The sequence below is a fragment of the Nocardia shimofusensis NBRC 100134 genome, assembly GCF_001613125.1.
In the GTDB taxonomy this organism is placed as follows: domain Bacteria; phylum Actinomycetota; class Actinomycetes; order Mycobacteriales; family Mycobacteriaceae; genus Nocardia; species Nocardia shimofusensis.
Map to the genome: position 1 here is coordinate 1 of NZ_BDBT01000013.1, position 57,052 is coordinate 57,052.

General features: G+C 68.9%; 53 protein-coding genes, 2 tRNA genes and 2 pseudogenes (1 of these 57 cut by a window edge). 17 read left to right on the top strand and 40 right to left on the bottom strand.

Going from position 1 to position 57,052, the window contains the following annotated elements; genetic code table 11:
* Positions 1 to 186 precede the first annotated feature (186 nt).
* The 23 genes from murA to argS form a co-directional block, all read right to left on the bottom strand.
* Complete coding sequence (gene murA, locus NS3_RS15990) at positions 187 to 1,500, bottom strand: UDP-N-acetylglucosamine 1-carboxyvinyltransferase (protein ID WP_067860405.1); 1,314 nt, start codon at positions 1,498 to 1,500, stop codon at positions 187 to 189.
* A gap of 51 nt (positions 1,501 to 1,551) precedes the next feature.
* Positions 1,552 to 2,151 carry a cob(I)yrinic acid a,c-diamide adenosyltransferase gene (locus tag NS3_RS15995; protein WP_067860407.1) on the bottom strand — a complete coding sequence of 200 codons (600 nt, stop codon included), beginning with the start codon at positions 2,149 to 2,151 and terminating at the stop codon, positions 1,552 to 1,554.
* A gap of 22 nt (positions 2,152 to 2,173) precedes the next feature.
* Positions 2,174 to 2,596, bottom strand: coding sequence for a DUF2550 domain-containing protein (locus tag NS3_RS16000; protein ID WP_067860409.1), 423 nt, complete (start codon positions 2,594 to 2,596; stop codon positions 2,174 to 2,176).
* Between the two features lie 200 nt (positions 2,597 to 2,796).
* Positions 2,797 to 3,189, bottom strand: coding sequence for a F0F1 ATP synthase subunit epsilon (locus NS3_RS16005; protein ID WP_174550479.1), 393 nt, complete (start codon positions 3,187 to 3,189; stop codon positions 2,797 to 2,799).
* A gap of 6 nt (positions 3,190 to 3,195) precedes the next feature.
* Complete coding sequence (atpD, locus tag NS3_RS16010) at positions 3,196 to 4,644, bottom strand: F0F1 ATP synthase subunit beta (RefSeq protein WP_067860413.1); 1,449 nt, start codon at positions 4,642 to 4,644, stop codon at positions 3,196 to 3,198.
* Between the two features lie 78 nt (positions 4,645 to 4,722).
* Positions 4,723 to 5,694: a F0F1 ATP synthase subunit gamma gene (locus NS3_RS16015; RefSeq protein ID WP_067860415.1), complete on the bottom strand. Its 972-nt coding sequence runs from the start codon at positions 5,692 to 5,694 to the stop codon at positions 4,723 to 4,725.
* Positions 5,695 to 5,763: 69 nt separating this feature from the next.
* The gene (gene atpA, locus NS3_RS16020; protein WP_067860417.1) at positions 5,764 to 7,401 is read right to left on the bottom strand and encodes a F0F1 ATP synthase subunit alpha; all 1,638 of its coding nucleotides are present in this window, start codon (positions 7,399 to 7,401) and stop codon (positions 5,764 to 5,766) included.
* Between the two features lie 104 nt (positions 7,402 to 7,505).
* Positions 7,506 to 8,315, bottom strand: a complete 810-nt coding sequence (locus tag NS3_RS16025) for a F0F1 ATP synthase subunit delta (protein ID WP_067860419.1) — start codon at positions 8,313 to 8,315, stop codon at positions 7,506 to 7,508.
* A gap of 19 nt (positions 8,316 to 8,334) precedes the next feature.
* Positions 8,335 to 8,892, bottom strand: a complete 558-nt coding sequence (locus NS3_RS16030) for a F0F1 ATP synthase subunit B (RefSeq protein WP_067860421.1) — start codon at positions 8,890 to 8,892, stop codon at positions 8,335 to 8,337.
* A 5-nt stretch (positions 8,893 to 8,897) separates the two neighbouring features.
* Positions 8,898 to 9,143 (bottom strand): ATP synthase F0 subunit C, encoded by a 246-nt coding sequence (locus tag NS3_RS16035; protein WP_067860423.1) that lies wholly within the window; start codon positions 9,141 to 9,143, stop codon positions 8,898 to 8,900.
* Positions 9,144 to 9,222: 79 nt separating this feature from the next.
* Complete coding sequence (gene atpB / locus NS3_RS16040; RefSeq protein WP_507762083.1) at positions 9,223 to 10,002, bottom strand: F0F1 ATP synthase subunit A; 780 nt, start codon at positions 10,000 to 10,002, stop codon at positions 9,223 to 9,225.
* Positions 10,003 to 10,318: 316 nt separating this feature from the next.
* Positions 10,319 to 10,777: a Cg1360 family ATP-synthase-associated protein gene (locus NS3_RS16045; RefSeq protein WP_067860427.1), complete on the bottom strand. Its 459-nt coding sequence runs from the start codon at positions 10,775 to 10,777 to the stop codon at positions 10,319 to 10,321.
* A gap of 70 nt (positions 10,778 to 10,847) precedes the next feature.
* Positions 10,848 to 12,014 (bottom strand): MraY family glycosyltransferase, encoded by a 1,167-nt coding sequence (locus NS3_RS16050; RefSeq protein WP_373865317.1) that lies wholly within the window; start codon positions 12,012 to 12,014, stop codon positions 10,848 to 10,850.
* Positions 12,015 to 12,051: 37 nt separating this feature from the next.
* Positions 12,052 to 12,717 carry an L-threonylcarbamoyladenylate synthase gene (locus NS3_RS16055; RefSeq protein ID WP_067860431.1) on the bottom strand — a complete coding sequence of 222 codons (666 nt, stop codon included), beginning with the start codon at positions 12,715 to 12,717 and terminating at the stop codon, positions 12,052 to 12,054.
* A 95-nt stretch (positions 12,718 to 12,812) separates the two neighbouring features.
* Positions 12,813 to 13,703, bottom strand: a complete 891-nt coding sequence (gene prmC, locus NS3_RS16060) for a peptide chain release factor N(5)-glutamine methyltransferase (RefSeq protein WP_067860433.1) — start codon at positions 13,701 to 13,703, stop codon at positions 12,813 to 12,815.
* A 55-nt stretch (positions 13,704 to 13,758) separates the two neighbouring features.
* A complete protein-coding gene (gene prfA / locus NS3_RS16065) occupies positions 13,759 to 14,829 on the bottom strand; it encodes a peptide chain release factor 1 (protein ID WP_067860435.1) in 1,071 nt (356 codons plus the stop codon).
* Between the two features lie 108 nt (positions 14,830 to 14,937).
* The gene (rpmE, locus tag NS3_RS16070) at positions 14,938 to 15,171 is read right to left on the bottom strand and encodes a 50S ribosomal protein L31 (protein ID WP_067860646.1); all 234 of its coding nucleotides are present in this window, start codon (positions 15,169 to 15,171) and stop codon (positions 14,938 to 14,940) included.
* A 248-nt stretch (positions 15,172 to 15,419) separates the two neighbouring features.
* Entirely contained in the window at positions 15,420 to 17,549 is a 2,130-nt protein-coding gene (gene rho, locus NS3_RS16075) for a transcription termination factor Rho (protein ID WP_067860437.1), read from the bottom strand.
* Between the two features lie 308 nt (positions 17,550 to 17,857).
* A complete protein-coding gene (gene thrB / locus NS3_RS16080) occupies positions 17,858 to 18,805 on the bottom strand; it encodes a homoserine kinase (protein ID WP_067860439.1) in 948 nt (315 codons plus the stop codon).
* 25 nt (positions 18,806 to 18,830) lie between these two features.
* Positions 18,831 to 19,925 carry a threonine synthase gene (gene thrC, locus NS3_RS16085; RefSeq protein ID WP_067860441.1) on the bottom strand — a complete coding sequence of 365 codons (1,095 nt, stop codon included), beginning with the start codon at positions 19,923 to 19,925 and terminating at the stop codon, positions 18,831 to 18,833.
* The gene (locus tag NS3_RS16090; RefSeq protein WP_067860443.1) at positions 19,922 to 21,277 is read right to left on the bottom strand and encodes a homoserine dehydrogenase; all 1,356 of its coding nucleotides are present in this window, start codon (positions 21,275 to 21,277) and stop codon (positions 19,922 to 19,924) included. Before NS3_RS16090 ends, thrC begins: the two co-directional genes overlap by 4 nt.
* Positions 21,277 to 22,728: a diaminopimelate decarboxylase gene (gene lysA, locus NS3_RS16095; protein WP_067860445.1), complete on the bottom strand. Its 1,452-nt coding sequence runs from the start codon at positions 22,726 to 22,728 to the stop codon at positions 21,277 to 21,279. Before lysA ends, NS3_RS16090 begins: the two co-directional genes overlap by 1 nt.
* Positions 22,728 to 24,386, bottom strand: coding sequence for an arginine--tRNA ligase (argS, locus tag NS3_RS16100; protein WP_067860447.1), 1,659 nt, complete (start codon positions 24,384 to 24,386; stop codon positions 22,728 to 22,730). The genes lysA and argS overlap by 1 nt, the downstream gene beginning before the upstream one ends.
* A gap of 106 nt (positions 24,387 to 24,492) precedes the next feature.
* On the opposite strand from argS, the gene NS3_RS16105 reads away from it, so the two are divergent.
* From NS3_RS16105 to NS3_RS16115, 3 genes are all read left to right on the top strand, one after another.
* Entirely contained in the window at positions 24,493 to 25,386 is an 894-nt protein-coding gene (locus NS3_RS16105; RefSeq protein ID WP_067860449.1) for a thioredoxin-like domain-containing protein, read from the top strand.
* 14 nt (positions 25,387 to 25,400) lie between these two features.
* On the top strand, positions 25,401 to 26,162 hold the full coding sequence (locus NS3_RS16110; RefSeq protein ID WP_067860647.1) for a DUF305 domain-containing protein: 762 nt from the start codon (positions 25,401 to 25,403) through the stop codon (positions 26,160 to 26,162).
* A 115-nt stretch (positions 26,163 to 26,277) separates the two neighbouring features.
* A tRNA-Arg gene (locus tag NS3_RS16115) sits at positions 26,278 to 26,350 on the top strand.
* Between the two features lie 134 nt (positions 26,351 to 26,484).
* On the opposite strand, the gene NS3_RS16120 is transcribed toward NS3_RS16115, so the two are convergent.
* A tRNA-Cys gene (locus NS3_RS16120) sits at positions 26,485 to 26,556 on the bottom strand.
* Positions 26,557 to 26,706: 150 nt separating this feature from the next.
* Between NS3_RS16120 and NS3_RS16125 the strand changes: the two genes are divergently transcribed.
* The 3 genes from NS3_RS16125 (at position 26,707) to NS3_RS16135 (ending at position 29,354) form a co-directional block, all read left to right on the top strand.
* Positions 26,707 to 27,267, top strand: coding sequence for a MarR family winged helix-turn-helix transcriptional regulator (locus tag NS3_RS16125; RefSeq protein ID WP_067860649.1), 561 nt, complete (start codon positions 26,707 to 26,709; stop codon positions 27,265 to 27,267).
* Positions 27,268 to 27,336: 69 nt separating this feature from the next.
* A complete protein-coding gene (locus NS3_RS16130) occupies positions 27,337 to 28,422 on the top strand; it encodes an Hsp70 family protein (RefSeq protein ID WP_067860451.1) in 1,086 nt (361 codons plus the stop codon).
* A 68-nt stretch (positions 28,423 to 28,490) separates the two neighbouring features.
* Positions 28,491 to 29,354 carry a DUF6159 family protein gene (locus tag NS3_RS16135; RefSeq protein WP_157101374.1) on the top strand — a complete coding sequence of 288 codons (864 nt, stop codon included), beginning with the start codon at positions 28,491 to 28,493 and terminating at the stop codon, positions 29,352 to 29,354.
* Between the two features lie 146 nt (positions 29,355 to 29,500).
* Here NS3_RS16135 and NS3_RS16140 read toward each other — a convergent pair whose 3' ends face one another.
* From NS3_RS16140 to NS3_RS16160, 5 genes are read right to left on the bottom strand one after another with little or no spacing between them, the layout of a single operon-like run.
* Positions 29,501 to 30,295, bottom strand: a complete 795-nt coding sequence (locus NS3_RS16140) for an enoyl-CoA hydratase (RefSeq protein ID WP_067860455.1) — start codon at positions 30,293 to 30,295, stop codon at positions 29,501 to 29,503.
* Positions 30,292 to 31,191, bottom strand: coding sequence for a 3-hydroxyisobutyrate dehydrogenase (gene mmsB / locus NS3_RS16145; protein ID WP_084495609.1), 900 nt, complete (start codon positions 31,189 to 31,191; stop codon positions 30,292 to 30,294). Before mmsB ends, NS3_RS16140 begins: the two co-directional genes overlap by 4 nt.
* On the bottom strand, positions 31,188 to 32,258 hold the full coding sequence (locus NS3_RS16150) for an enoyl-CoA hydratase/isomerase family protein (protein ID WP_067860457.1): 1,071 nt from the start codon (positions 32,256 to 32,258) through the stop codon (positions 31,188 to 31,190). The genes mmsB and NS3_RS16150 overlap by 4 nt, the downstream gene beginning before the upstream one ends.
* Positions 32,255 to 33,394, bottom strand: coding sequence for an acyl-CoA dehydrogenase family protein (locus NS3_RS16155; RefSeq protein WP_067860459.1), 1,140 nt, complete (start codon positions 33,392 to 33,394; stop codon positions 32,255 to 32,257). Before NS3_RS16155 ends, NS3_RS16150 begins: the two co-directional genes overlap by 4 nt.
* Before the next feature lie 8 nt (positions 33,395 to 33,402).
* Entirely contained in the window at positions 33,403 to 34,902 is a 1,500-nt protein-coding gene (locus tag NS3_RS16160) for a CoA-acylating methylmalonate-semialdehyde dehydrogenase (protein ID WP_067860461.1), read from the bottom strand.
* Between the two features lie 228 nt (positions 34,903 to 35,130).
* On the opposite strand from NS3_RS16160, the gene icmF reads away from it, so the two are divergent.
* The 5 genes and pseudogenes from icmF to NS3_RS30670 all read left to right on the top strand — a co-directional run.
* Positions 35,131 to 38,346 carry a fused isobutyryl-CoA mutase/GTPase IcmF gene (gene icmF, locus NS3_RS16165; protein ID WP_067860463.1) on the top strand — a complete coding sequence of 1,072 codons (3,216 nt, stop codon included), beginning with the start codon at positions 35,131 to 35,133 and terminating at the stop codon, positions 38,344 to 38,346.
* 60 nt (positions 38,347 to 38,406) lie between these two features.
* A complete protein-coding gene (locus NS3_RS16170; RefSeq protein WP_067860464.1) occupies positions 38,407 to 39,486 on the top strand; it encodes an amidohydrolase family protein in 1,080 nt (359 codons plus the stop codon).
* 68 nt (positions 39,487 to 39,554) lie between these two features.
* Positions 39,555 to 39,758, top strand: a pseudogene (locus tag NS3_RS16175) (NAD(P)-binding protein); the annotation flags it as partial.
* A gap of 143 nt (positions 39,759 to 39,901) precedes the next feature.
* Positions 39,902 to 41,071, top strand: coding sequence for an RNA-guided endonuclease InsQ/TnpB family protein (locus tag NS3_RS16180; protein ID WP_067860467.1), 1,170 nt, complete (start codon positions 39,902 to 39,904; stop codon positions 41,069 to 41,071).
* Between the two features lie 74 nt (positions 41,072 to 41,145).
* Positions 41,146 to 41,265 (top strand): annotated as a pseudogene (locus NS3_RS30670) (hypothetical protein); the annotation flags it as partial.
* Here NS3_RS30670 and NS3_RS16185 read toward each other — a convergent pair.
* The 3 genes from NS3_RS16185 to NS3_RS16195 all read right to left on the bottom strand — a co-directional run bounded on the left by NS3_RS16185 (position 41,262) and on the right by NS3_RS16195 (position 46,176).
* Positions 41,262 to 42,071 (bottom strand): helical backbone metal receptor, encoded by an 810-nt coding sequence (locus NS3_RS16185; protein ID WP_067860468.1) that lies wholly within the window; start codon positions 42,069 to 42,071, stop codon positions 41,262 to 41,264. The pseudogene NS3_RS30670 and the gene NS3_RS16185 overlap by 4 nt on opposite strands.
* A gap of 411 nt (positions 42,072 to 42,482) precedes the next feature.
* Complete coding sequence (locus NS3_RS16190; protein ID WP_067860470.1) at positions 42,483 to 43,223, bottom strand: SWIM zinc finger family protein; 741 nt, start codon at positions 43,221 to 43,223, stop codon at positions 42,483 to 42,485.
* 91 nt (positions 43,224 to 43,314) lie between these two features.
* Complete coding sequence (locus NS3_RS16195) at positions 43,315 to 46,176, bottom strand: DEAD/DEAH box helicase (RefSeq protein WP_067860472.1); 2,862 nt, start codon at positions 46,174 to 46,176, stop codon at positions 43,315 to 43,317.
* 52 nt (positions 46,177 to 46,228) lie between these two features.
* Between NS3_RS16195 and NS3_RS16200 the strand changes: the two genes are divergently transcribed.
* Positions 46,229 to 47,164 (top strand): LLM class F420-dependent oxidoreductase, encoded by a 936-nt coding sequence (locus NS3_RS16200; RefSeq protein ID WP_067860652.1) that lies wholly within the window; start codon positions 46,229 to 46,231, stop codon positions 47,162 to 47,164.
* 73 nt (positions 47,165 to 47,237) lie between these two features.
* On the opposite strand, the gene NS3_RS29145 is transcribed toward NS3_RS16200, so the two are convergent.
* The 3 genes from NS3_RS29145 to NS3_RS16205 all read right to left on the bottom strand — a co-directional run bounded on the left by NS3_RS29145 (position 47,238) and on the right by NS3_RS16205 (position 47,994).
* Positions 47,238 to 47,378, bottom strand: coding sequence for a hypothetical protein (locus NS3_RS29145; protein WP_157101375.1), 141 nt, complete (start codon positions 47,376 to 47,378; stop codon positions 47,238 to 47,240).
* Between the two features lie 158 nt (positions 47,379 to 47,536).
* On the bottom strand, positions 47,537 to 47,671 hold the full coding sequence (locus NS3_RS30365; protein WP_281205744.1) for a hypothetical protein: 135 nt from the start codon (positions 47,669 to 47,671) through the stop codon (positions 47,537 to 47,539).
* Positions 47,668 to 47,994: a hypothetical protein gene (locus NS3_RS16205; RefSeq protein WP_067860474.1), complete on the bottom strand. Its 327-nt coding sequence runs from the start codon at positions 47,992 to 47,994 to the stop codon at positions 47,668 to 47,670. Before NS3_RS16205 ends, NS3_RS30365 begins: the two co-directional genes overlap by 4 nt.
* A gap of 177 nt (positions 47,995 to 48,171) precedes the next feature.
* Between NS3_RS16205 and NS3_RS16210 the strand changes: the two genes are divergently transcribed.
* Both NS3_RS16210 and NS3_RS16215 read left to right on the top strand, forming a co-directional pair.
* Complete coding sequence (locus tag NS3_RS16210; RefSeq protein WP_245649646.1) at positions 48,172 to 49,323, top strand: helix-turn-helix domain-containing protein; 1,152 nt, start codon at positions 48,172 to 48,174, stop codon at positions 49,321 to 49,323.
* A gap of 266 nt (positions 49,324 to 49,589) precedes the next feature.
* Positions 49,590 to 50,243 (top strand): HNH endonuclease family protein, encoded by a 654-nt coding sequence (locus tag NS3_RS16215; protein WP_067860654.1) that lies wholly within the window; start codon positions 49,590 to 49,592, stop codon positions 50,241 to 50,243.
* 28 nt (positions 50,244 to 50,271) lie between these two features.
* Here NS3_RS16215 and NS3_RS16220 read toward each other — a convergent pair whose 3' ends face one another.
* From NS3_RS16220 to pdhA, 4 genes are all read right to left on the bottom strand, one after another.
* A complete protein-coding gene (locus tag NS3_RS16220) occupies positions 50,272 to 51,093 on the bottom strand; it encodes a sulfurtransferase (RefSeq protein ID WP_067860656.1) in 822 nt (273 codons plus the stop codon).
* A gap of 93 nt (positions 51,094 to 51,186) precedes the next feature.
* Positions 51,187 to 52,614 carry a dihydrolipoamide acetyltransferase family protein gene (locus NS3_RS16225; protein ID WP_067860478.1) on the bottom strand — a complete coding sequence of 476 codons (1,428 nt, stop codon included), beginning with the start codon at positions 52,612 to 52,614 and terminating at the stop codon, positions 51,187 to 51,189.
* Between the two features lie 57 nt (positions 52,615 to 52,671).
* Positions 52,672 to 53,649, bottom strand: coding sequence for an alpha-ketoacid dehydrogenase subunit beta (locus NS3_RS16230; RefSeq protein WP_067860480.1), 978 nt, complete (start codon positions 53,647 to 53,649; stop codon positions 52,672 to 52,674).
* Complete coding sequence (gene pdhA, locus NS3_RS16235; RefSeq protein WP_067860482.1) at positions 53,646 to 54,746, bottom strand: pyruvate dehydrogenase (acetyl-transferring) E1 component subunit alpha; 1,101 nt, start codon at positions 54,744 to 54,746, stop codon at positions 53,646 to 53,648. The genes NS3_RS16230 and pdhA overlap by 4 nt, the downstream gene beginning before the upstream one ends.
* A 155-nt stretch (positions 54,747 to 54,901) precedes the next feature.
* On the opposite strand from pdhA, the gene NS3_RS16240 reads away from it, so the two are divergent.
* Positions 54,902 to 55,396, top strand: coding sequence for an Lrp/AsnC family transcriptional regulator (locus tag NS3_RS16240; RefSeq protein ID WP_067860484.1), 495 nt, complete (start codon positions 54,902 to 54,904; stop codon positions 55,394 to 55,396).
* 24 nt (positions 55,397 to 55,420) lie between these two features.
* Complete coding sequence (locus tag NS3_RS16245; RefSeq protein ID WP_067860486.1) at positions 55,421 to 56,281, top strand: SDR family oxidoreductase; 861 nt, start codon at positions 55,421 to 55,423, stop codon at positions 56,279 to 56,281.
* Here the strand turns inward: NS3_RS16245 and NS3_RS16250 are convergent.
* Complete coding sequence (locus NS3_RS16250; RefSeq protein WP_084495632.1) at positions 56,271 to 56,663, bottom strand: acyl-CoA thioesterase; 393 nt, start codon at positions 56,661 to 56,663, stop codon at positions 56,271 to 56,273. The genes NS3_RS16245 and NS3_RS16250 overlap by 11 nt on opposite strands.
* Before the next feature lie 98 nt (positions 56,664 to 56,761).
* Here NS3_RS16250 and NS3_RS16255 point away from each other — a divergent pair, with 98 nt between their 5' ends.
* Positions 56,762 to 57,052, top strand: partial view of an MFS transporter gene (locus NS3_RS16255; protein WP_067860490.1) — the start only. Its footprint extends 1,140 nt past the window's final position; only the first 291 of its 1,431 coding nucleotides appear in the window; it begins with the start codon at positions 56,762 to 56,764; the stop codon falls past the right edge of the window.

The following is a 57,052-nucleotide window of genomic DNA, read 5'->3' on the forward strand; positions in this document are numbered from 1 at the left end:
ACTTTCGCCCCGAACCAAATCGGGGGCCTGATCGAGCCAGTGTGATTGCCAGGCGCTCCTCGTCCTACCTCGTTTCCCAGGCCCCGCCGAGCCTTTCGGCTCTGCGTCTCGGCTCCGGGTCGGTGTCCGTGTCGCTCTGACGTTTAATAAGTTACGTGGCGCAGATGATCATGTCAAATCGCCTGGTCAGAGGGCATTTTCGCCGACACGTTCGCGATCTGTCCGTGCTACGCCGACCCGTTCGACTCCGCCGCCGAGCGCCTGCAGCTGTTCGACGAAGTTCGGGTAGCCGCGATCGATGTGGAAGACGTCGTGCACTTCGGTGACGCCATCGGCCACCAGGCCGGCCAGGACCAGGCCCGCACCCGCACGGATGTCGGAGGACCAGACCGGGGCACTCGACAGCCGTGGGATTCCGCGCACCACGGCGTGGTGACCGTCGGTACGGGCGTCGGCGCCCAGCCGGATCATCTCTTCGACGAACCGGAACCGGGCCTCGAAGATGTTCTCGGTGATCATCGACGTGCCGTCGGCGATCGCCGCGAGACCGATCGCCATCGGCTGCAGATCGGTCGGGAAGCCGGGGAACGGCAGCGTCGAGAAATTCACCGCACGCGGCCGCTCGGGCTGGATGACGCGGAAACCGTCCACTTCGAACGAGATTCGCGCGCCCGCCGAGCGCAGCTTGTCCAGCACCAGCGCCAGATGCTTGGGGTTGACGCCGGTGACACGCACGTCCCCCTGGGTCATGGCGGCCGCGATCCCCCAGGTGGCGGCGACGATCCGGTCGCCGATCACCCGGTGTTCGGTGGGATGCAACTGCTCGACGCCTTGGATGGTGAGCACCGAGGTGCCGGCGCCGCTGATCCGCGCGCCCATCTGCACGAGCATGTTGCACAGGTCGACGATGTCGGGTTCGCGGGCGGCATTGTCGATGACTGTCTCGCCCTCGGCGAGCACAGCTGCCATCAGGATGTTCTCGGTAGCGCCCACCGAGGGAAAGTCCAGCCGAATGCGCGCGCCACGGAGTTCCTCGGCGCGGGCGACCACACAGCCGTGTTCGATCTCGCTGGTCGCGCCCAACAGGCGCAGGCCGGCCTGGTGCATGTCCAGCGGACGCGAGCCGATGGCGTCCCCGCCCGGCAGCGCGACGACCGCCCGCTTGCACCTGGCCATCAGCGGACCGAGCACACACACCGAGGCGCGGAACTGGGTGACTGCCGGGAAGTCCGCGTGGTACTTCGGCTCGGACGGCGTGGTGATGGCCACCACCGAACGGTCCCCCGGCGCGGCGTCGGAGATCACGACATCGCAGCCGAGGCCACGTAGGACCTCGGCCATCAGGGGGACATCGAGGATGTCCGGGCAGTTCGTGATCGTCGTCGTGCCTTCGGCCAGCAACGCGGCAGCCATCAGCTTGAGGACGCTGTTCTTCGCGCCGCCCACCGCGACTTCGCCGACCAGGCGACTGCCGCCGGTGACCAGAAACCGTTCACTCACACCGCGTAGCTTATCCACCACAGGGCGATGCCATCCGCGTGTAGGGCATCCTCATTCGGCCGACTCGCCGCCGCCCGGCTGCCAGAGGATGTCACCGGCCGGGTTGGTGTAGCGGCTCAGGATGAACAGCAGATCCGACAGCCGGTTCAGGTATCTGGCAGGCAGGACACTGGTGTCGTCGGGATGCGCGGCCACCGCCGCCCATGCCGAGCGCTCGGCGCGACGTGCCACGGTGCGCGCGGTGTGCAGCAGCGCGGCCAGCGGGGTGCCGCCGGGCAGGATGAACGAATTCAACGGCGCGAGTTCGGCATTGAACTCGTCGCACCACTGCTCCAGCCGGTCGATGTAGTCCTGGCGGATACGCAGCGGGGGGTACTTCGGCTCCTCGACCACCGGGGTGGACAGGTCCGCGCCCGCGTCGAACAGGTCGTTCTGGACGCGGCGCAGCACCTTGGTCAGATGTTCGCCGGGCTCGCCGAGTCCGGCGGGATCACCGAGTGCGATGGCGACGCCGATCGCGGCGTTGGTCTCGTCGCAGTCGGCGTAGGCGACAAGACGCGGATCGGTCTTGGACACTCGCGAGAAATCGCTGAGTCCGGTGGTGCCGTCGTCGCCGGTTCGGGTGTAGATCCTCGTCAGGTGCACGCTCACGAGGACCAGCGTAGAGCCGGTGTCACATACCGCGCATACGCCTGGCGCGATCCGAGGGCCGCGACTCCACCCAGGACAGGAAAGCCGCCCGAGCGCCCCGATCGAGGGCGAGCTCGTAGCGGCCGTGGGCATCGGAGACCTCGGTGACGAGGATTTCCTCACTCATGATGTCGAATTCGTCGCCGACCGGACCGCGCCGATCGCCGATCTCGATGCCGCGGCGGTGGATCACCGAATCGGGACCGAGCTTGAGACTGGTGAGTTTGAAGAAGACGAGGCGATCCTCGTCGTAGCGGATCAGGCCGTGCCGCCAGCCCTGGCCGCCGTTGGCGGGCAGCACCCGCAGGAGAGCCGAGGTGCCGCCGCGGCGGAGCATGCTCAGCCGGTAGACCGATATCGACGCTACCGCGACCAGCAACAACACCAGAATGATCAAGACAACCATCCCGGTGTGCAATGCGGTCCGTCCTTTCGTTCACCCGCACCGCTGGAAGAACGGTGCCGGATACCCAGCGATGGGGACATTCAAACACGAGTCTACAAAGGACCGGCAGCCGGTCGGCCTGTCACCTTCGGGTGAAACGACTGTCGGCGGCGAGGCAATGCCTCGCCGCCGACAGTACGGGTTTACGAACCGGGATGCGATCAGGCGTTCGCGACCTGCTCGACCGCGCGGACCCGGCCCTGCGCCGCGCGCAGTTCCTCCTCGCTCGCGGAGTCGTCCGCGAGCACCTTGCGAGCCTCGTCGACATCGACCTCACCCGCGAAGTCCGCGGACTCGGCCAGGATGCGCACCGTGCCGGCGGTCACGGAGAAGAAACCACCGTGCACGGCGGCCACGATCCGCTCACCATCGACCGGGACGATGTTCACGATCCCGCCCTCGACCAGCTGGCCGAGCAGGGGCTCGTGGCCCGGCATGATGCCGATCTGGCCCTCGGTGGTCTTGGCGCTGACGAAGGTGGCCCGGCCGGACCAGAGCCGCCGCTCGACAGCGACGAGATCAACAGACATGTCTTTCGCAGACTCAGCCGCCATCGGTTACTACTTTCCGGCGATCTTCTGCGCGGCCTTCTCGACATCGTCGAGACCACCGCAGGAGTTGAACGCCTGCTCCGGGAAGTGGTCGAACTCGCCCTTGCAGACCCGGTCGAAGTCGTCGATGGTCTGCTCCAGCGGAACGACCGAGCCGGGCTGACCGGTGAACTTCTCGGCCACGATGAAGTTCTGGCCGAGGAACTTCTCCAGACGACGGGCGCGGCCGACGAGGACCTTGTCCTCCTCGGAGAGCTCGTCCATACCGAGGATCGCGATGATGTCCTGCAGTTCCTTGTACTTCTGCAGGATCCGCTTGACCTCGTTGGCCACCGCGAAGTGCCGGTCGCCGACGATCGAGGCCTCGAGGATACGAGAGGTCGAGGTCAGCGGGTCGACGGCGGGGTAGATGCCCTTCTGCGAGATCGGGCGGGAGAGCTCGGTCGTCGCGTCCAGGTGGGCGAAGGTCGTCGCGGGCGCCGGGTCGGTGTAGTCGTCGGCGGGCACGTAGATGGCCTGCAGCGAGGTGATGGACCGACCACGGGTCGAGGTGATGCGCTCCTGCAGCTCACCCATCTCGTCGGCCAGCGTGGGCTGGTAACCGACGGCGGAGGGCATACGGCCGAGCAGGGTCGACACCTCGGAACCGGCCTGGGTGAACCGGAAGATGTTGTCGATGAACAGCAGCACGTCCTGGTGCTGCACGTCGCGGAAGTACTCCGCCATCGTCAGCGCCGACAGCGCGACCCGCATACGGGTGCCCGGCGGCTCGTCCATCTGACCGAAGACGAGGGCGGTGTCCTGGAGGACGCCCATCTCTTCCATCTCCAGGTGCAGGTCGGTGCCCTCACGGGTGCGCTCACCGACGCCGGCGAACACCGACGTGCCGGAGAACTCACGCGCGATACGGGTGATCATCTCCTGGATCAGAACGGTCTTGCCGACACCGGCGCCACCGAACAGACCGATCTTGCCGCCCTTCACGTACGGGGTCAGCAGGTCGATGACCTTGATGCCGGTCTCGAGCAGCTCGGTCTTGCCCTCGAGCTGGTCGAAGCTCGGCGGCTTGCGGTGGATGCCCCACTGCTCGCCGTCGCGGCCCAGGCCGGGGGTGTCCAGGCAGTCGCCGAGGGCGTTGAAGACGTGGCCCTTGACGACGTCGCCGACGGGCACCGAGATCGGCTTGCCGGTGTCGGTGACGGTCGCGCCGCGGACCAGGCCGTCGGTCGGCTGCATGGAGATGGTGCGGACGATGTTGTCGCCGAGGTGCTGAGCGACCTCGAGGGTCAGCGTCTTGGCCACCGAGGTCAGGGTGATCTCGGCGTGCAGAGCGTTGAACAGCTCGGGGATGGAGCCGCGCGGGAACTCGACGTCCACGACGGGGCCGATGACGCGGACGACGCGACCTGCGGCGGCGCCGGTCCGGCTCGTGTTGTCCTGTGTGACAGCTGCGGTCATTGGTGTTGGTTCTCTCCGTGTCTGGTTGCGGCCTGGGCGGGCCGGTGGTTACGGCCCCTCGCTCAGGCCGCGGCGCTTCTAGTCGCGGTCCGAGCTCGACGCCAGCGCGTTCACGCCGCCGACGATTTCGCTGATTTCCTGCGTGATCTGGGCCTGACGTACCGAGTTGGCCTCGCGCTGCAGGACGCTGGCGAGTTCGTTGGCGTTGTCGGTGGCCGCCTTCATTGCGGTGCGCCGAGCCGCGGACTCGGATGCCGCTGCCTCGAGCAACGACGCGTAGATACGCGTGTTGATGTACTTGGGCAGCAGGGCCGCCAGCAGCACATCGGCGTCGGGCTCGAATTCGTACTGCGCCTGAACCTCGGCGGTCGGGGAGTCGGAGAACGAGTCCGCGCCCATATCGAAGTTCTCGTCGACGAAGCTCACCTGGATCGGCGCCAGGCGGCGCACCTCCGGGGTCTGGGTGAGCATCGAGACGAACCGCGTGTAGACGATGTGCAGCTCGTCGACACCGGCGATGTCGCCGGTACCGTGCGGGTGCGGCACCTCGCCGTCGGAGCCGGCCATGAACGCTTCGACCAGGTGGTTGCAGGCGGCCGAAGCATCGGTGTACTTCGGCTGCTGCGAGAACCCGATCCACGACGACACGAGCGGCCGACTGCGGAAGGTGTAGTAGGTCAGACCCTTGGCGCCCATGACATAGAGCACCGGCTCCTTGCCCTCGCCGCGCAGGGTGGTCATCAGCTCTTCGGCGCGCTTGAGCACGTTCGAGTTGTAACCACCGCACATGCCGCTGTCGCTGGTGATCACCAGCACGGCCGCCCGGCGCGGGTTCGCGCGCTCGGTCAGCAGCGGATGCGACAGGTTCTTCGACGCGCTCGCGAGCTCGCCGAGCACCTTGGTGATCTCCTCCGCGTATGGCTTCGCGGCGGCGACTCTGGCCTGCGCCTTGGAGATTCGCGAGGTCGCGATCAGCTCTTGGGCCTTGGTGATCTTCTTGATCGAATTCACACCACGAATGCGGGAGCGCAATTCACGCAAGCTAGCCACGGTTCGCCCTCCCTTCGTTCGCCCTGGTCGGCTCGAGGCCGACAATCGGATAGCGCATCACTCGACCGGTTACTTCTCGACGCGCTTGCGGGTGACCGACAGCGACTCGACCTCTTCGTGGCCGAGCTCGCCCGCGGCGGGCTCGTTCACGACACGGCTGCCGTCGGAGGCCAGGAAGCCCTGCTTGAACTTGTCGGTGGCCGCCTTGATCGCGTCGCCGTTCTCGGCGTCGAGCACCTTGCCGCCGGCGATCGAGGCGAACGCGTCGGCAGCGGTGCGGTGCAGGTCCTCGATCAGCTCGGCGTTGAAGCGGCGGATGTCGGCGACCGGCACGGAGTCGTAGTAGCCGGCGTCGACCAGGAAGATCGAGACGATCTGGTCTTCCACCGCGACCGGGGAGTACTGATCCTGCTTGAGCAGTTCCACCCAGCGCGCGCCGCGCTCGAGCTGCGCCAGCGACGCGGCATCGAGGTCGGAGGCGAAGGCGGAGAACGCCTCCAGCTCGCGGTACTGCGCCATCTCCAGACGCAGCGAACCGGCGACCTTCTTCATGCCCTTGGTCTGGGCGGCGCCACCGACGCGGGAAACCGAGGTACCGACGTTGATCGCCGGGCGGACACCCTTGTTGAACAGGTCGGACTCGAGGAAGACCTGGCCGTCGGTGATGGAGATGACGTTGGTCGGGATGAACGCCGAGACGTCGTTGGCCTTGGTTTCGATGATCGGCAGACCGGTCATCGAGCCGCCGCCCATCGCGTCGGAGAGCTTGGCGCAACGCTCGAGCAGACGCGAGTGCAGGTAGAAGACGTCACCCGGGTACGCCTCGCGGCCCGGCGGACGGCGCAGCAGCAGCGAGATGGCGCGGTAGGCCTCGGCCTGCTTGGTCAGGTCGTCGAACACGATCAGGACGTGCTTGCCCTGGTACATCCAGTGCTGGCCGATGGCCGAACCGGTGTAGGGGGCCAGCCACTTGAAGCCGGCGGAATCCGACGCGGGGGCCGCGACGATGGTGGTGTACTCCATCGCGCCGTGCTCTTCCAGCGCGGCCTTGACGCCCGCGATGGTGGAACCCTTCTGGCCGATGGCGACGTAGATGCAGCGCATCTGCTTGGTGGGGTCGCCGGACTCCCAGTTGGCCTTCTGGTTCAGGATCGCGTCGATGCAGACCGCGGTCTTGCCGGTCTTGCGGTCACCGATGACCAGCTGACGCTGGCCACGACCGATGGCGGTCAGCGCGTCGATGGCGGTGATGCCGGTGGCCATCGGCTCCTCGACCGGCTGGCGCTCCAGCACGGTCGCGGCCTGCAGCTCGAGCACGCGGCGCTCTTCGGCTTCGATCTCGCCGAGGCCGTCGATGGGCTGGCCGAGCGGGTTCACCACGCGACCGAGGAACTTGTCGCCGACCGGGACCGAGAGCACGTCGCCGGTGCGGCGCACCTGCTGGCCCTCTTCGATCTTGGCGTACTCACCGAGGATGACCGCACCGATCTCGCGGTCCTCGAGGTTGAGCGCCACGCCGAGCACGCCGCCGGGGAACTCGAGCAGCTCGTTGGCCATCGCCGAGGGCAGGCCGCTGACGTGCGCGATGCCGTCACTGGTGTCGGTGACGAGACCCACTTCTTCGATGGAGGTCTCGGGGGTGTAGCTCTGGGTGTAGCTCTCGATCGCGCTACGGATCTCGTCGGAGGAGATCGTCAGCTCCGCCATGTTCTGTCCTGCTCTCGCTGTAAGGGTCTCGAATGTCGGTGTGGTGGCCGGCCGCCAAGCCGGTTCCCGGCCCCGGCCGCTAGGCCAGTTCCCGGCCCCGGCCGCTAGGCCAGTTCCCGGCGCAGCCGCTCCAGTCGGCCGACGGCACTGCCGTCGATCACGTCGTCGCCGATCCGGACGACCAGCCCGCTGAGCAGGCTCGTGTCGACCTGCACGTGCACCGTGACGGGCTTGCCGTAGATGCGCTGCAGGGAGGCGGACAACCGCTCCCGCTGCTGCGGCGTCAGGGCGATCGCGGCACGTGCGTACGCGACGATCTGTTCACGACGCGACGCGGCCAAGTCGGACAGCTCGTCGAAGGCGGTGCCGATGGCGGTGCCTTCCCGAGTGACCACCTGTTCGGCCAGGGAGACGGTGACCGGCTCGGCCTTACCCGTCAGCAGGCGGGTCAGCAGTTCACGCTTGGCCGCGACGGGCTTCGCGCGATCGGAGAGCGCCTGCTCGAGGTCGGGGTTGTCGGCGATGATCCGGCCCAGCCGGAACAGCTCGTCCTCGACCGCGTCCAGCCTGCCCGCGTTGGCGGCCGACTCGAGCAGCGCTTCCTGCCCGAGCAGAACCAGCGTGTCGACCAGGTCGGAGGTGCGCGACCAGTTCTGCGCCACGGCAGTGGTCAGCACCGCCAAGGTGGCGACGCTGACCTTGCCGCCGAAGACCCGCTCGCTCAGTTCGGCGCGTGCGGAACCAGGCACCGACACGTCCGCGAGCGCAACACGCAGCGAACGCTGGTCGTCCAGCACGGCCACGGCGGCGAACAGTTCCGAACCCGTCGTGGCGGCAACACTGTCGCTTCCGGTCAGAGCGGCCCGAAGCGCTTCCCTGGACCGGGAGCTTGCCTCGCGGCTCGCTGCGTACATGCTTCTCACTTTCGCGTCGTTACCTTCCGACCCCGATGCCGGCATCGGAAGAATCGAGCTCGCTCAGGAAGCGCTCGATCGATGCGGCCTGCTTGGCCTCGTCCGAAACCGACTGACCGATGATCTTCTCGGCAAGGTCGACGGCCGTGCGGCCGACTTCGGAACGCAGCTCGGTGAGGATCTGCTGGCGCTGGGCTTCCAGCTGCGAGTGGCCCGCGGCCACGATGCGGTCGCTTTCGGCCTGGGCCTCGGTGCGCATCTGCGCGAGGATCTGCTGGCCCTGCGTACGCGCTTCCTCACGGATGCGCGCAGCCTCCAGCCTGGCGTCGGCCAGCTGCTGCTGGTACTGCTGCAGCGTCTGCTGGGCCTCGACCTGTGCGGCCTCGGCCTTGGCGATACCGCCCTCGATCTTCTCGGTGCGCTCGGCCAGAACCTTGTTCAGGCTCGGGATCACGAACTTGTAGAAGACCGCGGCGATGATCGCGACGCAGACGATCGACCAGACGATGTCGTACGTTGCGGGGAGGAGAGGATTCACATCCTCACCCTCCGCTGCCAGTACTGCGTACTCGTACATCGGAATCAGAAGATGAAGCCGGCGACGAGGCCGATCAGGGCGAGCGCCTCGGTGAACGCGATGCCGAGGAACATGTTGGTGCGGACGGTGCCCATCATCTCGGGCTGGCGGGTCATACCTTCGATCGCCTTACCGACAACGATGCCGACACCGATGCCCGGGCCGATGGCGGCCAGGCCGTAACCGACGGCTCCGAGGCCCTTCAGCGTCGACTCGTTGGCAGCTTCCTGGGCCAGGTACGAGAGGCTCATGAGTCTTCTTTCCCTTTCTTTTGCTCACCCGCCGGGCGGCGAGGTGTAGCAGGTCTGACGTTGTTGTTGTGCGGTCGGGTCAGTGGGAGTCGGCGTGCTCGGCGAGACCGATGTAGACAGCGGTCAGCAGGGCGAACACGTAGGCCTGCAGGAACACGACCAGCAGCTCGAACAGGGTGAACCCGAGACCCGCGATCAGCGAGAACGGGGAGAACACCTTCATCCAGGCGGTGGCGTCGAACAGGAAGTACCAGGTGGCGCTGAAGAACAGCACCAGCATGATGTGGCCGGCCAGCATGTTCGCCATGAGACGGACGGTCAGCGTGAACGGGCGCAGGATGAACGTCGAGACGAACTCGATCGGGATCAGCAGCACGTGCAGCGCGGGCGGCACGTTGGGCACGACGATGCTGGAACGCATGTAGGTGAAGAAGCCGTACTTCTTGATGCCCACGTAGTTGAACGCGATGTAGGCGATCGCGGCCAGCACGAGCGGCATGCCGATCCGGGCGTTCGAGGAGATGTTCAAGAACGGGATCACGCCGGAGATGTTCAGAAAGAGGACCGTGAAGAAGATCGTCGCGATCAGCGGGAAGAACTTGCGGCCGGTTTCCTTGCCCAGCACCTCTTCGGCGATCTGCTCCTTGACGAAGACCAGGCCGATTTCGGCGACATTCTGCAGGCCGCGTGGAATGATCTTCGGACTCCGGAACGCCAAGAACATGACGGCCACCAGAACAGCCGTCATCAGCAGGCGGACCAGCATCAAACGATCGAGTTCGAACGGCGTTCCCTCGAACAGCACAGCTGGAGGGAAGAAGTCGGTTAGCGACGGCGCGTGGAACTCACCCGCCGCCAAAGTGGTGACGCTCAGCGTTCTCTCCCGTGTTCGGGCCGCGAGGTGGGTTTCATTCCCGCGGTTCGATCGGACATTGACGATCAATTTGGTCGACTGAGGTCGGCTCGAAGTTCGTCAGCAGCTGGGCGGCAAATCCGCTTAGGCGTCTGTACGTGTGTCGGCGACATCGTCGACATGCAGAACCACACCCTCGTCAGGCGCGGTACGGCAGTAAGCATAGCGGCACCACAGGCGGTCCAGGAGACTACCCCTCGCTTGGTTGCTTGCTTACCAACACTTTACCAAGGGGTCTACGACACTGTGTAGGGGGGTGAAGTCACTGCGGGGTGCCGGAGGCATCGCCGTCACCCGCGGGGGTGGTCACGTACGGGACCTTCTGGCGCACAACGCCGACGGTCTCGGCGCCGAGCACGATCACCAGCGCGCCGATGACGGTCAGGAACAGCACCACGCGGTCGTAGAAGTCGAAGCGGGTCAGGACCGCCACCGCGATCAGCACCAGCAGCACCTTGCCGACCCAGCTGACCAGCATGACCAGGCCGGCGGTGCTCGGCGGCAGCTGCGCGCCGAACAGCACGACCGCCGCCGTGGTCAGGATGAACACCCCGCCGATGGCCGACCCGAGCAGCGCGCCCCACAACCCGGGCAGCCCGGCCGCGGCGGTCCCGATGGCCGCGGCGAGGACCACCAGCGCCGCCAGACCGATCAGGCCGTAGCGCAGCGCGGCCTTCAGCGGGGCGTCGGGACCGGGCACGGGGGTAGGCGTGAAACTCACGTGACCGACTGTACCCAGTCCCCGGGAGCGCCCGCCGAGCCGCCGTGGTCTTTACCCGGCGCGGGTGCCGCTACCCGGGCGGCGGTGTGTGTCGGGACTCGTCCCGGCTCCGCAAACCAGGTATCGCGGTCACCACGAGCGCGAACACCAGTCCGCCCGCCATCAGCAACACGACCACCCTGCGATCCATCAGCGACGTGCCGACCGCACCGAATGCGAGCACACCGACCCACAAGTAGATGAGCAGCACCACCCGGCGATGGGAATGGCCGATCTGCAACAACCGGTGGTGCAGGTGCATTTTGTCCGGGGTCGAGAAACTCACGCCCGCGCGCACCCGGCGCAGAATCGCCAGCAGCAGATCCAGCACCGGAATGAACATCACCGCGCCGACCAGCAGTACCGGTGAGAGCAGGCCGACGATGTCGCGCGGGCCGTAACCCTGCAGCGGAATTCGCCCGGACGCGCCGGTGGAGATCGCCGCCAGCATCAGGCCGATGAGCATCGAACCGGAATCGCCCATGAATATCCGGGCGGGCTGGAAATTGTGCGGCAGGAATCCCAGGCACGCGCCCGCCAGCGCGGCGGCCAGCAGCGCGGGTGGATAGGTGTCGACCGAGCCGCCCTGTTCGTAGAGCAGGCCCACCGAGAACACGAAAACCGCGCTCGCCGCGATCAATCCCAGACCGCCCGCCAGCCCGTCGAGACCGTCGACGAAATTCATCGCGTTGATCAGGGTCACCGTGATGGCGACGGTGACCAGGCCGCCTTGCAGCGCGTCGAGCACCACGGTCGAGTCGTCGAAGGGGTTGTAGATGACGAACCAGCTCAGCCCCATCATGGCCATCACGCCCGCGGCGGTGACCTGACCGGCGAACTTGGTGAGCGCGTCCAGACCCCAGCGGTCGTCGATGATGCCGACCACCACGATCAGCGTGGCCGCGACCAGTACCGCCGGGATGTCCGGGGCGTAGTCGAAACCTCGTCGCAGCGCGGGCAATTGGTGGGCGAACAAGACGGCGGCGACGACGCCGGTGTACATGCCGACACCGCCCATGCGCGGGATCGGCTCCAGATGCACGTCGCGAGCGCGCGGGACCGCGATGGCGCCGAAGCCGATCGCCAGCACCCGCACGCCACCGGTGGCCAGGAAGGTCACGGTCGCGGAGACGAGCAGGACCAGGACGAGCTCGCGGAGTGGGACCACAGAGCCGGCGCCGGAGAACGCCAGGATCACGCCGGACACCGTCCGATCACGGGTGTGCTCACACGCCTCACCGGGCCGCGGGGGTGATCAGTTCGTCCGGCGACATTCCGAGCACTTCGGCGATCTCGGTGACCGCCACCGCGCCCTCGCGCAGCACTCTGGGCTGATCGGCGGTCAGGTCCACGATGGTCGACGCCACCGCGTGCGCGGCCGGTCCGCCGTCGAGGTAGACCGACACCAGGCTGCCGAGCTGTTCACGCGCTTCGGCCACGGTCGTGGCGGGCGGCTGACCGGAGACATTGGCGCTGGAGACCGCGAGCGGGCCGACCTCGCGCAGCAGATCCAGCGCGACGGGGTGCAACGGCATCCGCAGCATCACCGTGCCGCGCGTGTCACCGAGGTCCCAGGCCAGCGAAGGTGCCTGCTGCACAACGAGACTCAGCCCACCGGGCCAGAACGCCCGGATCAGCTCCCTGGCCTGCGGGCGCACCGAGAACACCAGCCCGTCGATCGTGTTCCACGACCCGACCAGCACCGGGACCGGCATGTCGCGACCGCGCCGCTTGGCGGCCAGCAGTTCGGCGACGGCGGTCGAATCGAAGGCGTCTGCCGCCAGCCCGTACAGGGTGTCGGTGGGCATCACCACGAGTCGCCCGGACTTCAGGGCGCTGGTGGCCGCGGTCAGTCCGGCAGCGCGCGAGTCGGAATCCGCGCAGTCGTAGACGGTACTCACGCCCCCATCCTGTCACGCGGCGCGGTGAAGACCCGTATCAGGCCGCCACGGTCACCAACGCGGTGTGCCGTCATGGCGGGGACACCGGCCCGGGGTCAGGCCGGGTCACCCGGCGTCGTCCTGCGCGCCACGACGAAACGCGGCCGGCCCGCGAGGTCGGGGTGCTCGACGACCTCGGTGAACGCACGGCTGTCGCTCAGCAGAGCGGCCAGGGCCGAGCCGTTGGTGTCGTCGTGCTCGATGCCGGTGGCGCCGCCCGGGCGCAGCAGGCGCGTCACGGTCGGCAGCATCGCGCGGACCACGTCGAGACCGTCCGGGCCGCCGAACAGCGCGCGATGCGGGTCGTGATCGGCGACCTCGGGCTCGAGTTCGGCGCCGTCGGGGATGTAGGGCGGATTCGCGAGCACCAGGTCGACGCGGCCGTTCAGCTCGGTGAGCAGGTCGGGGTCGGTGACGTCGTCGGCGTGCAGGACGATCGGGGTGTCGCCGTCGGCGATCCGGGCGTCGGCGTTGCGCCGAGCCCAGATCAGGGCGTCGGGATCGATCTCGACGGCGTGCACCCGGGCGTCCGGCCTGGCGTGCGCGACGGCCAGGGCGAGCGCGCCCGAACCGGTGCACAGGTCGACCACGATCGGCTGATGATCGTGCGGCAGCGATTCCAGGTGCGCCAGTGCCCACGCGAACAGCAGCTCGGTCTCCGGGCGCGGCACGAACACCCCCGGCCCGACCGCGAGTTCGATCTCCCCCATCGCCGCGACGCCGGTCAGATACTGCAACGGCTCGCGGCGCACCCGGCGGTCGACGAGTTCCTGGTAGCGCTCGAGCACGCTCGCCTCGACCATCGGCACCAACGCCAGGCGCGGACGCTCGACGCCCAGCAGGTGGGCGGCCAGCAGTTCGGCGTCCGCGCGGGGGCTGGCCACCCCCGCCGAGCGCAGTTTCTCCGACGCGGATTCGATGACCGGGCGCAACGCTGTTCTGCTCACGCTCCCACTGTGCCCGAAGTCGGGCACAGTGAGGCGCGGGACGCCGGAATCGAGGTCACTCGGCGGCCATGCGTGCCTCGCGGTCGGCCTTGCCGAGCGCGTCGAGCAGGGCGTCGAGGTCGCCGTCGAGGACCGCGTCGAGGTTGTGCGACTTGTAGCCGATGCGGTGATCGGTGATCCGGTTCTCCGGGAAGTTGTAGGTGCGGATGCGCTCGGAGCGATCCACGGTGCGCACCTGCACGGCGCGCCCGGCCGCGGCCTCCTGCTCGGCCTGCTCCTCGGCCAGCGCCTGCAACCGCGCCGCGAGCACCTGCATGGCGCGGGCCTTGTTCTGCAGCTGCGAACGCTCGTTCTGGCAGGTCACCACGATGCCGGTGGGCAGGTGGGTGATGCGCACCGCCGAGTCGGTGGTGTTGACGCCCTGGCCGCCCTTGCCGGAGGACCGGTAGACATCGATGCGCAGCTCCGTGTCGTCGATCTGCACCTCGGCCACCTCGTCGGGCTCGGGGTAGATGAGCACGCCCGCGGCCGAGGTGTGGATGCGGCCCTGCGACTCGGTGACCGGCACGCGCTGCACCCGGTGCACGCCGCCCTCGAACTTGAATCGCGACCACACGCCGTCGCGCGCGGCGTCGCGGCTCTTGATCGACAGCGTCGCTTCCTTGTATCCACCCAGGTCGGAAACCGTGGCGTCGAGCACCTCCACCCGCCAGCCGCGCTGCTCGGCATAGCGGATGTACATCCGGGCCAGATCGGCGGCGAACAGCGCGGATTCCTCGCCGCCTTCGCCGGACTTCACCTCGAGCACCACGTCGTCGCCGTCGTGCGGGTCGCGCGGAGCCAGCAGATCGGCCAGCGCCTGCTCGAATTCCTCGACCTGGCGTTCCAGCTCGGGAACCTCGGCGGCGAAGGAGGCATCGTCGGCGGCGAGCTCCCTGGCCGCGCTCAGATCGTCCTTGGCGGACTCGAGCTTGCGGTAGGTGGCCATGACCGGGGCGAGTTCGGCGAATCGCTTGCCGACCCGGCGGGCGGCCGACGGGTCGTTGTGCAGCGCCGGATCGGCCAGCTGGGTCTCCAGTCCCGCGTGCTCGGCCAGGATGTCGTCGATCGCGGACGGCTGCGTCATGCTGCTTCCTCTTCCTCGGATTCGGGCCCTGCGGACAGCGACCCTGATGGGGTGGGGAAAACACCGACGCCCGGGCCTGCGATGCAGGACCGGGCGTCGGCGAGGAAGCTACTTGGCGTCGTCGGCCTTCTTGCCCGCGCGCTTGCCGTAGCGGGCCTCGAAGCGGGCCACGCGACCGCCGGTGTCCAGGATCTTCTGCTTGCCGGTGTAGAACGGATGGCACTGCGAGCAGACCTCGACGGTGATCTGTCCGGACTGCTTGGTGCTGCGAGTCTGGAAGGTGTTGCCACAACCGCAGACGACATTGGTGTCGACGTAGGTCGGGTGAATTCCGGCCTTCATGGGTGTCCTCTCGATATTGGCCGCCGGGTCGCCCACGATCATGGTGACGATCGGGACGTGAACCGGGACCGACTAGGCGGGATGTCCGCGGAACGCGGCGGACGCACGGCGGTCCAGTATGCCAGAACCGTCGTCACCCTCCCAAAACACCCCTGGCGTGCGCTTTGTTCCCCACCTCCGGGCAGAACCCGACGAGGACCCCGCGTGTGTGCGGGGCCCTCGTCGGGTGTGTCACCGATCGGCTCGGACTACTCGTCCAGCGCGCCCGGCGCGGTCTTGCTGACCTGCATCAGGAACTCGAGGTTGTTCTTCGACTTCTTGAGGCGGTCGATCAGCAGGTCGATCGCCTGGTGCGAGTCCAGGCCGGAGAGCACACGGCGCAGCTTGTGCAGCACCGCGGCCTCGTCGGGGCTCAGCAGCAGCTCGTCCTTGCGGGTACCGGACGGGTTGACGTCCACCGCGGGGAACACGCGCCGCTCGGCGATCTTGCGGTCCAGCTTGAGCTCGGCGTTGCCGGTGCCCTTGAACTCCTCGAAGATCACCGTGTCACCGGTCGAACCGGTCTCCACCATCGCGGTGGCGATGATCGTCAGCGAGCCGCCGTTCTCGATATTGCGCGCCGCGCCGAGGAACCGCTTGGGCGGGTACAGCGCGGTCGAGTCGACACCACCGGAGAGGATGCGGCCGGAAGCGGGCGAGGAGTTGTTGTACGCCCGGCCCAATCGAGTGATCGAGTCGAGCAGCACCACCACGTCTTTGCCCATTTCGACCAAGCGCTTGGCCCGCTCGATGGCCAGCTCGGCGACCGAGGTGTGATCGCTCGGCGGACGGTCGAAGGTGGAGGCGATGACCTCACCCTTCACCGAACGCTGCATATCGGTGACCTCTTCGGGACGTTCGTCGACCAGCACCACCATCAGGTAGCACTCGGGGTTGTTGGTCGCGATCGCGTTGGCGATGTCCTGCATGATCGTGGTCTTGCCGGCCTTCGGCGGGGACACGATCAGCGCACGCTGGCCCTTGCCGATCGGCATGATCAGGTCGATCACGCGTGTGGTCAGCTTGTTGGGCTGAGTTTCCAGCCGCAGCCGCTGATTCGGGTACAGCGGGGTCAGCTTGCTGAACTCCGGTCGGCGCTTGGCCGCCTCGACGTCGCCGCCGTTGACGGTGTCCAGCCGCACCAGCGGATCGAACTTCTGACGCTGGCTGCCCTGCTCGCCGTCGCGCGGGGCGCGCACCGCGCCGGTGATCGCGTCACCGCGGCGCAGACCGTTCTTGCGGACCAGGTTCATCGACACGTAGACGTCGTTGGGCCCGGCCAGGTACCCCGAGGTGCGCACGAAGGCGTAGTTGTCCAGCACGTCGAGGATGCCCGCGACCGGCTGCAGCACGTCGTCCTCGCGGATCTCGAGCTCACGGCTCTCACCGCCGCCACCTTCGCGTTCACGCCCGCGGCGACGCTCACGGAACCGGCGTCCTCGCCGTCCACGACCGCTTTCGTCGTCGTCTCCGCCACGCGCGTCGTTGCGACCGCCGCCCTGCTGACCGCGATCACCCTGGTTGCGATCACCCTGCTGGCCACGGTCGCCTTGCTGACCACGATCACCCTGGTTGCGATCACCCTGCTGGCCGCGATCACCTTGCTGACCGCGCTCACCCTGCTGGTTGCGATCGCCCTGCCCCTGGTTGCGCTCGCGCCTGCGGTCGCCGGAGTCCCCGTCGGACTTCGACTCCTGCGCTTCGGCATTGTCCCCGCTGGAGCGGCCCTGTTCACGACCACGCCGCTGACGGCCACGACCACGCTGCCCCGGCTCGCGACCGGAGTCCTCGCCACCCTCGGAGAGGGTCTGGGCTTCTCCCGCGGCAGAGTCGGGCTGCGCGGCGGGCGCCTGCGTCGAGGCGGCGGCCTGCGCGCTCGGCGCGGCGTCCTCGGCCTCGGCGGCGGCCTTCACCTCGGCGCCCTTGCCCTCGGCAGCCTTCGCGGCGCCCTTGTCCTGGGCCCCCTTGTGCTGGGCGCCTCTGTCCTCGACGTCCTTCGGCTCGGTCGGCTTGCCCTTGGCCGGAGCCGGCACCTCGAGAGCGGTCTGCTCGGCCTTCGCGTCGGAGCGAGCCGGCTTGTCGGACTTGGCGGCCTTGCCTGCCTGATTTTCTTTGATGGCGGCGATCAGATCGCCCTTGCGCATCCCGGAGGTGCCTCGGATTCCGAGCTCTCCGGCGAGGGCGCGCAACTGCGGCAACAACATCCCAGTCAGCCCCGATCGTGCGACGTCGGTATGTTCGCTCATCTTCGAAATCTGTCCGGATTCACTTTCGCGGCCGCCCGAGGAACTTGGGTTGGAATCCACCCCGGGTGTCGCGAGCAGGTCCGTATCTGTCACGGAAATCCTTTCCTTCCCTCGAATGCCGTGTGCTGAGTCGAGGGGTTCGTCCGCAGTCCGGGCACTGTGCCGGACTCGGTGTTGCCGTATCGCCTGCTCCGCCGGACCGGAGGCTTCGCCACCGGTGGTGAAAGGTGGGAGAGATCATTCCAGTTGCACAGCTACGCAGTACCCCCATGGCCTGGAGGCTCGAGCCTGGAGCCTGCTGGAGCGATTGCCCTGATGAAGCACCGGCGTCTGATGCGCACGATGTACGGACTTGCCCAGGATAGCTGGAGTCGGTGAAACTCGGCAAGACGGACTCGCCGTCAGCTCACCCGGACGCCCTCGGCCAGTCCCGGCTCGATCACCCGCAGCCCCTCGGCCGCCGCGAGTTCCCTGAGCTCGACCGGAAAGTCGCTGGTGGCGAGGGCCAAGACGGTGGGTCCCGCGCCCGAGACGGTGGCCGGGATACCCGCCGCGCGCAGTCGTTCGATCCACCGGGTCGTCACCGGCAGCGCGGGGGCACGCTGGGCCTGGTGCAACCGGTCGACGGTCGCGGGCATCAACAGTTCCGGGCGGGTGGTGAGCGCCACCACGGCCAGCGCGGCCCTGCTGACATTGAACGCGGCGTCGCCGTGCGGCACCGTGTCCGGCAGCAGGCCGCGGGTGTGCGCGGTGGAGGAGCGCACCTCGGGGATGAGCACCACCGGACGCAGCGCCGGATGCGGGTCCAGTCGCACGGCCCGGTACACCCGGCCGTGGTCGGGCACCTCGACCCCGACCTCGGCCGAGGTCTCGGTCCAGGAAACGACGATGCCGCCGAGGACGCTGGCCGCCGCGTTGTCCGGGTGTCCCTCGAATTCCGAGGCCAGCTGCACCAATTGATCGGCGCCCGCGGCCAGATCCGGATCGAGGCGGGCGGCGAGCCCGGAGCCGGCAGCCAAACCGCCGACCACCGCCGAAGCCGACGAACCCAGACCGCGCGAATGTGGAATCACGTTGCGGCACACCACGTCGAGGCCGTCGGCCCAGACGCCCGCGTGCTCGAGTCCGCGCTCGATCGCCCGCACCACCAGATGCGTCGGGCCCCACGGCACGTCGTCGGCGCCCTCGCCCTCGACCCGGATGTTCAGCCCGGAATCGGTGGTGCGGACCTCGATTTCGTCGTAGATGCCCAAAGCCATTCCGAGCGAATCGAATCCGGGCCCGAGGTTGGCACTCGAGGCGGGCACCCGCGCGGTCACGGTGAGACCGGCGGGCAGCGTCCGTGTCATCGTCTGGGGTACGCGCGATTTCAACTCAGGCCAGCTCGAGACGGGCGGCCACGGCCACCGGATCCACGGCGATCGCCTCGACCTGCGGCATGCCCAGCAGCGCGGTGTCGGGATCCTTGAGACCGTTGCCGGTGACCGTGCAGACCACGGTCAGGCCGGGCTCGAGCCAGCCGTCCTTGCGCGCGGCGAGCAGGCCCGCGACGGAAGCGGCCGAGGCGGGCTCGACGAACACGCCTTCCCTGGCCGCGACCAGGCGGTAGGCCTCGAGGATCTCCTCGTCGGTGGCCGCATGGAATGCGCCGCCCGACTCCTCCTTGGCAGTGACCGCGCCGTTCCACGAGGCGGGCGCGCCGATGCGGATGGCCGTGGCGATCGTCTCGGGATCCTTGACCGGCGCCCCGTTGACCAGCGGCGCGGCCCCGGCGGCCTGCACACCGAGCATGCGCGGCAGCGAACCGGTGACGCCGTCGGCGAAGTACTCGCGGTAGCCGCGCCAGTACGCGGTGATGTTGCCCGCGTTGCCGACCGGCAGCGCGTGCACGTCGGGCGCCTTGCCGAGCACATCGCAGATCTCGAAGGACGCGGTCTTCTGTCCCTCGATGCGCGCCGGGTTCACCGAGTTCACCAGGCCGATGGACGGGAACTCCGAGGTGACCTTGCGGGCCAGCTCGAGACAGTCGTCGAAGTTGCCCTCGACCTGGATGATCTGCGCGCCGAGCATGACGGCCTGGGCCAGCTTGCCCATCGCGATCTTGCCCTGCGGGATCAGCACCGCGCAGGTCATGCCCGCGCGGGTGGCGTAGGCCGCCGCCGAGGCCGAGGTGTTGCCGGTGGACGCGCACAGCACGGCCTTCTGACCGCGGTACTTGGCGTCGGTCATGGCCATGGTCATGCCGCGGTCCTTGAACGACCCGGTCGGGTTGGCGCCCTCGACCTTGAGGTAGACCTCGCACCCGGTCAGCTCGGACAGGTACGGCGCGGGCACCAACGGGGTGCCGCCCTCGAACAGGGTGACCGGCTCCCAGTCGGCCGCGCCCTCGAGCCGGTCACGGTAGGCGGCGATCAGACCCGGCCAGCGGGAATGCACGCCTGCCTGCGGGGCGACGCCTGCGGTACTCATTCTTCGGTGCCTTCCAGTCTCAGGACACTTGTCACGGATGTGACGGACTCCATCTCCGCGAGGGCGGCGACGGTGTCCGCGAGCGCCGACTCCACGGCGTGGTGAGTCACGACGACCAGCCGAGCGCCCTCGCCGTGTCCTTCCTGGCGGACCGTCGAGATGCTGACCTCGTGCTTGGCGAATTCGCCCGCCACCTTGGCCAGAACACCGGGACGGTCTTCGACCTGCAGGTTGACGTGATAGCGGGTGGGCGTGTCGCCGATCGGCGCGATCGGTAGCTCAGCATAAACCGATTCGCCCGGAGCGCGGCCACCGAAGAACTTGTTGCGGGCGGCCATCACCAGATCGCCGAGCACCGCCGATGCCGTCGGCGCGCCACCGGCGCCCTGACCGTAGAACATCAGCCTGCCCGCGTTCTCGGCCTCCACGACCACGGCGTTGAAGGCGCCGGTCACCGCCGCCAGCGGATGCTTGCGCGGGATCAGCGCCGGGTAGACCCGCACCGACACGCGTTCCTTGCCGCCCTCGGCGGGGGTGGGCTCGCCCGGTCCCGCGGGGACCCGCTCGCAGATTGCCAGCAGTTTGACCGTGCAGTTCAGCGCCGAGGCGGTCTCGAGATCCTCCGCGCTGATCTCGGAAATGCCCTCGCGGTAGACGTCGGCGGCGGTGACGCGGGTGTGGAAGGCCAGCGAGGCCAGGATGGCGGCCTTGGCGGCGGCGTCGTATCCCTCGACATCGGCGGTCGGATCGGCTTCGGCGTACCCGAGGCGGGTGGCCTCGGCCAGGGTGGCGGAGTAGTCCGCGCCGGTCTCGTCCATCGCCGAGAGGATGAAGTTGGTGGTGCCGTTGACGATGCCGACCACCCGGTTGACCCGGTCGCCGGACAGCGACTGGATGAGCGGGCGCACCACCGGGATCGCGCCCGCCACCGCGGCCTCGAAGTACAGGTCGGCGCGGTTGCGCTCGGCGGCGGCGGCGAGCTCGCCGGTGTAGTCGGCCAGCAGCGCCTTGTTGGCGGTCACCACCGACTTGCCGGAGTTCAGTGCCGACAGGATCAGCGCGCGCGCCGGATTGATGCCGCCGACGACCTCGACCACCAGGTCGACGTCGTCGCGCGCGACCAGCGCCTCGGCGTCGGTGGTCAGCAGTTCGGCGGGGATGCCGCGGTCCTTGCCGAGATCGCGCACCGCGACGCCGCGCAGGATCACCGGGGCGCCGACACGGGCGCGCAGGTCATCGGCGTGCTCGCGCAGGATGCGCACGACCTCGGTGCCGACGTTGCCCATACCGAGCACCGCGACACCGATCGGACGATCGGTCCCCCAGGCGCCGTTGTTGGCCGCTTCGGTCATCACTCAACCTCCAGACTCAGCAGATCCGCCACCGTCTCCCGGCGCAGCACCAACCGGGCCCGGCCGTCGCGCACGGCGACGACCGCCGGACGCGTCAGCTGGTTGTACCGGCTGGACATGGAATAGCAGTACGCGCCGGTGGCGGCCACCGCGATCAGATCGCCCGGCCCCACATCGGCGGGCATCCAGGTGTCACGGATGACGATGTCACCGCTCTCGCAGTGCTTTCCGACCACACGTGCCACCACGGCGGGCGCGTCCGACGCCCGCGAGACCAGCCGGCAGTCGTACTCGGCCTGGTAGAGCGCGGGACGGATGTTGTCGCTCATGCCGCCGTCGACGCTGATGTAGCGCCTGCGCACTCCGCCGTCGAGTGAGACGTCCTTGACGGTGCCGACCTCGTAGACGGTGACCGTGCCCGGTCCCGCGATGGCGCGCCCCGGCTCCACCGCGATAGCGGGCTCGGGCAGGCCCGCGCGGGCGGCTTCCTCGGCGACGACCCGCCGCAGATTGGCCGCGAACTCCGCCAGCGGCGGCGGATCGTCGTCGGGCAGGTAGGCGATGCCGAGGCCACCGCCGAGATCCAGGGTCGCGATCTGGGCAGTGCGCTCGGCGCCGAACTTGTCGACGGCCTCGCGCAGCAGGCCGAGAATGCGCCGGGCGGCGATCTCGAAGCCGTCGATCTCGAAGATCTGCGAGCCGATGTGCGAGTGCAGGCCCACCAGGCGCAGATTACCTGCCTCGAAGACCCGGGCCAGGGCCTCCATCGCGTCGCCGCCCGCGATCGAGAAGCCGAACTTCTGATCCTCGTGCGCGGTCGAGATGTATTCGTGGGTATGGGCTTCCACGCCGACGGTGATCCGCACCAGCACGTCCTGCACCACACCGGCGCGGCGCGCGACGGCGTCGAGGCGCTCGATCTCGATCATCGAATCGATGACCACATGCCCGACTCCGGCGGTCACCGCGGCTTCGAGTTCGGCGATGGACTTGTTGTTGCCGTGCAAGGTGATTCGCTCGGCGGGGAAACCGGCGTGCAACGCCACCGCCAGCTCGCCGCCGGAGGCCACGTCCAGCGACAGTCCCTCTTCGTCGATCCAGCGGGCGATCGCGCCGCACAGGAAAGCCTTGGAGGCGTAGTGCACTCGGGCGCTGGGGCCGAAGGCACGCGCCATGTCGCGGCAGCGGGAGCGGAAATCGTCCTCGTCGATCACGAACAGCGGCGTGCCGAATTCCTCGGCCAGCTCGCGGACCGGCACACCGGCCAGTCGCACTTCGTCGGTGTCGTCACGCACGGCATTGCGCGGCCAGACGTTCGCGGGCAGGTCGATCAGCTGCCGCGCATCGGACGGCCGCATCGGCAGGGCCGGGGCGTGCGGAAGACGGGTCGACTCACTCGCGGAACCGCCACTGAGTTCGGCGTGCCGGGGACCGGCGGGATGCACGCTCATCACATCTGCTCCGGCGCGCTCACGCCGAGCAGGGCCAGGCCGTTGGCCAGCACCTGCCGGGTGGCGTTGACCATGACCAGCCGCGCGGCGTTGAGCGGGGAGACCGGCTCGTCACCCAGCGGCAGCACGCGCAGCTTGGCGTTGGTCTGGAACCGGTGGTAGGCGCCGGCCAGTTCTTCCAGGTAGCGGGCCACCCGGTGCGGTTCGCGCAGGCTCGCCGCGCTCGACACCACCCGCGGGTACTCGCCGATCGTGCGGATCAGCTCGCCTTCCTCGTCGGCGGTGAGCTGGGACAGGTCCGGGGTCACGCTCGCGTAGTCGAAGGCGGCGGCATTGCGGCCGATCGACGCGGTCCTGGCGTGCGCGTACTGCACGTAGTAGACCGGGTTCTCGTTCTTCTGGCTGGTCCACAGGTTCAGGTCGATGTCGACGCTGGAGTTCACCGACCAGCGCACCAGCGCGTAGCGCGCGGCGTCCACGCCGATGGCCTCGACCAGGTCGTCGAGGGTAACCACGGTGCCCGCGCGCTTGCTCATCCGCACGGCCTGACCGTCGCGCACCAGGTTCACCATCTGGCCGATGAGCACCTCGACGGTGGCCGGGTCGTCGCCGAACGCGGCGGCGGCGGCCTTCAACCGGCCGATGTAGCCGTGGTGGTCGGCGCCGAGCATGTAGATGCACAGGTCGAAACCGCGCTTGCGCTTGTTCTGGAAGTAGGCGATGTCACCGGCGATGTAGGCGGCGTTGCCGTCGCTCTTGATGACCACGCGGTCCTGGTCGTCGCCGTACTCGGAGCTGGCGATCCACCACGCGCCGTCCTTCTGGTACAGGTCGCCGGAGGACTTGAGCTGCTCGACGGCCGCCTCGACGGCACCGGAGGCGAACAGCGAACTCTCGTTGAAGTAGACGTCGAAGTCGGTGCCGAAATCGTGCAGCGTCTGCTTGATGTGGGTGAACATCAGCTCCACGCCCTCGGCGCGGAACAGCTCGTGCCGCGCCGCCTCGGGCAGGTTCGGCGCGTCCGGATGGGCCGCCACGATCTGCTCGGCGATCTCACCGATGTAGGCGCCCGCGTAGCCGTTCTCCGGGGTCGGCTGTCCGGTCGCGGCGGCGACCAGCGAGGCGGCGAACCGGTCGATCTGCGCGCCGTGGTCGTTGAAGTAGTACTCCCTGGTCACCTCGGCGCCCTGGGCGAGCAGGACCCGGCCCAGCGCGTCGCCGACCGCGGCCCAGCGGGTGCCGCCCAGATGCACCGGCCCGGTCGGGTTCGCCGAGACGAATTCCAGGTTGATCTTCAGACCGGACAGCGCCTCGGAGGTGCCGTAGGCCGCGCCCGCGGCCAGCACCCGCTCGAGCACCGTGCCCTGCGCCGCGGCCGCCAGGCGGATGTTGAGGAAGCCGGGGCCGGCCACTTCGGCGGAGGTCACGCCGTCGGCGGAGGTCAGCGCGTCGGCCAGCCAGCCGGCCAGATCGCGCGGGTTCGCGCCCGCCTTCTTCGCCACCTTCATCGCCAGATTCGTGGCATAGTCGCCGTGTTCGGGGTTACGCGGACGCTCCACAGTGACCTCGTCAGGCAGCACGGTGGGATCGAGCCCACGCTCGACGAGCACCTTCGCCGCAGTGGCGTGAAGGAGATCTGCAAGGTCAGCTGGAGTCACGAGTCTCTATCCTATGGTCTGGGCAGGTGAACACCTTCGGGCGGGCACCGCCGCCGACCTTCCGGCCGAACCACACGGTTCATCACAGCGAGAGAGCACACGAGCGATGCCGAGTAGCAAGAGCGCCTCGAAGTCGGCCAAGGCCGTGCGAGCCGCGGGCAAGACTTCTTCGTCCCGTACTCCGGGCGGTGGTAAGGGCGGCCTTCCGGGGAACCGTCAGATCCCGTGGATGGCGATCGGTGCGGCGGCGGTAATCATCGCATTGATCGGTGCGCTGGCCTACAGCCTGGTGCCCAAGTACCGCGAGCAGGCCGAGCTGGCGAAGTACACGCCCAGCGCCGAGCAGCAGGATCCGGCCCTGGAGATCGACGGCGTGGTCACCGTCGACTACAGCAAGACCACCGGTAAGCACGTGCTGCCCACCGACCGCGTCGGCTACGACCAGAAGCCGCCCTTCGGCGGGTCGCACGACTCCGAGTGGGCCGACTGCAGCGGCACGGTCTACAGCCAGGCCATGCGCAACGAGAACGCCGTGCACTCCCTCGAGCACGGGGCGGTGTGGATCGCTTACAACCCGGACAAGGTCGACAACGCCGCCATCGACACCTTGGAGAGCAAGGTCGACGGCAAGGCCTACACGTTCATGTCGCCGTACCCGGATCTGGATTCGCCGATCGCGCTGCAGTCCTGGGGCCATCAGCTGAAGCTGGACAGCGCCGACGATCCGCGCGTCAACCAGTTCATCACCGCGCTGCGCCAGAATCCCTACACCCACCCCGAGGTCGGCGGCTCCTGCTCCAACCCGATGTTCGACCGGGACAACCCGACCCCGTTCGATCCGACGCCGCCGGGTCCGGATGCCAAGGCCGTCGACGGCTCCGATGTCGCCACCGACCCGACCGCGGGCGCGGGCGGCATGATCCCCGGCGTACCGAGCCTGCCGGGCATGCCCGGTCTGCCCGCCGGGCAGCTGCCCGCCCAGCCGCTGCCCGGCGAATGACCGCCCGCGACGACATGAGCGATCCGAACACGGAGACGACCGACGCGGCGACGACCGACACCGCGACGACCGACACCGAGCGGAACGCTCCCGCCGGGCCCGGGGAAGGCCGGGCGGGCAGCGGGCAGCGCCGACCCGGCACCGCGGCGCTCGTATTCGGCGCCGTCGCCGCGATCCTGCTCGGCGTGGTGATCGGCGTGGTGATCCGGCTCCCGCTCGACGGCCACGCCGAGCCCGACCCGAACGCCGTCGACATCGGTTTCCTGCAGGACATGTCCGCCCACCACAACCAAGCCGTGGAGATGGCGGGTATCGCGCTCACCCGCTCGACCGACACCGAGGTACGCACCCTCGCCTACGACATCCTCACCACGCAGGCGAACCAGATCGGCCGTATGCAGGGCTGGCTACAGATGTGGAACGAATCCGCGCAGACCGTCGAGGGCCACATGGGCTGGATGACCGACGCCGGCGGTCATCGGCACGGCGGGAGCGAGCACACCGGCCCGGTCGACACCATGCCGGGCATGGCCTCGCGCGACGACCTCGAAGCTCTGCGCCGCGCCTCCTCCCCCGAACTCGACACCCTGTTCCTGAGCCTGATGCTGCGCCATCACCAGGGCGGAATCCCGATGCTCGAGTACGCGGGCGAGCACGCCGCCACCACCGCCGTGCGTACCTTCTCGGCCGGTATGGCCGCCAGCCAGGCCGCCGAATCCGAACTGCTCACCGACATGCTCACCGCCCGCGGCGGCACCCCGCTTCCCCTCGAGTGACCGCTCGGTCCCTCAACTGGCCCGTCGCGGCACCGTTTTGGCGTCGCGGCGGGCCATGCGCTACGCTTGGCCCGCCCGATCGAGCGGTCTCACAGCTCGGATCGGCGTCTATCCCGCCCTCGTAGCTCAGGGGATAGAGCGTCTGCCTCCGGAGCAGAAGGCCGCAGGTTCGAATCCTGCCGAGGGCACAGACCATGAAAGAGCCCGATCGACGTCCGTCGATCGGGCTCTTTCGTCTCGATGTGAGTGCGGAACCACCGACAGAGCCCGATCGGGGAGGAATCCTCGATCGGGCTCTGCCGAGGGCGCACCGGCAGCGTTGAGCGAGCGGCGGGAATCGAACCCGCGTAGACGGCTTTGCAGACCGTTGCCTGAACCTCTCAGCCACGCCCGCACGGCCTGTACAGACTGCCCGGCGGCGGGGCGGCGGGGCGAGAGTTACGGTCACCCTGATTCCAATGCTCGACGGCGATTCGTGCGAATCGGGCATACCGAGTACCGCGGAATCGCCGCCGACGGCGGCCGACGTGCGATGATCGAACGCATGTCTGCGCCACGTCCGCTTCCGCTCGATCCGATCGAGGAGGCCCGCCGCCAGTGGGTCGATCACGGCTGGGGCGAAGCCGCCGACGGAATGGCCGTGGTGACCTCGCTGGTGCGCGCACAGCAGATCGTGATGGCCCGGGTCGACGAGGCGCTCAAGCCGACCGGACTGACCTTCTCGCGCTACGAACTGTTGCGGCTGTTGAGTTTCAGCAAGACCGGAGCGCTGCCGATGGCCAAGGCCAGCGCGCGGTTGCAGGTCCATCCCACCAGCGTCACCAACACGGTGGACCGGCTGGAGGCGGCCGGATTGGTCACGCGTGTCCCACATCCCAGCGACCGCCGGGCCACACTCATCGAAATCACCGATGCGGGAAGGAAATCCGTGGCGGTCGCGACGGAGGAACTCAACGCCAAGGTCTTCGCGCAACCGGGGCTGGCACCGGACCGGCTCGGCACGCTGTTACAGCTGCTGGCCGAGTTCCGACACGCGGCGGGCGACTTCGACACCGACGGTTCCCCGGTCCGCTGGGCGGGCGGTTCGACACCGGATGGCGGCTGATCGGCCGACCGGTCGAGCACCTGCACCTTCGTCTTGGCACTCGGCCGGAAAAGGGCCACCATTGACGCCATGGTGCTGGTCTTGGGGGTTTCCGCGGGCGCGGGTGGCGCGCGGGCGATCCTCACCCATTCCGACCAGCCGCACCTGCCGCCCATCGATTCCTGCGCGGTCGACCGCCGCCCCGGTGCCGATGTCGACGAGGCGGTCTTCGAGGTCATCCGGCTGATGAGCTTGTCGGCGCAGCACCGCGACGAGCTGATCGCCAGCACCGCGGTGACCTGCCGCTGCCCCGAGCACGCCGAGAGCGTCCGGCGCGCGGCGGGCAGACGCAGGCTCACAATCGTCGACGAGCCGCTGGCCCAGCTGCGCTACCTGCGCTTCACCGGGCGACTGCCGGGATCGGGTTCGGTCGTCATCTACGACCTGGGCAGCTCGGGCCTGACCCTCACCCAGGTCGACACTCGTGCCGACGCCGTCATGGCGATCGATCACAGCAACTCCCCCGGCGGCGACGACTACGACGCGCTGCTGCGCAACCGGCTCGCCCAGGCCGGGGTGCATTCCGACCGTGCCGCCGCCCGCCGCCACCGCGAAGAACTCAGCACCGCCCGGGTGGTCACCGCCATCGACCCCGGTTCCGGCGGGCGCGCCGTGCTCACCCACAGCGATCTCGCCGAACTGCTCACCGAGGGGGTGCGCCGGTCGGCGACGACGGTCCAGCGGCTGATCGAGCGGACCGGCACGCGGCCGGAAGCGTTGGTGCTGGTCGGTGGCTGCGCGCGCAGCCCGATCGTGTGCGAGGAACTCGCGGAGGTGATCGATCTGCCGATCGTCTACGACCCCGAGCCCGAGCACGTCTCGGCGCGGGGAGCGGTGCTGCTGGCCGCCGAGCGCCCCTCCGGCGACGTGCACATGCCGCGCCTGCGCACCGATCCGGTGACGCCCGCGGGCACCGGCTCAACCACCGCGCGGGGAGTCGGGCGCTGGAAGCTGATCACCGCCGCCGTGGTGACCCTCGGCCTCGGCGCGACGGTCGCCGGGCTGCTCGTGTTCGGCCGGGACACCGACCCCACGCAGGACACCGATTCGACCCCGACCCTGATCATCCCGCTGACGGTGGAGTCCGCACCGGCGAATCCCTCGCCGACGAACTGAGTCGCGCAGGCGCGTGGCTAGCATGGGCGGCGGACCGATCGACCGCTCGACCCCCGGGGGAACCTCACGTGTCGTACACGACCGCTCGAACGATGTACACCACCGCCAATGCCGTCCTGCGCGCGCATCGCGGACTGCGTTCGTTCCCGGTCGCCTCGGCGCTGGTCGGGCTCGGCTTCACCGGCGCGGCCTTCGCCACCCTGTTCTTCACCGGCCTCGGGGTAGCCTCCCCGATCCCGTATCCGACGGTGTTCGTGGTGTATCTGCTGTGCGTGACGATGACTGTCGTGGGCAACGCGGGCCTGATCACCCAGGCCGACAATGTGCTGCGCGGCGGCTGGGCCGACCCGAAGGCCGGGCGGCGCGCGGGCCGGTCCCGTTTCTTCGCGCTGCTGCCCTGGGCCCTGGCGGTCGCGATCGTGCTGCCGGTGCTGCGGTTGTTCGAACGCACCGCCCGCGAGCCCGGTGTGCCGGGGCCGAATCGGGCCACCCCGTGGTCGGACATCGCCTATCTGGTGCTGCCGATGATCGTGCTGGAACGTCGTGGCCCGGTCGAGGCGGTGCGCGCCGCCCGGGAATGCCACGCGCGTGTCTGGGGTCCCGGCGTCGCGAGCACCACCCGTCTGGGCACCCTCGGCTACGTCCTCGTCCTGGCGGGCGGCCTGCTGAGCATGCTGATCGGCACCGTCCTCGGCGCGCTGGCCGACGAACTCGTCGGCGGTGTGCTGCTCTCGACGGTCGGCTGCTGGCTCGGCCTCGGTGCTTTCATCACCGTGCTGGCCTTCTACTCCGCCGCCAACACCGTCTACTCGGCCGCGCTGTACCGCTACGCCGTGGACGGTCGCACTCCCCCGGCCTTCGCGGGCATGGACCTCGCCCGCGCCTTCCACAGCGGGGACTTCCCCGCGGACCACTACGACGGCTACCGGTAGTCCGGCTCGTGCCCGCGCGAATCAGCGCGGGCCGAGGGTGTACTCCGCCTACGCGCAGCGGGGCGCTGCGTCCGTGAGATCTGCCCGGAAACGGCAACGGCCCACGTGCTGCGGTAGCGCGTGGGCCGTTGCCGAGAAGCGGGAGGTCAGCGGTTGCCGAACTGGGCGGGCCGCTTCTCCACGAAGGCCGCCATGCCTTCCTTCTGGTCCTCGATCGCGAACAGCGAGTGGAAGACCCGGCGCTCGAAACGCAGCCCCTCGGACAGGGTGGTCTCGAAGGAGCGGTTGACCGCTTCCTTGGCGATCATGGTGACCGGCACCGACATCGAGGCGATGGTCTCGGCGACCTGCTGGGCGGTGTCGAGCAGCTCGGCCGCGGGCACGATGCGCGAGACCAGACCGGCCCGCTCGGCTTCCTCGGCGTCCATATTGCGGCCGGTCAGCACCAGATCCATGGCCTTGGCCTTGCCGACGGCCCTGGTCAGGCGCTGGGAGCCGCCGATGCCGGGGATGACGCCCAGCTTGATCTCGGGCTGGCCGAACTTGGCGGTGTCGGCGGCGAGCAGGATGTCGCAGATCATCGCCAGCTCGCAGCCGCCGCCGAGGGCGTAGCCCGCCACAGCCGCGATGGTGGGCTTGCGGAAGTTGGCCAGCCGCTCCCAACGCGCGAAGTAGTCGTCCATGAACATGTCCATGTACGTCTTGGGCTGCATTTCCTTGATGTCGGCGCCCGCGGCGAAGGCCCGCTCCGAACCGGTGATGACGACCGCGCCGATCTCGTCGTCACGCTCGAGCTCGTCGAGGGCGGCGATGATGTCGTCGAGCACCTGCGCGTTGAGGGCGTTGAGCGCCTTGGGACGGTTCAGCGTGATCCAGCCGACCGCGCCCTTGCCTGCGCTGTTGGGCCTGCGCTCGAGCAGAATCGTCTCGAAGTCGGTCACTTGTCACCCTCTTGCTCGGAACGGTTGCGGACATCGGTGACGATAGCCGAGAAGTCACGGTGGCCGTCGGTCTGGTTGAACCGGGTGTAGATCTCGGCGGCGAGCGCGCCGAGCTGCCCGTCGACGCCGTTGTCACGCAACGCGTTGGCGGCCAGACCCAGGTCCTTGGTCATCAGCGCGGTGGCGAAGCCCGGCTTGTAGTCGTTGTTGGCCGGGCTGGCCGGAACCGGACCGGGCACCGGGCAGTAGCTGGTCAGCGCCCAGCTCTGGCCCGAGGCGGTGGAGACCACGTCGAAGAAGGACTGGTGGCTCAGGCCCAGCTTCTCGCCCAGTACCAGCGCCTCCGACAGCGCCACCATCGAGATGCCCAGCAGCATGTTGTTGCAGATCTTGGCGGCCTGGCCCACACCCGCGCCACCGCAGTGCACGACCTTGCCGCCCATCACCTCGAGCACCGGCAGCGCGGCGGCGAAGTCGGCCTCCTGCCCGCCGACCATGAAGGTCAGCGTGCCCGCGGCCGCACCGGCGACACCGCCGGAGACCGGGGCGTCGACCGCGCGGTGACCGGCCGCGACGGCCTTCTCGGCGGCGGCCTTGGCGTCGGCGACGTCGATGGTCGAGCAGTCGATGAACAGCGTGCCGGGGTCGGCGACCGGCAGCAGGTCGGCGTAGACGTCGAGCACCAGCTTGCCGTTGGGCAGCATGGTGATGACGATCTCGCGGCCCGCCGCGGCCTCGACGGCGGTGGTGACGACGGTGGCGCCGTCGGTGCGGGCCTGCTCCTGCGCGGCCGGGGCCGGGTCGAAGGCGACGACGTCGTAGCCGGCCTTCACCAGGTTGGCGGCCATCGGCCCGCCCATATTGCCCAGGCCGAGGAATCCGATCTTCTTGCTCACTGCTGTGCCTCCGGGGTCACCAGACCCAGTTCCCTGTCACCGAGTTCGACGAAGTAGGCCGCGACCTGTTCGTCGGTGACATCGGCGAGGGTCGCCGGGTTCCATTGCGGGTTGCGGTCCTTGTCGATCACCTGCGCGCGGATGCCCTCGACCAGGTCGTGGGAGCCGAGCGAGGCGATGGACACGCGGTACTCCTCGTTCAGCACCGCCTCCAGGCTGGTCAGCTCGCGCGCGGCGCGCAGCGAACGCAGCGTGACCTTCAGCGCGACAGGCGATTTCGCCAGGATCTCGGCTGCCGCCGCCCTCGCCTCCGGCGCGTCGGCGGTCTCCAGGCGGGACACGATCTCCTCCACCGTGCCCGCGCCGTAGCAGGCGTCGATCCAGTCGCGCTGGGCGGCCAGGCCGGATTCCGGTGCGGCCGTGGCGAACTTGGCGATCGCGATGTCGGCGGGCTCGGTGCGCAGGGTGTCCAGCAACGCCGGGATGTTCTCCGAGCTGACGAAGTAGTCGGCGAAGCCGGTGGCGATGGCGTCGCCCGCGGTCATCCTGGCGGTGGTCAGCGCCACGTGCGTGCCGATCTCCCCCGGCGCGCGCGAGAGCAGGTAGGTGCCGCCCACGTCGGGAACGAAACCGATGCCGACCTCGGGCATGCCGATCTTGGAGCGCTCGGTGACGATGCGGTGGCTGCCGTGCCCGGACAAACCGACGCCGCCGCCCATCACGATGCCGTCCATGACCACGACGTACGGCTTGGGGTAGCTGCCGATGAGCGCGTTGAGGATGTACTCGTCGCGCCAGAACACACCGGTGGGCGAGTCGGCGTTCGCGCCGCCGGACTTGGCGTCGGCGTGGATGGCGACGATGTCGCCGCCCGCGCACAGGCCGCGCTCACCCGCGCCGGTGACGACGACGGTGCGGACCTCGTCGTCGTCGGCCCAGGACCGCAGCGCGTCGGTGATGGCCAGCGCCATCGGATGATTCAGCGCGTTGATGGCCTTGGGCCGGTTGAGCGTGATCAGGCCGAGGCCGTCACGCTTGTCGATCAAGACTTCTGGTTCGGTGGTCATGCTGCTCCTACGACCGAGCGGGCGACGACCACCCGCATGATCTCGTTGGTGCCCTCGAGGATCTGGTGCACGCGCAGATCCCGGACGATCTTCTCCAAGCCGTATTCGGCCAGGTAACCGTAGCCGCCGTGCATTTGCAGGGCCTTGTTGGCGACCTCGAAGCCCACGTCGGTGGCGAAACGCTTCGCCATCGCGCACAGCTCCACCTTGTCGGGCGCGTCCGCGTCCAGCGCGGCCGCCGCCCGCCACAGCAGCGTCCTGGCCGCCTCCAGTTCGGTGCGCATATCCGCCAATTCGAACTGCAGCGCCTGGTTGCGCACCAGCGGCTTGCCGAACGCCTGCCGCTCGGTGAGGTAGGGAACGGTCTTGTCCAGCGCGGCTTGCGCGCCGCCCATCGAGCAGGCGGCGATGTTCAGCCGTCCGCCGTTGAGCCCGTTCATCGCGATGCGGAAGCCGTCGCCCTCCTCGCCGAGGCGATTGGCGACCGGCACCCGCGCGTCCTCGAGGATCACCTGACGGGTGGGCTGGGCGTTCCAGCCCATCTTCTTCTCGTTCGGCCCGACCGACAGCCCGGGGGTGTCGGCCGGGATGATCAGCGCCGAGATACCGCGCGCGCCGTCCTCGCCCGTGCGCACCATCATCACGTAGACGTCGTTGGCGCCCGCGCCGGAGATGAACTGCTTGGCGCCGTTGAGGATGTAGTCGTCACCGTCGCGCACGGCCTTGGTGCTCAGCGCCGCCGCGTCCGAGCCGACCCCCGGCTCGGTCAGCGCGTAGCTGCCGAGCAGTTCCATCGAGGTCATGCCGGGCAGCCAGCGGGCGCGCTGCTCCTCGGAGCCGTAGGCGTCGATCATCCACGTCGCCATATTGTGGATGGAGATGTAGGCGGCGACCGCCGGGCAGCCGGTGGACAGCTGCTCGAAGATGCGGACCGCGTCGAGCCTGCGCAGGCCCGAGCCGCCGAACTCCTCACCGACGTAGATGCCGCCGAGCCCGAGCGGCCCGGCCTTGCGCAGCACGTCCACCGGGAAGTGCTTCTTCTCGTCCCATTCCAGCGCGTTCGGCGCAAGGAACTCGTCGGCGAATTCGCGCGCGGTGTCGCGGATCGCCCGTTCGTCCTCGTCGAGAGTGAACATCGCCTTTGTCAGTCCATCGTCGGGATGACGAACGCGTTGCTCTCCTTGAGGCCGGAGGGCCAGCGCTGGGTCACCGTCTTGGTCTTGGTGTAGAAGCGGATCGAGTCGGGACCGTGCTGGTTCAGGTCGCCGAAGCCCGAGCGCTTCCAGCCGCCGAAGGTGTAGTACGCGATCGGGACCGGGATCGGCACGTTGATGCCGACCATGCCGACCTGCACGCGGGCGGCGAAGTCGCGGGCGGTGTCGCCGTCGCGGGTGAAGATGGCCACGCCGTTGCCGTACTCGTGCTCGTTGGCCAGGCGCAGGCCCTCTTCGTAGTCCGCGGCGCGCACGACGGTGACCACGGGTCCGAAGATCTCCTCCTGGTAGATCCGCATCTCCGGGGTGACCTTGTCGAACAGGGTGGCGCCGACGAAGTAGCCGTTCTCGCCACCCTCGACGGTCAGGCCGCGGCCGTCGACGACGAGCTCGGCGCCCTCGTCGATGCCGATCTGGACGTAGTTGTTCACCCGGTCCACGCCGTCCTGGCCGACCAGCGGGCCGAAGTCGGCGCCGAGGTCGTCGGAGCGGCCGACATTGAGCTTGTGCACGCGCTCGGTCAGCTTGGCGACCAGGCGATCGGCGGTCTCCTCACCGACCGGCACGGCGACCGAGATGGCCATGCAGCGCTCACCGGCCGAGCCGTAACCCGCGCCGATCAGCTGGTCGGCGACGTCGTCGAGGTCGGCGTCGGGCATGACGATGGCGTGGTTCTTCGCGCCGCCGAAGCACTGCGCGCGCTTGCCGTTGGCGGTGGCGGTCTCGTAGATGTACTGCGCGATCGGGGTGGAGCCGACGAAGCCGACGGCCTTGATGCGCGGGTCGTGCAGCAGCGTGTCGACGGCTTCCTTGTCACCGTTGACCACGTTGAACACCCCCGGGGGCAGACCGGCCTCGAGGAACAGCTCGGCCAGGCGCAGCGGCACCGAGGGGTCGCGCTCGGACGGCTTGAGCACGAACGCGTTGCCGGTGGCCAGCGCCGGGCCCGCCTTCCACAGCGGGATCATGGCGGGGAAGTTGAACGGGGTGATGCCCGCGACGACGCCGAGCGGCTGGCGCATCGAGTACACATCGATGCCGGTGCCCGCGCTCTCGCTGTACTCGCCCTTGAGCAGGTGCGGGATGCCGACGGCGAACTCGATGACCTCGAGGCCGCGCTGGATGTCGCCCTTGGCGTCGGGGATGGTCTTGCCGTGCTCGCTGGACAGCAGCGCCGCCAGGCTGTCCATCTCGTCCTGCACCAGGGTGAGGAACTTCATCAGGACGCGGGCGCGCTTCTGCGGGTTGAACGCGGCCCAGACCTTCTGCGCCTCTTCGGCATTGGCGATGACGGCCTCGACCTCGGACTTGCTCGCCAGCGGCACCCGAGCCTGCACCTCACCGATGTTCGGGTCGTAGACGTCGCCGAACTTGCCCGAGGTGCCGGCGACGTGCTGTCCGCCGATGAAATGCGTGAGTTCCCGAACCATGACAGTCCTTCTGTTGTCGTCGCTGACGCGCGCAGAGACTGCGCGACCTCGGTCATCCTATAGTTGGACATCCAAGTAAATCGTCCGGTGTGATCCATCCCACCGGACACCCCGCGATGACAGGCCCGTCATGTCGATGAAACTCGCATGGCGATGTGATGGGCATCACCGTAGTATTCCTATGACGTCCTAGTATTCGGGCGCCCCAGGACTCGCCGGAGGACATTCGTGGCCGACAGCACGCTCCACCAACCCGTCAACCCGGTCCGCTTCGTGACCTCGGCCGCACTGTTCGACGGCCACGACGCCGCGATCAACATCATGCGCCGCATCCTGCAGGCCCAGGGCGCGGAGGTGATCCACCTGGGCCACAATCGCGCGGTCCACGAGGTCGCCGCCGCCGCGATCGAGGAAGACGTCCAAGGCGTCGCGGTCAGCTCCTACCAGGGCGGACACGTCGAGTACTTCGAGTATCTGGCGACGGCGCTGCGGGAGGCGGGCGCCGGACACGTGCGCCTCTTCGGCGGCGGGGGCGGGGTGATCGTGCCCGAGGAGATCGAGCGGCTCGCCGAATCCGGCGTGCGGATCTTCTCCCCCGAAGACGGTCAGCGGCTCGGCCTGCCCGGCATGATCAACCAGCTGATCGCCGACTGCGATGTCGACCTGTCCGTGCGACCGCCCGCGGTGGAGGCGGTACTGGCCGGTGACCGGACCGCCCTGGCCCGCGCCATCACCTGCCTGCAACAGGACGCGCTGCCGGAGGCCGATCACACCGCGCTGCTGGCGGCCGCCGCCGGCCGGACCGTCCCCGTGCTGGGCATCACCGGCACCGGCGGTTCCGGAAAGTCCTCGCTCACCGACGAATTGGTGCGCAGACTGCGTACCGACCAGCAGGACAAGCTGCGGGTGGCGATCCTGGCCGTCGACCCGACCCGCCGTCGCGGCGGCGGCGCGCTGCTCGGTGACCGCATCCGGATGAACTCCCTCGACGGCGGACGTGTCTTCTTCCGCTCGCTGGCCACCCGGGGCGGGCACGAACTCCCGCACGATATCGGCACCATCATCGCCGCCTGCAAGGCCGCCGGATACGACCTGATCGTGCTGGAGACTCCCGGCATCGGCCAGGGCGACGCGGCCATCGTAGATCACGTCGACGTGCCGATGTATGTGATGACACCGGAATTCGGCGCGGCCTCCCAGCTCGAGAAGATCGACATGCTCGACTTCGCCGAGGTGGTGGCGATCAACAAGTTCGAGCGCAGGGGTGGGGCCGACGCGGTGCGCGATGTCTCGCGCCAGCTGGTGCGCAATCGCGAGGCGTTCGGTTCCTCTCCCGAGGACATGCCGGTATTCGGTACCAGCGCCGCCACGTTCAACGACGACGGCGTGACCGCGCTCTACCAGCACCTGATCGGGCTGCTCGCCGCGCGCGGACTGCCGGTGGCCGAGGGCGTGCTGCCGGAGGTCGCCACCCGGGTGTCCACCCGCTTCGCCCAGATCATCCCCACCTCCCGGGTGCGCTACCTGGCCGAGATCGCCGACACCGTGCGCGGTTACCACGCCCGCACCGCCGAACAGGTGCACGCCGCGCAACGGGTGCAGCGCCTGGAACTGGTCGCCGGCGAACTGGCCGAGGACACCGCGGTCGCCGAACTGCTGGAGTCCGCGCGCGCGAACCTCGATCCCGAAAACGCCGATCTGCTCGCCGAATGGCCCGCGCTCGCCGAGAGCTACCGCGGTGAGGAGCAGGTGGTGCGGGTGCGCGATCGCGAGATCCACACCGCCCTGCGCCGGACTTCGTTGTCGGGCAGCAGCATTCCCCGTGTCGCGCTGCCGCGCTTCACCGATCACGGTGAACTGCTGCGCTTTCTGCGCGCGGAGAACCTGCCCGGTCGCTTCCCCTTCACCGCCGGAGTGTTCCCGTTCAAGCGCGACAACGAGGACCCGGCGCGCATGTTCGCCGGCGAGGGCGACCCGTTCCGCACCAACCGCCGCTTCAAGGTGCTCTCCGAGCATTCCGAGGCCAAGCGCCTGTCGACCGCCTTCGACTCGGTGACCCTCTACGGCCGCGACCCCGACGAGCGCCCCGACATCTACGGCAAGGTCGGCACCTCCGGCGTCTCCATCGCCACCATCGACGACATGAAGGCGCTCTACGACGGTTTCGACCTCACCGCGCCGACCACCTCGGTGTCGATGACCATCAACGGCCCCGCCCCCACCATCCTGGCGTTCTTCCTCAACACCGCCATCGACCAGGCGCTCGACCGGTTCCGCGCCGACGCGGGCCGTGAACCCACCGAGCAGGAGGCCGCCGAGCTCAGGGCGCGCACCCTGGCGACCGTGCGCGGCACCGTCCAGGCCGACATCCTCAAGGAGGATCAGGGCCAGAACACCTGCATCTTCTCCACGGAGTTCAGCCTGCGCATGATGGCCGACATCCAGGAATGGTTCGTGCGCAACAAGGTCCGCAATTTCTACTCGGTATCGATCTCGGGCTATCACATCGCCGAAGCGGGCGCGAACCCCATCAGCCAGCTGGCCTTCACCCTCGCCAACGGCTTCACCTACGTCGAGTCCTACCTGGCGCGCGGAATGCATATCGACGATTTCGCGCCGAACCTGTCGTTCTTCTTCTCCAACGGCATGGACCCGGAGTACTCGGTGATCGGGCGGGTGGCCCGCCGCATCTGGGCGATCGCGCTGCGCGACAAGTACGGCGCGACCGAGCGCTCGCAGAAACTCAAGTACCACGTGCAGACCTCGGGCCGCTCGCTGCACGCCCAGGAGATGAACTTCAACGACATCCGCACCACCCTGCAGGCGCTGATCGCCATCTACGACAACTGCAACAGCCTGCACACCAACGCCTACGACGAGGCCGTGACCACCCCGACCGAGGATTCGGTGCGCCGCGCGCTGGCCATCCAGCTGATCATCAACCGGGAATGGGGCCTGGCGATGAACGAGAACCCGCTGCAGGGCGCGTTCGTCATCGACGAGCTCACCGACCTGGTCGAGGAGGCCGTACTGGTCGAGTTCGAGCGGATCAGCGAACGCGGCGGTGTGCTGGGCGCGATGGAGACCGGCTACCAGCGCGGCAAGATCCAGGACGAGTCCATGCTCTACGAGCACCGCAAGCACGACGGCTCGCTGCCGATCATCGGCGTGAACACCTTCCGCAACGAGCACGCCGAGCCCGAGCGCACCATCGAACTGGCCCGCGCCACCGAGCAGGAGAAGAAGTCCCAGCTCGACCGCGTGCGCGGGTTCCAGGACAGCCATCGCGAGCAGGCGCGCGACGCGCTGGCCCGGCTGGAGGACGTCGCGCGCACCGACGAGAACATCTTCGAGGTGCTCATGGACGCCGCCCGGGTGTGTTCGCTCGAGCAGGTCACCGACGCGTTCTTCACCGTCGGCGGGCAGTATCGGCGCAACGTGTGAGCCTGTCCGGCGACCGGGTACCCGGTCGCCGGACCCGACGGACAGATGGGAGGATCGGCGATGAATCCCGGTGATCTGCGTGTCATCGACGCACACATCCACCAGTGGGATCCGCTGGGGACCCCGCGAGGCTTCAGCACCACCGCGCGGCTGCTGAAGTACGTGCCGCTCCCGCTCTCACTGGCGGTGCGCCTGGCGAGCGTGCGGGACCGGGAGTTCGTCGGCGACCCGACCGCGTATCTGAACCCCTACCTGCCCGCCGACTACCGCGCCGACGCGGCCGGTGTGCCGGTCGAGGGCGTCGTGCACATCGAGGTGGAGTGGCACGGCAAGGGGGTGACCGGTAAGGCCGAGGAGACCCGCTGGGTGGCCGGCCTGCCCTTCGGTATCGACACCCCGCCGTTGAGCGGGATCGTCGGGTCCGCCGACCCGGCCGCTCCCGGTTTCGCCGACTTGCTCGACGCCCACCAGAGCGCCTCGCCGCTGCTCCGGGGTATCCGCACGATGGTCGCCCACCATCCCGATCCGGATGTGCGCGTCTACACCCACGACCCGAGCGCGCTGACCTCTCGGGCGTTCCTCCACGGTTTCGGTGAGCTCGCGAAGCGTGACCTGGTCTTCGAGGCATGGGTCTACTCGCATCAGTTGCCACAGGTCAACGCGCTGGCCGCGCGCTATCCCGAGGTCACCATCGTGCTGAACCATCTGGCCACACCGGCGGGAGTGTTCGGCGGAGTCGGCCGGGAGACCGGGCACACCCCCGAGCGGCGCCGTGAGTTGCTGCAGCGCTGGTGCGACGACATCGCCGAGCTGGCCGCCCACCCGAAGGTGGTCGCGAAGGTGAGCGGACTGGCGATGCCGATCCTCGGGCATCCGGTGCCGCGGCGCGGGCACACCACCACCGCCCCGGTGCTGGTGGACCGAATCCGCCCGCTGGTCACCCACGCCCTCGACTGCTTCGGCCCCGACCGGCTGATCTGGGGGTCGAACTTTCCGGTGGACAAGGCGATCACCACGATCCCCGACAGCGTCGCCGCCGTATCCACCGCCCTCACCGAACACGGCGGCGACGGCGACGTTCTCGCCAAGGCGTTCCACGACAACGCCGCGCGTGTCTACCGCATCGAGCCACCGTCCTGAGGGCTCCGCGGCACGCGCGCGAATAGACCGACGGCACCGAGGCCGTCACCGCACGGAGGAGATCCACCATGCCGACGCCATCACCTGACACCTACGACCACGAGATCATCGTCGTCGGCGCGGGGTTCTCCGGTATCGGCGCCGCGATCAAGTTGCGGCAGGCCGGATTCGAGGACTTCCTCGTCGTCGACGACGCGGACGGCGTCGGCGGCACCTGGCACTGGAACACCTATCCCGGCGTGGCTATGGACATCCCGTCGTTCAGCTACCGAAATGTGGGCTAGTGCTCCGCCCTTCAGGGCGGGGGTGAAGGCCCACGCGGGAGGGCCTCCGAGGCCCGAGCATGCTGTGGAGCGAAACGTTGATCCCCTTGCTGGCAAACGAGATTGGATGATCTCGATGATAGGATCCGGGGGTGCAGCTTCGATACAGTTACCGCGTCTATCCGACGCCCGGCCAGCAAGCATCGCTGGCTCGCGCGTTCGGTTGTGCGCGTGTGGTGTACAATGATGCGCTTGCTGCTCGGATGGAAGCGTTCGAGAAGGGCGAGCGGATCAGTGACGCCGAGTTGTCGAAGCGGCTCACCGCCTCCAAGGCGACCCCGCAACGGGCATGGCTGAGTGAAGTGTCGAGCGTGGTGTTGCAGCAGGCACTGGCCGATCTGAATACCGCGTACCGGAACTTCTTTGCCTCGATCACGGGCAAGCGGAAGGGCGCGCGGATGGGCCTGCCTGGGTTCCGCTCCCGTCGGGATACCCGTCAGGCGATCCGGTTCACGAAGAACTCCCGGTTCACGGTCACCTCTGGCGGCGCGTTGCGCCTGCCGAAGATCGGGGACGTGAAGGTCGGGTGGTCGCGGGAACTTCCCTCGGCTCCGTCGTCGGTGACGCTGATCAAGGATGCGGCGGGCAGGTACTTCGCGTCGTTCGTCGTCGCGGTGGACGAGCAGCCGTTGCCGTCGGTCGATGCCGAGGTGGGTATCGATCTGGGGTTGGCCACGTTCGCGGTGATGTCGGACGGGAAGACGATCGATTCCCCGAAATTCTTGCGGCAGGCCGAACGCCGGTTGCGCAAGGCACAGCAAGCCTTGTCTCGTAAGGCGAAGGGGTCGAAGAACCGGGCCAAGGCGCGGCTGAAAGTCGCTCGCGCGCATGCCAGGGTGGCGGACACACGCAGGGACTGGGCGCACAAGAACACGACACGGATCATTCGCGAGAACCAAGCAATATTCGTGGAGAACTTGAGCGTCAAGGGTCTCGCCCGTACCCGCATGGCGAAGTCCGTTCACGATGCGGGCTGGTCGATGTTCACGACCATGCTGGAGGAGAAAGCCGCCCGGTATGGGCGGAGGTTCGGGAAGGTGGACCGTTGGTTCCCGTCCACCCGCATGTGCTCGCACTGTGGGGTGATCGGGGACAAGAAACCCCTGCACGTGCGGGAATGGACCTGCGGGTGCGGGACGACGCACGACCGTGATGTGAACGCGGCAATGAACATCCTCGCGGCTGGACGAGCCGAGAGGCGAAACGCCTGTCGAGCCGGTGTAAGACCTCAACGGATTCGTCCGGGCGGGCAGTTGGTGTAGAAGCAGGAACCCACCGCAGAACCGTGAGGTTCAGGAGGAATCCCCCGCCTTCTTCAGGCGGGGGAGGACGTCAATACTTCGACAAGCACGGGGATGTGCCGCTGCGGCCGTCGGCGACGATCGAAGCGGCCTGGCGCAGCGGGCATTTCGACCTGAACGCTACCGGCTCGCGTGGGCCGGGTGAGGCTGCCTAGTCCCGGCCGGTCGTCGCGGCGGCCAACTGCCGGGTGAGGTCGGCGCGGGCGGTCGCCAGGGACGGCCCGTACCAGGTCAGCGCGCGGCCTTCGACCAAGGCGACGGGGATGCCCGGGAAAGCATCGGGGCCGTCGTCCGCGGTGAAGACGTAGGGTTCGTCGGGCAGAACAGCCAACTCGACGCCGCTGGTCAGCTCGGTGGCGGTGACCGTCGGGTAGCGGCCGGAGCGGTCGGCGTGCACCAGGTGCAGGCCGAGGCGGGCGGCCAGATCACCGGTGAAGGTGTCACGGCCGACGACCATCCACGGGTTGCGCCAGATCGGGATGACAGCGGAGTGCGGTGGTCGCGGAGGCGGTGCGGCCCAATTCTCTTGCGCGGTGGTGAGCCAACCGGGGACGGGCTGGGCGAATGCGGTGGTGAACAGCCTGGTCAATGAGGTGAACGCCGCGTCGAGGGTCTCGATTTTCGTCACCCACACGGCGACGCCCGCGGCGCGTAAGCGGTCGACATCGAGACGGCGATTCTCCTCCTGGTTGCACAGCACCAGGTCGGGAGCCAATTCGACGATGCGGCGCACGTCGGGATTCTTGGTGCCGCGTACTCGCTCGACATCGAGATCGACCGGGTGCGTACACCACTGTGTCGCCGCGATCAGCGTGTCGGGACAGGTGTGGGCGACGGCCTCGGTGAGGGAGGGCACCAGGGACACCACCCGGCGGACGGGCGCTGTGAGCGCGACGGCAGCGCCGAGGTCGTCACGCAGCGCACCGTCGCGCCGGGAGTCCGGTGAGCTCACACCCGCCATACCCGCCAGCCTAGGCGAATCCGCCCACCACATCGACGGCTCTCGGCAGACGGAGGCGAGGCGATTTTCGATGATGCCACGGCAGCACATGAGGTGGCGAAAGCGGCTCGCAAGCAAGCCTTCTCGAAGTGACCGGATCCTCCCCGGAACGCGGCAACCTGACGTCCGCCGCAGATGGGGGCCGGTGGGCGCGACAGCAGTACTGCCCGAGCGGCAATCGGGCAGCGGCAGGGCAGTGCTCGGACATTTCCCGGCACCGTGGCCGGGCCGCACACTGAGTGAGGCACCCGGCGCCGAGAAGTTCCGACACCGCGTTCCGGACGGGACCGCCCGAACGAAGTTCGGTCACGCGATCGGCCTCGCTGCCGGGTGCCAACCAAGCTGCCGGTCGTCCATCCGGGCGGCCGGGGCTCAGGACCGCTCCAGCGCTCCATAAAGGGTTCGCAACTCCTTCAGCGCCGTCGTCGCGTTCGTCTCGTCTTCGGACACCATCCGCAACGCCTTCCGCAGCAGCATGGGATCGAGATCTTCTATCACCGAACGGAATTCGATGCGCGGTGGCATCGGCAGTTCGCGTCGGTCACCGTAGGGGTCGGTCAGGTCGGCGGTGTCGTCCTCGCCGGGATCGGGGGTGCGTTCGAGCCGGGCGATGAGAGCGTCGAGATCCAGGCCGCGCAACGTGAGTATTTCCCGCGGCGCTTCGTCGAAACGTTCGGCGAGCAGGTAGCAGACGGCGGCGGCGTGCTTGCACGGCCAGCCGGGGTCGGGGCAGGTGCAGGAGAAGTCCAGGTCGGCGGCAGTGGTGGGGAGCAGGTGCGGGCCGAGGGCGGCGGGCAGGACGCCGGAGGCGATATCGGCGAGCGTGCCCGGTGCCGCGCGGATGGTCTCGACGAGTAGCTCGATCTCTTCCTCACGCAGGCGGCGGACGGTGAATTCGGCGGTGAACGGACGCGGCTGGCTGCCCTGCACTTCGGCGACGACGATGCCGATGTCGATGCGGTAGTCGATCACATTGCCCGCGCGGGCGTAGCCGCGCCCGCGAGCGAGCCTGCCCGGTTCGGACATGGCCTCGACCGCGTCGATGAACGCCTTGCCCCACCAGGTGCGCCCGAATCCGCCGCGCTTGGTGCGCGCGCTGACGCCGCGGCTCACTCCCGGCCCCTCTCTGCCGGGCGCGCCGCACCGGCTGCGCCGGGCACATCATTACCGCCCGCGCCGGGCACATACTTCCTGGCCGCGCCGATCATTCGCCCACCGCCTCCGATCCCAGCGTGAACAGTTCCCGTAGCTCGTCGGTGCCCAGTTCGGTGATCCAGTTCTCCCCCGCGCCGACGGCGAGATCGGCGAGTCTGCTCTTGCCGGTGATCATCTCGTCGATCCGCTCCTCGATGGTGTCGACGCACACCAGCTTGCGCACCTGCACGTCACGGCGCTGGCCGATGCGATAGGCGCGGTCGGTGGCCTGGTTCTCCACTGCCGGATTCCACCAGCGGTCCAGATGCACCACATGATTGGCGGCGGTCAGATTCAGGCCGGTGCCGCCTGCCTTGAGCGACAACAGCATCAGCGGCGGACCGCCCTCGGACTGGAACCGATCCACCATGGCGTCGCGGTTGTTCTTGTCGACCCCACCGTGCAGGAACGGGATGGCGGTGCCGAATCGCTCGGTGAGGTAGGGGACGAGCAGCTCGCCGAACTCGCGGAACTGGGTGAACAGCAGGGCTTTCTCGCCTTCGGCGATCACCGTGTCCAGCACGTCCTCGACCAGCGCGAGCTTGCCGGAGCGGTGCCTGCCGCGCCGCAGCACCGGCGATTGGTCGCGCAGATAGTGCGCGGGATGGTTGCACACCTGCTTGAGATTGGTGAGAGCCGCGAGCACCGCCCCTTTGCGCGCCATGCCCTTGGCATTCTTGATCTTGTCGAGCATGTCGTCGACGACCGCCTGATACAGCGCCGCCTGCTCGACGGTCAGGTTGGCGCGCACCGTCATCTCCAGTTTGTCGGGCAGATCGCCGATGACGGCCGGGTCGGTCTTGAGCCTGCGCAGCACGAACGGGCCGGTCACCAGACGCAGCCGCGACAGCGCGTTCTGATCCTGTTCGCGTTCGATCGGCACCGCGAATCTGGCGCGGAAGGTCTGCGGCGTGCCCAGCAGTTTCGGCATCGCGAAGTCCAGGATCGAGCGCAATTCCTCGAGCCGGTTCTCGACCGGGGTTCCGGTGAGCGCCAGGCGATGCCGGGCGGGCACGGCGCGGGCGGCGCGGGCCTGGGCGGTGGCGGCGTTCTTGATGTGCTGCGCCTCGTCGAGCACCACCCGATCCCATGTCAGGGTGGACAGTTCGGTCACATCCCTGGCCAGGATGGCGTAGGTGGTGAGCACGAGATCGGCATCGGTGACGGCTTCCTCCAGGTCGAGGCCGTGCCTGCGGTCCTTGCCGTGATGGACGAGCACCTGCAGGCCGGGGGTGAAGCGGGCGGCCTCGCGCTGCCAATTGCCGACCACCGACATCGGGCACACCAGCAGGGTCGGCCCACTCGCCTCGCCGGCCTCGCGTTCGTGCGCGAGCAGGGCCAGCACCTGGACGGTCTTGCCCAGGCCCATGTCGTCGGCCAGGACCGCGCCGCAGTTCAACCGGCTCATGGCCGCCAGCCAGGTCAGGCCGCGCTGCTGATAGGGGCGCAGCTGCGCTTTGAGGCCGGCGGGCGGCGGAACGGGTTCGCGTTCGCCTTCCCGCTCGAACAATTCCTCGGCCCAGCCGGTGGCGGTGACCTCGGTGAGCGGCACCTTGTCCACGCGGGTGGCGGCGATATGGCCGAGCATATCGGCGAGGGTGACCGGCGAGTCGTCGCTGTGGGCGGCCACGTAGCGGGCCGCGGCGGCGAGCGCCTTGTGGTCGGCCTGCACCCATTCGCCGCGCAACTGGACCAGATCGGACTTCGCCCGGATCAGCTTTCCCATCTCCGCGCGGGTGAGCACCTTGTCGCCGACGGCCAGCTCCCAGCGGAACGACAGCAGACCGCGCATGCCGACGGTGCTCTCGGCGGCCGGCGCGCCGCTGCTCACGCGCAGTCGCATGCTCGGCTCGGCGATGTTCCAGGCGCGCGGAAGCAACAGGCGCACACCCGCCTCGCGCAGCGCGGTCGCGCCGTGGGCCACCAGGTCGGCGACGACTTCGGTGGGCAGCAGCAGGTCCAGCGAGTACGGGTCGGACGGCAGGTCACGCAGGCGCGGATAGACGCGCTGCGCCTCGCCGAGTTTCTCCAGCGCTGTCCGCAGCAGGCTCGGCTCGGCATTGATCGGGACCGGCACCGGGGCGGAGTCCTCGGTGCGCAGGCAGACCTCGAGTCGCCACAGGGTGATGTCGGCGGCGGCATCGTGTCCGCGCGCGCTGTCGGTCTCGACCGCGTCGCCGTCCACCTCGGACTCGTCGTCGGCTCCGCTTCCCAGCCCGTCCGGTTCGAGCAGCCGCAGGACCAGTTCCGGCTCGTCGAGGGTCAGCGATTCGCGCCAGCGCCGCAGCACCTCCGCGAGTTGGTGACTACCGGTGTCCAACGGCTGGTCGGCGACCAGCCCCCGCATCAGCGGATGGGTGACCGGGATGTCCGCGAGGTACTGCCGGGCGATGGGGTCGGTCAGCTCGCGAACAAGATCGTCGAGCACCTCGGCGGGCTTGCCCGCGACCCGCAGAGCCGCGGGCATCGTCATCGCGAGCTCGGCCAGCCACGCCCGCTGCCGCGCCCCGCCGACCAGCCGCCAGCGCACCCACCACTGGCCGTCGGCCCGATCCAGATCCGGCACGACGCGTCCGGCCCGCACCCAGCGATCGAGACCGTCGGCGACCCGCGCGAGGAACCGCAGATCACCCGACACCAGCGCGACCGGCAAACGCTGCCGCAATGCCGCGACCGCCGTGTGCGGCACCAGCGCGTGCGCCCGCACCTGACCGGCCACCGGCCCGTCCGGTCCGGGCACGAGGGCTCGCGCGCGATGCCGCCACCGCGACCCGCGCAGCAGCGACCCCAGCGGATCAGGCAACTGCGCGGGCACATCCCCCTCGGCCCACAGCACCAGGCCCGACCCCGGTGACCACAGTCCGTGCAGCATCCACCCATCCAATCAGGCGCCTGTGACACGACCCGGACTACGGTGGGTGGACGTGGACCTACGCATCTTCACCGAACCCCAGCAAGGGGCGAGCTACGACGACCTGCTGCGCGTCGCCAAGACCACCGAAGACGCCGGTTACGACGCCTTCTTCCGCTCCGACCACTTCCTGAAGATGGGCGATGCCTCGGGTCTGCCCGGCCCGACCGACGCCTGGATCACCCTGGCCGGCCTGGCCCGCGAGACCTCCCGCATCCGGCTCGGCACCCTGGTGACCTCGGCCACTTTCCGGCACCCGTCGGTGCTGGCCATCTCGGTGGCGCAGGTCGACCAGATGTCGGGCGGACGCGTCGAGTTCGGGTTCGGGGCGGGCTGGTTCGACGACGAGCACACCGCCTACGGCATCGCCCTGCCCGAGGTGCGCGAACGCTTCGACCGCTTCACCGAGCAGTTGGAGATCATCACCGGTCTGTGGGAAACCCCGATCGGCGGCACCTTCGACTATCAGGGCAAGCACTACGAACTGAGCGGCAGCCCCGCGCTACCCAAGCCCGCGCAGTCGCCACGCCCGCCGCTGATCATCGGCGGCAGCGGCAAGAAGCGCACCCCGGCGCTGGCCGCCCGCTTCGCGCAGGAATTCAACCTGCCCTTCACCGACGCGACCACGGCCGCGACCCAGTTCGCGCGGGTCGCCGCGGCCGCGGAGGCGATCGGCCGCAATCCTGCCGAGATCACCCGCTCGGCCGCCCAGGTGCTGTGCCTGGGCCGGAACGACGCCGAGGTCGCCCGCCGCGCCGCCGCCATCGGCCGCGAAGTCGAGGAGTTGAAGCGCAACGGTCTGGCGGGTACCCCCGCCGAGGTCGTCGACGCCATCGGCCGCTATCGCGCCGGAACCGGTATCAACCGCCTCTACCTGCAAATTCTGGACCTGACGGATCTCGATCACCTCGAACTGTTCGCCGCCGAGGTCGCCCCGCACCTGGGCTGAGCACCGGCCCGCTCGACCGAATTCGTTGTCCGGTCGAGCGGGCGCGGGTACGGCGCGCCGACCTGCCGCCCGGTCACTCACGCTCGGCGGCGTTCCTCGATCGTTCCTCGCTCTCGCGATCCCCGCTGTCCGCCCTCGGCGGCTGGAACCACACCACGGTCATCGCGGCCAGTCCCACCACCAGCACGATCAGCACGATTTCGCTCACTTCCACAGCCTCTCCTCTCGTCAGGAGACGACGGCACCGAAAACCACTCGGCAGCAACGCCATCGGCGTCGCCCGCACCGCCGGATCCGTCATCACCGCTTTACCGGATCGGCGTGATCGAAACTCGGTACGCCCACGATCGAGACCTCCGACACGTGCCGCCGTCACTCATCGCACCCGGTCATGTCCTCCTCTTCCCCGGGCTCCCCGATCTCCGACCGGGACGGTCGCAGCCACAGCAACGTCAGGCCGGTCAACCCCAGCACCAGCACCGCGAGCACCACATCACAGCTCTTCACGAACCCTCCTCCTCGGTGTCCGGCGGGATCCACCGGAACCCCTTCGGATACACCGCCATCGGCGTCACCAGCGCCGCCACATCGGTCACCACGTGACGCACCGGGTCGGCGTGCTCGAAGCTCGGCACCACCACAGCAACCGCCTCGAACTCCGCCACATGTCGCGCCACCGCCATCGCCACCACCAACGGCGAAGCGTCCACCGACACCGTGAAGGCCAGGCGCAGGCCGTGCCTGGCCGCCAACGACTCGAGGTCGAACTCCGCTCCACACACCAGATTCCGCTGGATCAGGCCGATCGCACTCGGCCGGTCGTCCACCATCCGCTTTCCGTCCCCTTCGCCGCATCGAAACAACTGGTCGAAAGGCCACTCGCCGGGATCTGGCGGTGGCCGGGCCTTGCGCTAGTAGCGTGGACGAGGAGCGGCTTCAGTGGCGGCGAGAAGTGTTCACAGCTGTGTTGACAGCTTTTGCGGGAATTCGGTGTCGACTCTTCGGGGGTGCGGGTGTACGACGGTGAGCACTTGCGGGCCGCACGGGTGGCGGCGGGGATCAGCCTGCGCTACATGGCTTCTCGCGTGCATTTCGCGCCGTCCTATCTCAGCTTGGTGGAGACCGGCAAACGTCCGGTCACCCCGCGACTCGTCCTCGGCTACGAAGACGTGCTCGGGCCGGCGGCGCTGCGGCGGAACGCCTCCGACGACGATCCTTCGGTCGAGGCCTGGATCGAGCGGGTCAACGCGACCGACATCCCGGACGGGGTGCTCGGTTACCTCGACTACTCGGTCGACGACCTGGCCCGCGCCTATCCGGTGACCGCGCCGTCGGCCGTGCTGGAGTGGGCGCTGACCAATATGCGGGTCGGCCGGGCGATGCTCGATCGCAAGAAGACCCTGGCCGAGCATCGGCGGCTGATGCTGACCCTCGGCTGGTTCTCGTTGATCGCGGCGGCCTGTCACGTCGATCTCGGCGAGGCGCTTGCCGCGCGACAGCGCCTGCGGGTCGCCCGCGACATCTCCTTGGAGGCCGAGCATCCGGAGATCACCGCCTGGGCGATGGAGACCATGGCCTGGCAGCAGCTCACCGACGGCGACTTCACCGTCGCCGCGACGGCCTCGCAGGTCGCCCAGCACCTCGCCCCGCGCGACAGTTCGGTCTTCATCCAGGCCACCGCCCAGGAGGGCAGAGCACTGGCGCGGATGGGCAACCGGGACGGGGCCTACACCGCGTTACGCAGTCTCGCCCGGCTGGTTTCCGGGCGGCACGACCCGAAGCAGATCGAACACCACTTCTGCTTCGACCCGACCAAGTCCAACTCCTACATGGCCGCCATTCTGGCGTGGATCGGCGATCCGGCGGCCGAATCGTTCGCGCGGCAGGTCATCTCCGATCTGGAGAACGCGCAGCATTCGCGCCCGCGCAGGCTCGTCGCGGCCCGGCTCGACCTCGGTCTCGCCCTGCTGGCCGCGGGCAAGGTCGACGAGGCGGCCGAGACCGCGCTCGCGGCGGTCACCTCCGGGCGAATGGTGCCCTCGACCTTCTGGCGGCTCGACGAAGTGGTCGAGGGTATCGAGCGCGTCGATACCCGTGCCGCGCGACGGGTCCGCGAGGCATTCCGCGACCACTACCCGACGCGGGCCCCAGCCGGCTGAGCTCTCGGCCGGGGCGCATCCGGCGGGCCACGCGGTGCCGAACCGCGCCCATGCCGACTCCGCTCCCGCGACGACCTTTGCTCCGCAGTCCCGTGCCCGGCGGAGAGGCGGCGGATCAGAATGTGGAATACGGGAAATCCACAGTCGCGGACCTCCCCGCACCGCGAATGTCGGCGGTGGCGAGTAGGAGTTGCGGGGTGCGCGAAAACAGGGCGGGCCGAGGGCGGTTCGGGTGGTGGGCGGTGGTACTCGCCGCCGTTCTCGTGATGGCCGGATGCGGTGAACTGGGGATCGGGGGTGTGCGGCCCGCGCCTGGCAGTCCGACGCGGGCGCAGGTGCAGGGCTTGCTCGAGCAGGTACGGGTGGTGGCCGAGCGGGGAAGGCCCGGCGGATACGAGCGGGGGTGTGGGAAGGACGAGGGGTGTGTGTTCGGCTCCGCGTGGAACGACGACTACGACGGGCCGCAGGGGCACGACGGGTGCGATACCCGCAACGATGTGCTGGCGGCTCAGTTGGCGCAGGCGCGGTTCCGGGCGGGGACGCGCGAGTGTGTGGTCGTGTCGGGGGTTTTGCTCGATCCCTACACCGGCGATCGGGTCGAGTTCAGGAAGGAGAACGCGCGGGAGATCCAGATCGATCACGTCTATCCGCTGGCGGCGGCGTGGGACATGGGGGCGTCAGGCTGGCCGATGGACGAGCGGGTGCGCTTCGCCAACGACACCGTGCGCAACCTGCTGGCCACCACGGCCTCGGCCAATCAGGCGAAAGGCGATGACACGCCCGCGGACTGGTTACCACCGCGGGCCGAGAACCACTGCTTCTACGCGGGCAAGTACCTGACCGTGGCGGTGGCCTACGACCTGCCGGTCACCGCCGCCGACAACGCGGTTCTCCACGACATCGCGCGCGATTGTCCGTGAGCGCGGTCATCATGAGTGCGCGAGACGATCAAGCGCCGGTGGCCACCGGGCGTTTGGCATCGTGGGACCACTGCGACCACGAGCCCGGGTAGAGCGCGGCGTCGATACCGGCGACGGCCAGGGCGGCGATCTGGTGGGTGGCGGTGACGCCGGACCCACAGTAGACGGCTATCGGGCCCGAACCGAGTCCGGAGAAGCGATCCCGCAGCCACGTCGCGTCACGAAAACGGCCTGTCTCGTCCAGGTTTTCGACGGTGGGGGCGCTCACCGCGCCGGGGATGTGGCCTGCGCGCGGGTCGAGCGGTTCGAACTCGCCGCGGAAACTGTCGGCGGGGCGCGCGTCGAGGAGCGTGCCGCGCCACCGTGCCACGCCGTGCGCGTCGATCACCGGCAGCAGGCCGCCGGTGAAGCTCACGTCGCCGGGGACGGGATCGGGTTCGGCGCCGGTCGACAGTTCCCAACCCGCCGCGGTCCACGCGGGCAGGCCGCCGTCGAGCAGGCGAACCTCGGCGATGCCCGCCCAGCGCAGCAACCACCAGGCGCGGGCTGCCGCGGTGCCGCCACTGGCGTCGTAGACGACCACCGGGTCGCCTTCGCACACGCCCCAGCTGCGGGCGCACCGCTGCAGCACCGCGACCTTCGGCAGTGGATGCCGCCCGGCCGCCGGGGAGGGCACAGCGGCCAGTTCGGTCTCCAGATCCACGAAGACCGCGCCGGGGATGTGACCGTCCAGATAGTGCTGCGGCCCGTCCGGATCACCGAGCGCCCAGCGGACGTCGAGTAGTCGAACTCGCTTGTCCGACATCGCTTCCCGCAGCTCGTCCACACCGACCAGTACCGCGCTCACCATGTGCTCCCGTCGCCTGTGCGCGCCCGACCCGAACACCATACGCACCGTCGGGTGGACACGGGCAGCGAACGACCGCGCGCCACGCCGCGGACGTCATCGGCTGAGCAGCGTGAGCGGGTCGGTCAGCAGTTCGCCGACGGTGGCCAGGAAGCGCGCGGCGAGTTCGCCGTCGACGAGCCGATGATCGAAACTCAAGGCCAGTGTGGTGACCCAGCGGACCGCCAGTTCCTCCTCGACGACCCAGGGCCGGCGGGCGATGGCTCCGAGGCAGAGGATCGCCGCCTCACCCGGGTTGACCAGCGGAATTCCCGCGTCGACACCGAAGACACCGACATTGGTGACGGTGAAGGTGCCACCGGTGAGATCAGCGGGGGTGGCGGTGCCCGACCGCGCCGCTTCGACGCAGCGGCCGAGCGCCTCGCAGAGCGAGCGCAGACTCATCGCCTGCGCCTGTTCGACTTTGGGGACGAGCAGTCCGCGTTCGGTGGCGACGGCGATACCCAGGTTGACGTATTTCTTGGTGACGATCTGCTGCGCCTGTTCGTCCCAGTGCGCGTTCACGGCGGGGTAGTCGGCCAGCGCGGCGAGCACAGCCTTGGCGACCAGAGTCAGCGGGGTCAACGGCAGGCCGGTGAACGAGGCGGTGGAGCGCAGATGCTCGATCACCTCCATCGTGGCGGTGCAGTCGACGGTGAGGAAAGTACCGGCCTGCGGGATGGTCGTCGCGCTGGCGACCATCGCGGCGGCCGTGCGTTTACGCACACCGGTGACGGGAGTGCGGATTTCCCGGCTTTCGAGATTCTGCTCCTGCGCTTCCCGAGCGTCGGTTGTCCGCCCCGCCCCGAGGGAGGAAGCTGCCGCGGCCGTACGGACATCCGCGACGGTCACCGCACCGCCCGGACCCGAACCCGCGATCCGGGCGAGATCTACGCCCAAGTCCTTTGCGAGCAACCGAGCGGCCGGGACCGCGGGCACCCGCCCAGGACCGCTCGGTTCGCGTCTGCGCGACCGGAATTCACTGTTGGGCCCGTAGCCGACGAGCACCGACTTCCGGCCGTCGGCGGACCCGTCACCGTGTCCCGTACAACCGTTCGCGGGGGCCGTGCCGTCGCTGTCGGCCGCCGCCACACGAGGAGCATCGACAGCATTCCCGGCGTCACGGCCGGCGTCCCCGGGACCACCGGTGGCGGTACCGGAATCCCCGGCGACGGGTTCGCCGGCAGGCGCGCCGTCCGGCCCTGCCGCGCCCGGGACGTGTTCGTTCGCGCCCTCGTCGCGGACCCGGATCAAGGCCGCGCCCACCGGTACCGTCTCCCCCGGCTCGGCCAGCAGCTCGGCCACTGTTCCCGCATACGGGCAGGGCAGGGCGACAACGGCTTTGGCGGTCTCCACCTCGGCGATGATCTGATTGAGTTCCACGTGGTCGCCGACGCCGACCGACCAGGAGACCAGTTCGGCGTCGGCGAGGCCCTCCCCCAGGTCGGGCAGCCGGAATTCCAGGATGGCGCTGGCGTCGTGCACAGATCACCTCTTCCTCGATGGGTGCGCAGGGCTGGATTCACGGGTTGGGTGACCAGGTCAGGCGGCGAGCGAGCGGTCGACCGCGTCGAGGATGCGGTCCGGGTCGGGAAGGTGGTGTTTCTCCAGTTTGGCGGGCGGGTAGGGGATGTCGTAGCCGCCGACACGCTGGACGGGGGCCTCCAGGTGATAGAAGCACCGTTCGGTGACGCGGGCGGCGATCTCGGCGCCGAGACCGCCGAATACCGGCGCTTCGTGGGTGATCACCAGATGGCCGGTGCGGCGCACGGATTCGGCGATGGTGTCGATGTCGAGCGGGGCGAGGCTGCGCAGGTCGACGACTTCGACGGACCGGCCTTCCCCTGCGGCGATGTCGGCTGCCGACAGCGCGGTGGCGACGGTGCCGCCGTAGGCGACAACGGTGATGTCGGCGCCGGGACGGCAGATGCGAGCCGTGTGCAGCGGCAGGTCGGGGTCGGCGTCGAAGTCGACATCGGCCTTGTCCCAGTAGCGCCGCTTGGGTTCGAAGAAGATCACCGGATCCGGGGCGGCGATGGCCTGGCGCAGCATGTGATACGCGTCGGCGGGTGTGCTCGGCGAGACCACCCGCAGGCCCGCGGTGTGCGTGAAGTAGGCCTCCGGTGACTCGGAATGATGTTCGACCGAGCCGATGCCGCCGCCGAACGGGATGCGAATCGTCAGCGGGGCGCTGACCTTTCCCGCGGTGCGGTAATAAATCTTGGCGACCTGGGAGACGATCTGGTCGAAGGCCGGGTAGACGAAGCCGTCGAACTGGATCTCGCACACCGGCCGGTAGCCGCGCAGCGCCATGCCGAATGCCGTACCCACGATCCCGGACTCGGCCAGCGGGGTGTCGATCACCCGGTGTTGCCCGAAGTCCTTCTGCAGCGTGTCGGTCACCCGGAACACGCCGCCGAGCCCGCCGATGTCCTCGCCCATCAGCACGACCTTGGGATCGTCTTCCAGCGCCCGGCGCATCGCCGCGTTGAGGGCGCCCGCGAAGGTGGTGGTGGTCATGGCAGAGCTCCTTCGGATCGGGCGAACTCGCGCCGCTCCTCGTCGATCAGCGGGTGCGGGTCGGCATAGACGTGCTCGAACAGGGCAGCGGGGTCCGGGTCCGGCATGGTCAGGGTGGCGTGGCGCAGTTCCGCGGCGGCCGCGTCGGCGCGTGCGGTGAGCTCGGCCTCGAACCGGTCGTCCCACAGCGACTCCCGTTCCAGCAGCTTGCGCAGCCGGTCGACGGGGTCGCGGCGGGCCCACTGTTCGGTCTCGGCGGCGGCGCGATAGCGGGTCGGATCGTCTGCGGTGGTGTGCGGGCCCATCCGGTAGGTCAGCGCTTCGATGAAGGAGGGACCGCCGCCCGCCCTGGCGCGGGCCACCGCCTGCCGGGTGACGGCCAGGACGGCGAGCACATCGTTGCCGTCGACCTGGACGCCGGGCATGCCGTAGCCGTAGGCGCGGCGCGCGATCGAGGTGGCGCTCTGCACCCGGACCGGGGCGCTGATCGCCCAGTGGTTGTTCTGGCAGAAGAACACCACCGGCGCGGTCCAGCTCGCGGCGAAGCCGAGTGCCTCGGCGATGTCGCCCTGGCTGCTCGCGCCGTCGCCGAAGTAGGCGATGGTGGCGATCTCGGCGCCGTCGAGCTGGGCGGCGTAGGCGTAACCGGTGGCGTGCAGGCCCTGCGAGCCGACGATGATGTTCGGGTTGGTCATGCCGACCGCCGCCGGATCCCAGCAGTGGTGGGCGACGCCGCGCCACATCCGGGTGATCTCGGCGGGCCGCACGCCCCGGCAGAGGGCGACGGCGGCTTCCCGGTAGCTGCAGAAGACGTAGTCGTCGGGATGCAGCGCGCGCGCCGAACCGACCTGGGCGGCTTCCTGACCGAGCAACGGCGGCCACAGGCCGAGCTGGCCCTGGCGCTGCAGCGCGGTGGCCTCCTGGTCGATCCGGCGGGCGATCACCATGTCGGTGTAGAGATCGCGCAGCTGGGTAGGACCGATGTCGGCGACCAGCGCTGTGTGTTCGCGATCGAGAACCCTGGCGCCGTCGGGCTGGATCAGTTGCACCGGATACTCGGGTTTGCCGGAACGATGCGGTTCGGGCAGTCGGGGCATGGGTATCGCCTCCTGCGCTCGCGGCCTTGTGGGCCTGCCACACAGTTGTGGTATACCTCACAGCATCCACCTTTTGGCGGGATGCGCAAGTGAGCGACACGCAATTGTGCAGAATGCGCAATCCACACCGAACCCGTGGTGTCATACTGCGTCACATGACCAGTTCGGACGAGGTCGAGACGACCATCGACGCGACCGACGCCCGCATGCTGCTGGCCTTGATCGAGACCCCGCGCGCCACCGGCGTCGAACTGGCCACCCGACTCGGGTTGTCCCGTAACACCGTGCAGGCCCGGCTGGCGCGCTGGGAGGCCAACGGCGTCCTGGCGGGCATCGAACGCCGGGTGCGGCCGCGAACGCTGGGCTACCCGCTGGCGGCGTTCGTCTCCGTCGTGCTCGACCAGCATCGGCTGGAACCGATCGTGGCCGCGCTGGCCGAGATCCCCGAGGTCACCGAGGTGTGCGGGATGACAGGACGCATCGACCTCACGGTGCGGATCGTGGCGCGCGACGCCGAGGACCTGTACCGGCTCGCCGAAGAGATTCTGCAGATCCCCGGAGTGGAGCGCACCGATATGGCGCTGGTGATGCGTGAACTCGTCGGCCCTCGCACCGCGCCGCTGTTGGAACGCCTCGGCGGGACGAACTGAACCGTCCGCCGCTACCCTGCGGTAATGGATATTGCGGGCAAGGTGGCCATCGTGACGGGCGCGGGCGGGGGAATCGGAGCGGCGCTCGCGCGCCGGCTCGCCGAGGGAGGGGCGAAGGTCGTCGTCGCCGATCTCGACGGAGCGAGTGCGGTGCACGTCGCGGAATCGATCGGCGCCGACGCGATCGCCATGGCGGGCGACGTGGCCGACGAGCAGTTGATCCGTGCGCTGATCGAACGGGCGAACACCGAGTTCGGGCCGGTGGACCTGTATTTCGCCAATGCGGGCATCGGCGGCGGGCCCGGCCTGGACAGCACCGACGAACAGTGGTCGGCCGCGCTGGAGGTCAATGTGCTCGCGCATGTACGGGCGGCACGGCTGCTGGTACCGGGCTGGGTCGAGCGCGGCGAGGGCTACTTCGTCTCGACGGCCTCGGCCGCGGGACTGCTCACCCAGCTCGGCTCGGCGCCGTACTCGGTGACCAAGCACGCCGCGGTCGGGTTCGCGGAGTGGCTGTCGGTGGCCCACGGCGACCAGGGGGTGCGGGTCAGCTGTGTGTGCCCGATGGGCGTGGATACCCGGCTGCTGCAGGGCGATCTGGTGCCCGGCGACGAGGAGGCAGCCGCGCTGGCGATCAAGGCGGTCACCAGCGCGGGGACCGTGCTCACCCCGGAGGAGGTCGCCGAGGTGATCGTCGCGGGCGTCGCCGCCGAGCAGTTCCTGATCCTGCCGCATCCGGAGGTGCTGGAGATGTACCGGCGCAAGGGCGCGGACTACGACCGCTGGCTGGCGGGGATGCGCCGCTTCCAGTCCGCGCTGCTCGGCGAGGTCCGCGAGGTCCGCGAGGTCGGCGAGGTCGGTGAGGTCGGCGAGTTCACTGCATGACGATCTCGGCGGCGGCGGCCCGGATGACCTCCGGGATCTCGATCGGCCTCCGGGTCTCGGTGTCGACATAGACGTGCACGAACGTGCCGGTGGCCGACAGCTCCAGCTCCTCGCCGACTTCCTTGTAGAGCCCGAGGTCGTAGGTGATGCTGGAGCGCCCGAGCCTCGACACCCGCAGGCCGACCCGTAGCTGGTCGGGGAAGCTGACCGAGCCGGTGAACTGGCAGGAGGTCTGCGCGACCACGCCGAGGGCGGGCAGCTCCCTGATGTCGGTGCCGGTGGCGTGCATGAGCCACGCGTTCACCGCGGTGTCGAAGTACGAGTAGTAGGTCACGTTGTTCACGTGTCCGTAGTGGTCGTTGTCGGCCCAGCGGGTCGGCATCGGCCAGAGCACGGGATACGGCGGCTGTGTCACCCGGCCGACGATAGCCGAGCGTCCGACCGTCGACCGCGGGCGTTGCCCTCGGTACCGTCGATGAGATGCGGGGAGTCTTCGGGGAGACAGCACAACCGGACACCGGAGTGCGGTTCGCGCGCGCCGCCGTGTTCACCGTCTTCGGCGTGAACGGCTTCCTGCTGGCGATGTGGGTGGTGCACATCCCCGCCGTCACCGACCGCACCGGCGTCTCCCATTCCGCCCTCGGCATGTTCATCCTGCTGATGGCGGGCGCGGGCATCGTCGGGATGCGCCTGGCCGGACCGCTCGCCGACCGGTTCGGCAGTCGTGCGCTCGTGGCCGCCGCGGCCGGGGTCGCCTCGCTCGCCGTGGTC

What these genes read in the sequence shown, in the direction of transcription:
- NS3_RS16090 (WP_067860443.1), bottom strand. Translation starts at nt 21,277, where the DNA reads ATGACCGAAGCGGCCAACAACGGCGCCTGGGGGACCGATCGTCCGATC.
- NS3_RS16130 (WP_067860451.1), top strand. Translation starts at nt 27,337, where the DNA reads ATGGTGCTGGTCTTGGGGGTTTCCGCGGGCGCGGGTGGCGCGCGGGCG.
- NS3_RS16245 (WP_067860486.1), top strand. Translation starts at nt 55,421, where the DNA reads ATGGATATTGCGGGCAAGGTGGCCATCGTGACGGGCGCGGGCGGGGGA.
- NS3_RS16205 (WP_067860474.1), bottom strand. Translation starts at nt 47,994, where the DNA reads ATGGTGGACGACCGGCCGAGTGCGATCGGCCTGATCCAGCGGAATCTG.
- NS3_RS16005 (WP_174550479.1), bottom strand. Translation starts at nt 3,189, where the DNA reads ATGGCGGCTGAGTCTGCGAAAGACATGTCTGTTGATCTCGTCGCTGTC.
- NS3_RS16250 (WP_084495632.1), bottom strand. Translation starts at nt 56,663, where the DNA reads ATGCCGACCCGCTGGGCCGACAACGACCACTACGGACACGTGAACAAC.
- thrC (WP_067860441.1), bottom strand. Translation starts at nt 19,925, where the DNA reads ATGAGTACCGCAGGCGTCGCCCCGCAGGCAGGCGTGCATTCCCGCTGG.
- pdhA (WP_067860482.1), bottom strand. Translation starts at nt 54,746, where the DNA reads ATGCCCCGACTGCCCGAACCGCATCGTTCCGGCAAACCCGAGTATCCG.
- NS3_RS16240 (WP_067860484.1), top strand. Translation starts at nt 54,902, where the DNA reads ATGACCAGTTCGGACGAGGTCGAGACGACCATCGACGCGACCGACGCC.
- rpmE (WP_067860646.1), bottom strand. Translation starts at nt 15,171, where the DNA reads ATGAAGGCCGGAATTCACCCGACCTACGTCGACACCAATGTCGTCTGC.
- lysA (WP_067860445.1), bottom strand. Translation starts at nt 22,728, where the DNA reads ATGAGCGTGCATCCCGCCGGTCCCCGGCACGCCGAACTCAGTGGCGGT.
- NS3_RS16030 (WP_067860421.1), bottom strand. Translation starts at nt 8,892, where the DNA reads ATGTACGAGTACGCAGTACTGGCAGCGGAGGGTGAGGATGTGAATCCT.
- NS3_RS16000 (WP_067860409.1), bottom strand. Translation starts at nt 2,596, where the DNA reads ATGGTTGTCTTGATCATTCTGGTGTTGTTGCTGGTCGCGGTAGCGTCG.
- NS3_RS16160 (WP_067860461.1), bottom strand. Translation starts at nt 34,902, where the DNA reads ATGGTTCGGGAACTCACGCATTTCATCGGCGGACAGCACGTCGCCGGC.
- NS3_RS16155 (WP_067860459.1), bottom strand. Translation starts at nt 33,394, where the DNA reads ATGTTCACTCTCGACGAGGACGAACGGGCGATCCGCGACACCGCGCGC.
- NS3_RS16150 (WP_067860457.1), bottom strand. Translation starts at nt 32,258, where the DNA reads ATGACCACCGAACCAGAAGTCTTGATCGACAAGCGTGACGGCCTCGGC.
- prfA (WP_067860435.1), bottom strand. Translation starts at nt 14,829, where the DNA reads ATGACGCAGCCGTCCGCGATCGACGACATCCTGGCCGAGCACGCGGGA.
- NS3_RS16110 (WP_067860647.1), top strand. Translation starts at nt 25,401, where the DNA reads ATGAGCGATCCGAACACGGAGACGACCGACGCGGCGACGACCGACACC.
- NS3_RS16035 (WP_067860423.1), bottom strand. Translation starts at nt 9,143, where the DNA reads ATGAGCCTCTCGTACCTGGCCCAGGAAGCTGCCAACGAGTCGACGCTG.
- NS3_RS16170 (WP_067860464.1), top strand. Translation starts at nt 38,407, where the DNA reads ATGAATCCCGGTGATCTGCGTGTCATCGACGCACACATCCACCAGTGG.
- NS3_RS16215 (WP_067860654.1), top strand. Translation starts at nt 49,590, where the DNA reads ATGGCCGGATGCGGTGAACTGGGGATCGGGGGTGTGCGGCCCGCGCCT.
- NS3_RS16195 (WP_067860472.1), bottom strand. Translation starts at nt 46,176, where the DNA reads ATGCTGCACGGACTGTGGTCACCGGGGTCGGGCCTGGTGCTGTGGGCC.
- NS3_RS16220 (WP_067860656.1), bottom strand. Translation starts at nt 51,093, where the DNA reads ATGGTGAGCGCGGTACTGGTCGGTGTGGACGAGCTGCGGGAAGCGATG.
- NS3_RS16230 (WP_067860480.1), bottom strand. Translation starts at nt 53,649, where the DNA reads ATGACCACCACCACCTTCGCGGGCGCCCTCAACGCGGCGATGCGCCGG.
- NS3_RS16125 (WP_067860649.1), top strand. Translation starts at nt 26,707, where the DNA reads ATGTCTGCGCCACGTCCGCTTCCGCTCGATCCGATCGAGGAGGCCCGC.
- NS3_RS16185 (WP_067860468.1), bottom strand. Translation starts at nt 42,071, where the DNA reads ATGGCGGGTGTGAGCTCACCGGACTCCCGGCGCGACGGTGCGCTGCGT.
- atpA (WP_067860417.1), bottom strand. Translation starts at nt 7,401, where the DNA reads ATGGCGGAGCTGACGATCTCCTCCGACGAGATCCGTAGCGCGATCGAG.
- NS3_RS16105 (WP_067860449.1), top strand. Translation starts at nt 24,493, where the DNA reads ATGCCGAGTAGCAAGAGCGCCTCGAAGTCGGCCAAGGCCGTGCGAGCC.
- thrB (WP_067860439.1), bottom strand. Translation starts at nt 18,805, where the DNA reads ATGACACGGACGCTGCCCGCCGGTCTCACCGTGACCGCGCGGGTGCCC.
- atpD (WP_067860413.1), bottom strand. Translation starts at nt 4,644, where the DNA reads ATGACCGCAGCTGTCACACAGGACAACACGAGCCGGACCGGCGCCGCC.
- NS3_RS16025 (WP_067860419.1), bottom strand. Translation starts at nt 8,315, where the DNA reads ATGTACGCAGCGAGCCGCGAGGCAAGCTCCCGGTCCAGGGAAGCGCTT.